A 56,020-nucleotide genomic window follows, 5' to 3' on the forward strand; every position below is an offset into this window, starting at 1 on the left:
AGCCATTCGTCGACACTAACTCTGCTCCTTGTTGTTGGTTTCGTCATTAACACAAGGAGCAACGGTTTTATAGATCTTTCCCCTCAGATGGAGCCGACCCTCGACTAGAGGGTTTCAACAGAGCCGATTTTTCCTTCTATTTGAGGATGCTTTTAGATAATCTGAAGCCTATTGTACTCTCTGTCTGTGTCATATACGTTATTACCATTGCCCTACTGTTTCTGGTCGAAACCGGGCTAATCATAACAGCAAATCCATACTCTATTGCGATTCCTGTAATTGCCGCTCTAATATTTATTATCCCTGCACTCTCGTTTAATTCCCTGATAAAAAACTTCGAGCAAATGGCGTTATTTGGCTTTAGGTTTTTAGCTCACTATGCTGACAGGGATCAGGACTCACATGAACGGAGTACGGGGGTTTCTTCGGTCACCTCTCTTGTATTGATGTTTCTTTACCTCCCTTTCTTGGGCATCCTCCCCTTATGCGCATTTTTTATTACGGTCGGCTCAAAGATTAACATTTATTTGGTATTTGTTCTATTCCTGCAAATTATTACGATTGCAATCCTTACTAGCTATTTCAGCTCCGTATTTGTAAAAAGAGAATTAACAAATGCTTTAACAAATTATGCAGGCCTTATCGGATTAATTAACGGTATGATCATTAATAACGAATATGATGAGGAAACCGCGAAAAGACTTTCAAAGATATATTTAACGTCAAAAAATTACGATTTCATGATAGTTGATACATTAAAGTTCGTTAACTGGTATTTACTCATTCCTAATAGGGCGAATCTAAAGTGGAGGTGAGCCCCTTTGACGACTATTAATACTCTCCTTTCATTTTTACTCAAAATTACGAGAATTTCGTGGTGAGATAACTCTCGAAAATAATTCTCCTCGGTCATAATAGAGAGAAAAGAATTCTCCTACTCATTTCAAAAGCCTTATTTACCCTCCTGTTTTGACTAACTAATGAATAGGATGTGTTATTCTCCTATTCTCCCCGGCGTGGAGAAATCGTATGGACTTAACCGAATTACAGACGCGGAAGAGTAAAATCGACGTCTACCTTGCCGAGCAGGGCTGGGACGTCGCCAACCGCGCATCTGTCATTCCTGAAGTTGATACCAAACAGTCAGACTTTCTTGCACACTCTTATAAGACCGTCTCCGAGACGCTCAAGAACGATCTGGAGAGCAAGTACGTCGACTACCTCCTGCTTGACAGCCTGGGCGCTCCGCTCGCGATCGTCGAGGCCAAACGCACCTCAAAAGACCCGCTCATCGGACAGAAGCAGGCGGAGCAGTACGCCGACGATATCAAGCGGCAGACGGGGAGAGACGTCTTCATCTTCCTCTCCAACGGCTACGAAATCTGGTTCTGGGACCGGGAGCGCTATCCGCTCAGGCTGCTGAAGGGCTTCTATGCGCAGAAAGATCTGGAGCGACTCCGTTTCCAGATTCAGAAGATCGATCTCACCCGACCGATCGAGATCAATACCCGCATTGTCGACCGTTCAAAGAGCATCGAGAACGTCAAGCGCGTGCTGGAGCATATCCGTAAAGGCCATCGTAAAGGGCTGATCGTCATGGCGACCGGGACCGGCAAGACCCGCGTGGCGATGGCGATCATCGACGCCCTCCTCAAGGAGAACCGTGCGCAGAAAGTGCTCTTTCTCGCCGACCGGAAAGCGCTCCGTGATCAGGCGTGGAATAAGGGCTTCCTGGAGTTCTTCCCCCATGAGGCCAAGGACAAGATCCTGCATGGTGTCTACAATAAAGAAAAACGGCTGTACGTCTCCACCATTCAGACATTTCAGGAGATATACACCCAGAAGGATGAGCGTGGGCAGTACCGCATCTCCCCCGGCGAGTTCGACCTGATCATCTCTGATGAGGCGCACCGGAGCATCTACAACAAGTGGCGGGACGTCTTCACCTACCTGGACGCGATGCAGATCGGGCTGACGGCAACACCGGCGGAGCTGGTCGATCGGGACACCTTCCGGTTCTTCCACTGCGACGACCACATGCCGACCGCGCTCTACTCGTATGATGAGGCGGTGAAGGATGGCGTCCTGGTCGACTTCCGCAAAAGCATCATCGGAGCGCAGACCCACTTCCAGATCGAGGGCCTTCGACCTTCCGACCTGACGGAGAGCGAGCGCAACCGGCTGATCGAGCAGGGGATCGACCCGGATGAGATTAACTTCGAGGGCACAGAGCTGGAGAAGAAGGTCGCCGTCAAAGGGACGTCTGAGGCGATCGTGCGGGAGTTCATGGAGGGCTGCCAGATGGATCAGGCAGGGACGCTTCCGGCAAAGTCGATCTTCTTTGCCATCTCGAAGAAGCACGCTCGAAGGCTGCATGAGGCATTCGACGACCTGTATCCCGAGTACAAAGGACGGTTGGCGCGGATCATCGTCTCGGACGATCCCCGCGCCGAGGCCCTCATCCACGACTTCGAACACGAGTCCTTCCCTCGCGTGGCAATCTCGGTCGATATGCTCGATACCGGCATCGACGTACCGGAGGTCTGCAACCTGGTTTTTGCGAAACCGGTCTTCTCAAAGATCAAGTTCTGGCAGATGTTGGGGCGCGGGACACGGTCGGATGGTGCGTGCAAACACCGGGAATGGCTGCCGGACGGGCATAAAGAGTATTTCAAGGTCTTCGACTTCTGGAATAACTTCGAGTACTGGAATATGAATCCCGAAGGGGTGAAGAATGAGCCGACCGAAGCCATCACGAGCCGGATCTTCTTCCTCCGGCTGAAGCAACTTGAGCGGCTCCTGGAGCAGGGCGACGACGAGCGGGCGGCGGTCGTCCGACAGAGGCTCGAAGAGGATATCCGCTCGCTTCCGATGGACTCTGTAACCGTCCGGGAGCACGAGCGGGAGATCGCGAAAGCCCTCTCCCCGAAACTCTGGGACAATGTCGGGCTTGACCCGCTGGAGTACCTGAAGAGCACAATCATGCCCCTGATGCGCTTCCAGACCGGCGTGAACCTCAAAGAGGCGTCCTTTACCGTCAAGGCGGAGCGGCTCGCGCTCGCGGTGCTGGAGGGCAACGAGAAGGAGATCGAGCGGTTGGCCCCGGAGATCGGGGAGATGGTCGATCACCTCCCCCGGACGCTCGATATCGTGAAGGAGAAGGAAGAGCGGCTGGACGAGGTGCTGACCCATGCCTTCTGGAAGGGTCTGTCGTTTGAGGACGCTACCGGGCTTGTCGGGGATATCGCTCCGCTCATGAAGTACATGTCGAAGGAGGCACACGAGCCGATCGTCATCGACATGGGAGATATCATCGCGCAGCGCACGCTCTGGACGCTCAACGAGGAAGCACCCGAGTATGTGACGGCATTCAGGGAGAAGGTCGAGAAGCGGGTTACAGAGCTGGCCGATCACAACCCGGTCATCCAGAAGATCCTCCACGACGACCCGATAACCGAAGCCGACCTTCACGATCTCGAAGAGGCGCTGGCGGAGGCCGGGGTGAACGTCACCGAAGAGATGTTGCAGACCTCGCCGCGTCACCCGTATGGCTCGCTCGTGGCGTTTATCCGGTCGCTCTTCGGTCTCTATGAAGCGCCTGATCCGAAGGAGAAGATAGCAGAGGCGTTTCAGACCTACATGATCGAGAATAACAAGAGTTATACCGCCGACCAGCTCCACTTCATCCGGACGATTCAGACCGTTTTTATGCGTAAGAGGCGTATAGAAATGGACGATCTCTTCCTTGCTCCGTTCACGAATTTTGGGAGTACTGCACCGATGCCGATGTTCGATGAGGGCGATCTGAAGGCGTTTATCGGCATCTGTCGGGGGCTGGAGCGGGAGTTGTTTGCGGTGGAGGGTGAAGCTTAGTGAATACAAAGAGGCTGCCTGAGGGATGGGAATGGCGGCAACTTGGCGATATAATTGAGTTAAAGTATGGTAAAGGGTTGAGAGAAGCAGAGAGAAATCAGGAGGGGGAAATCCCTGTTTACGGGTCAAATGGTCTCGTCGGACGGCATGACAAACCTATGTCAGATACTGCCGGGATTATTGTAGGGAGAAAAGGATCGGTCGGAGCAATTCACAAGTCGGATGGGCCTTTTTGGGCGATAGATACCACTTACTACATCGAGCCGATAGAGTGTCTTGATCTCTCCTACCTCTACTATTTACTAAAAACACTTAATTTGAGCTCACTCGATAAATCTACCTCGATCCCAGGTTTAAATCGTAACGATGTGTATCGAAAAGTTATCCCAATACCTCCTCTCGACACCCAGCGCAAAATCGTCGCCATTCTTGAGAAAGCAGAGGCAACGCAGCGCCTGCGGGCAGAGGCGGATGCGTTGATGCAAGACCTTTTACAGAGCGTTTTTCTGGAGATGTTTGGCGATCCGTCAATAAAATCGACGAATTGGCCTTATGAAAGGTTAGGAAACGTTATCGGCGTGACATCAGGGCATGGGTTTAAGCTTGAAGAGTACAGTGACGATGGAATTCGACTATTAAGAATAAATAACGTGAGTTTTGGTGATATTATCTGGGAGCAGGTAGCTTACCTCCCCTTCGAGTATGGCGATAAATTCCCGCACTTGGTGTTAAAAAAAGATGACATATTAATGGCCTTAAATCGTCCGATTTTAGGGAATAAATTAAAAGTTGGAATGATGGATGAGGAAGACGCCCCTGCAATATTGTATCAAAGGGTTGGACGGATTGACATTTTGGATGAAGAGAGAGTAAACCGGCTGTATTTGTTTCACTTACTACGGACTCGGTACTTCTTGAGTGAATTATCAGCAAGGCTTTCAGGGTCTGATCAGCCTTATATAAACCCTACGGCAATGGTCAAAATCAAGATCCCTCTCCCTCCGATTGCAATTCAAAAAAGGTTTGCACAAATCGCTGCAAATATTCAACTCACTTATGATACTGGACAGAGTTCCAGAAACCAGCTACAGACTCTCTTTCAGGTGATTATCGATAGAGCATTTACAGGAGACCTGATACCATGAAACTCGCCCCTGACCTCAAATCAAAGATCGACACCCTCTGGGATCGGTTCTGGAGTGGTGGCATGTCAAACCCGCTCCAGTCCATCGAGCAGATGTCCTACCTCATCTTCATGAAGCGGCTGGAGGATATGGATGTCGTCGAGCAGAACCGGGCGCGAGCGCGGGGAGTGCTGTATACGTCAGTCTTCGAGGGGCATGAGGAGTGCCGGTGGTCGAGCTGGAAGCACTACCCTGCCGAGCAGATGCTGGAGCATGTCCGCGACAAGGTCTTCCCCTTCATCAAGTCCCTCCATAACGGTGAGAAGACCCTCTTCGCCCGACAGATGCGTGATGCCGTCTTCATGATCCCGAAACCGTCTCTCCTTCAGGAAGCGGTCGCTCTCATCGACGAGATGAATATTACGGCGCAGAACCGCGACACGCAGGGCGACATTTACGAATACCTGCTCTCTCAACTTTCCACCGCCGGGAAGAACGGGCAATTCCGCACCCCGCGTCACATCATCCGGATGATCGTCGAACTGGTCGATCCTGACATCACCGACCGTATCTGCGATCCTGCGTGTGGTACGGCTGGCTTCCTCATCAACTCGTATGAGCATATCATCCGGAAGTATACGAGTCCTGACATGCTTGAGGTCGACCAGGAGGGAGAATACCATAACCTCATCGGCGACAACATCACCGATCAGAAGCATTGGGAGAAGCTCTGGAGCGATACATTCTACGGATTCGACTTTGACTCGACGATGACCCGGATATCGCTCATGAACCTGATGCTGCACGGCATCAAAGCCCCTCACATCGAGCTCAAGGATACCCTCTCCAAGCGCTACAACGAAGAGGAGCGCTATACGGTCGTGCTCGCCAATCCTCCCTTCAAGGGGAGCATCGATAAGAGCGATATTAACGACAGCCTCTCGCTCGGCACGACGAAGACCGAGCTGCTCTTAGTCGAGCGGATGATACAGCTCCTGACGATAGGTGGGAAGTGCGGCGTTATCGTGCCTGACGGCGTACTCTTCGGGAGCTCCAGGGCGCATAAGGAGCTTCGACGGATGCTCCTTGAGGAGAATCAACTGGAGGGTATCGTCTCTATGCCCTCCGGGATCTTCAAACCCTATGCGGGAGTCTCGACCGCCGTGCTGATCTTCGTGAAGGGCGGAAAAACCGGCAAGGTCTGGTTCTACGACATGGAGGCGGACGGTTACTCGCTCGACGACAAGCGGACATTCATCGACGGCAAAGGAGATATTCCGGACATTATCGAGCAATTCAGGCAGCGGAGAGACACAAACCCGATAGACAGGAAGGCGAAGTGCTTCTATGTGCCGGTCGAGGAGATCCAGGCGAATAACTATGACCTCTCGATCTCTCGCTACAAGGAGATAGAATACGAAGAGGTCGAGTATGAGCCTCCGGAAGTTATCATCGGGAAAATCCAGGCGCTTGAGAGCCAGATTCAGCAAAATCTTGAGGAATTGAAGAAGATGCTCAAAGAGACTGAAAAATAAGGATGGAAGGGGCTATCTTAGTACTCTTTAGTTACAATAGTCCGTGCTGGATGAGGAGTCATACGAAGGGTTTCTGTTCCATCAGGAATGAAGATAGTCTGATTGGCATAAGGTCTCACTTATGGGATGTGAAAAAGGCTTAATAGTCAGTCAGGAATCTGATCCCTCTCTTTCAACGGAGATATCATCTTTTTTGGGAAATTGGGACAGCGTGGATTGATTCCTCATGGCATTCTTCTGGTAGTCCTCAAGCGCGAGTTTCTCTCCCTCCGCGCTGGCTTTCTCATCGACCCACCTATCAATAAATTTTGCATCGATATTCTCAAGAACAGCACGGAGTCTGGATCCCCGGCAGTTGAGCCGGATCGCATCGGCATCGACTTCATCGAATAGCTGATACTTCTGCCCGTATTCGAGGACAATTCGTAACTTCTCCGTCACCATCTGCTTCTTCTGATCTTCTGAAACGCCCAGAGAGATGTTATTCATCAAGGTCGAGAGCACTGCGTTTTTCTGGATGATCTTCGGATCTTCGATACCATCTTCGAACAGGTTCTTTCGGTAGCATTCCCCGACAATTGCCAGCTGGATGAGCCGGTAAGGGTTCGTCGAATAACAGTAAGGGAGTTCATACTGCTGATGGAGGTCCTGATCGCCGAAACCCGCCTGCAGCATCTCATTTAATGCCGAATTCTCATGCGAGCATTCGAGGAGAAGTTGTATCAGTTGAGACCGCGGGGCATAAACCCAGACTTTTATCAGGCCGATATCGTATTTGGGATGCGGCTTCTGACCCTGTGCCTTCATGGACTCGATGATCTTCATCTTGTCCTTCTCGTTGATGCAGAGCACGTACTCGAACCGGTTGGGATCCAGCTCGATGTCTATGGCATCCGAAAGGTAGTCCGTCTTTTCAAGGACCAGATCACGGGATAATCCGACCTCTTTTAACGTCTTTCTTACATCGGTGATCGAGGATTTGCACTCGACGAAGATCGCACGGTTTTCGCCTTCGTTGTAGAGGAAGAGATCGAAAGTGTGATTTCCCTTTTTTGCGGAGCCGAACTCGATCAGGGGCTCTGCAAAATAAAATTCGTATCCGGATCTCTGTGAAAGGTTGGTCTGTGCGAAAGATTTTACGCATTGTTTCACGAGAGTGTGGTGCTTTTTGTCTTCCTCAAGAGCATCACCGATTCGCTCTCGTGCCGAGGGTATAGAGTATGCTTTATATTTCTCTTTTAATTTATCCAATTCCTCGCGGACTTCAGGTGGAGAACGCTTGTAGAACGCCTGAAAGTCTTCCTTCTCACGAGGAATATGGATGATATCACCCTACGGTCGCCATATGATCGATATTCTCGACCACAAACTCGAAAAACCTCATGGATGTTCCGATGTCTATTTTCTCTACCGGGTAGACGTCGATCTTCTTGCCGGTAGTCGAGATGTCCAGGAGAGAACCCGTGTGCTCATCGATCAACCGGGCGGAGAAGAACATTGAACCCGGCAGCAGCACCTGTTCCAGTACAGTGAAGTTCCACTCCTCGCTGCGCACCGCCTTGCAGAAGCGGGAAACGTCATCGTAGTGCATCTCCACCGGCACATCAATTGACCAGGGGATCTGAATGGCATTCGAGAATTGCCTGCGGGACCCGACCTTGCTGATGGAATATCCCGACTCTCCGATTGCCTCTCTTACGTTTTCAAGCCGTGAAACGACGTCCTCAATTATCTTGAAGATGCCGGCGAAGTGTCCGTGACGCAGTGTTATGATTCCCTTATTGTCGATGCGAAATGCGATGCCGTTCGGGAGCTGGACCTCAAGAATCTTTGGTAGCACACCGTAGTAGAATTCCATCTCCTCAAGCGTGTGTTTTCCGTCGTTCCCCCTGTATTGGATGCCTCTCTCGACATGGGGCCGGAACTCGGAGTGAATATCAGTGTTGGGGCTCCTCTTCGCAGAGAAATAGGTTATGATCATGTCCGGGTGCTCCCGGACGAGGTTATCTTTGATCTCCTTCATCACCTTAGGGGCAATCCAGAGATTCGATATCTCCTTTGTACGGTTGATGTAAGTGAAGAGGATGTCAGGTATCTCATTGGTTTTCTTTGCATCCGTGATGAAGAGCGGGACATTGTTCCTGTCGTCGAAGAACGTATAAATATAAATCCGTTTACCCTGGGATTCCTTCGAGAGGAGGAGCAGTTTTCCTGCCCTCTTATCGATGGAGAAATGGAAGTTTTTGAGGGTCTCGACGAACTGGTTGATGTTCTGGAACATCGACAGCGTTGCAACTATGTGGAGATTACTGTTGATCTGGTCGTCTCCTCGCTCACATTCAAGGTACTGGATCAGCTCCTGAATGTCGTCGAAGTCTCTATCAGCTCTGATGAGCGAAGGGAGGTTCAAAGTATCACATCCCCGGTTAATTTCCATTAAGTTTCATGTAGATTTAGATGTTTCTTATTTGAACCTGATGATATAGGCGGAACATGAAGGTATCTTGAGGATTGCCATATATCAAGTCAATCTGAAAATAAGATGGACCGAGCGGGAATTGAACCCGCGGCCTCTACCATGCCAAGGTAGCGATCTCCCCCTGATCTATCGGCCCCTGTTACCCTACAATGTTGATCGTGATCACATAATAAGGATTGGGGCAGGCCGGCCCCCTATCCCTCCCCGGCAAGGGTCGAAAGCCGCGAGAGCACCCGTTCCCGCGCATCCTCCATCTTCGGGCGGACGAGGGCGGTGCCGTTCTTGATGCAGGGGGCGAGGAGCGGCACCGCACCCTTCGGCGCCGGGGTGCGGGCGGGGAGGGTGAGGCGCCGGCCGCCGAGATCGTAGACCTGCTTTGCGCTGCTCCGCTTCCCGCGCTTCGCGAAGGGCCGGCCCTTCATCTCCACGATGTCCAACGCGAAGTCGATCACCGGGGCGTTCGCGATCGCGCCCCCGACGCCGAAGGCGTCGCCGATATCGCGGTAGGCGGCGACCTCTGCGCGCGACAGCCCGCCCGAGAGGAAGATCTTCACGTCCGGGTAGCCGTTGACGTCGAGCTCCCAGCGCACCTCCTCGGCGATCGCCCGCATGTCGCCCCGCCGGGACCGCGGGGTGTCCAGCCGGACAGCCGTCGCCCCGCAGGCCGCCGCCCGGACCGCCTCGACCTTCTCGTCCGAGAAGGTGTCCGCGAGCATGACCCGGGGCACCTCCGGGCCCGCATCGCGCGCAAACGCGCACCAGGCGTCCTCCTGCCCCGGGTAACACATGATGAACGCGTGCGGCATCGTCCCCGCGAGCGGGATTCCCTCCGGCGCACAGATGTTGCTCGCCCCGTCCACCCCGCCGATCCAGGCCGCCCGCTCGATCATCGCCGCGATCGCCGGGTGCTGGCGGCGCGACCCGAAGGAGTAGACCGGCCGGCCACCCGCGGCCAGTTTCATGTGGGCGGCCGCCGACGCCACCCCCGAGGCGTGGCAGAGGAACCCGAGGATGGCCGTCTCGTAGACCGCGAAGTCCCGGTAGCGCCCGGATACCCGGAGGACCGGCTCCTTCGGGTGAAAGATCGAGCCCTCCGGCATCGCGTCCACGTCCACCGGGAGGCCTTCGAGCAGGTTGATGACGTCGTCGAGCCCGCAGAAGACCCCCCACGGGTCCGGGAGCGCCGCCCCCGTCACCTCCATCGTGACGTGCGGATTGATGCCGTCCCGCTCCATCACCTCCACAACCCGCCGGAAGTAGATGTCCGTACACTCACCGTTCTTGATGGCATCCTCGCCGACCATCAGAAACCGTCCCATGATCATTGCGGTTGTCGCGATGGCGTAAATCCTTATTGAACCGATCCGGCGGCACCGGAACGGTGATCCTTTTTTGCTGGGACATCAAAGCAGTAAGGAGAATGTCATACGGAGAAGCGTATGCCGCTGTAGTGGAGAGGATCTAGTGCTCGGAATCATCGGGGGCACCAGCCTCCTCTTCGCCGACCTGCCGGCGCTCGAGAAGACCATCGTGCCCACCCCCTACGGGAAGGCTGAGGTGCATGCCGGAGAGTTCGCGCTCCTCCTGCGCCACCAGCACAACCTCCCCCCGCACCGGATCAACTACCGTGCGTGCCTCGCCGCGCTCGCCGTCCTCGGGGTGGACGAAATCGTCGCGTTCGGCTCCGCCGGCTCCCTGAAACACGAGATCCCGCCGGGCTCGATCGTCATCCCCACCGACTACTTGAGCGTCACCGACATCCCGTCCATCCACGAGTGCACCATCGACCACATCCGGCCGGAACTGGACGCCGATCTCGTCCGCACTCTCTCCGGACTGGTGCCGGACGCACGGACGGGCGGGGTCTACGCCCAGACCCGCGGGCCGCGGATCGAGACGGTCGCCGAGGTCAAAGCGCTTGCAAAGGTCGCCGACATCGTCGGGATGACGGTCGCGAGCGAAGCGACGCTCGCCCTCGAACTCGGGATGCGGTTTGCCGCCGTCTGCACCGTGGACAACTACGCCAACGGCCTCGGGGAAGAGACCCTGACCTACGAGCATATCCTCGCGACCTCGCGGGCGAACTGCCGCAGAACCGAGACCATCCTTGAAAAAATTGTGGAGCGACTTGCATGAACGAGATATTCACCGCCCGGGGATCCGTCCTGATCGCCGGGGTCACCATCGACGGATCGACTGTCGACATCGCGCTCGACGAGACCGGTACCATCGCCGCGATCGGGAAGGACGCCAGAAAGACCATCGATGCCGATATCGTCATCGACGGCTCCGACCGGATCGCCGTCCCCGGCCTCGTGAACACCCATACCCACGCCGCGATGAGCCTCCTGCGCGGGTATGCCGACGACATGATCCTGCAGGACTGGCTCTCGCAGAAGATCTGGCCGCTCGAGGCCCACCTCACCGGCGACGACGTCTACGCCGGCACCAGACTCGCGTGCCTCGAGATGATCAAGAGCGGCACCGTCGCGTTCAACGACATGTACTTCTTCATGGACCGGGCGGCCGCCGCGGTCGATGAGATGGGCATGCGGGCGACGTTCGCCTACGGCTTCATCGACCTCGGGATGGAGGAGAAACGCGAGGCCGAGATCAAGGCGACGGAAACCCTGATCGCCCACATAAAATCGCTCAACAACCCGCGGATCCAGGCGGCCGTCGGCCCCCACTCCGTCTACACCGTCTCCCCCGAGGCTCTCTCCTGGTGCGGCGACTTTGCAAAAGAGCAGAATATCGGCATCCACGTCCACCTCTCCGAAACCGAGAAGGAGGTCGTCGACTGCGTCGCACAGTTCGGCAAACGCCCGGCAGTCCTCCTCGACGAATATGGCTGCCTCACCCCCCGGACGGTCGCCGCGCACTGCTGCTGGCTCGACGAGGCCGAGTGCCGGCTCCTCGGCGAACGGGGCGTTACCGCCTCCCACAACCCCGCAAGCAACATGAAACTCGCCGTCAACCGGGCCATGCCCTACCACTGGCTGAAACAGTACGGGGCGAACATCGCCCTCGGGACCGACGGCTGCTCCTCGAACAACAACCTGGATCTCATGGAGGAGATGAAGTTCGCAGCGCTCCTGCAGAAGTTCGCCTGGAACTCGCCGACCCTCCTCCCCGCGAACGAGGCTCTCACGATGGCGACCGCCGCAGGCGCCCGGGCGCTCGGCACCGGCCCCGGCACCCTGACCGTGGGCGCACCGGCCGACATTGTCCTCCTCGACACCCGGGCGGTCTGCAACACCCCGCTCTTCCACGCCGACTCGAACGCCGTCTACGCCTGTAACGGCAGCGCGGTCATGACCGTCCTCTGCCAGGGGAGGATCCTGATGCACGAGCGGGAGGTGCCGGGAGAAGAGGAGATCGTCCGGGAAGCCGGCGACGCCGCCCTGTCGCTGGCTGATCGGGCAGAAGAATCCTCCTGAACTTTTTTTTGCGGAAAATACGGTGCCGAGGAACTAACAGAGTTCCACGACGCCGGAGACACCGTCGAGAGCGCCCGGCACCAGTTCGCAGACCATGATATGCCCGACCAGCTCGTCAGGGATATCAATCGAAGACCGGATACCATAGCAGATTGTCGGCACGAACCCGAACCTGCAGTAATACCCCGGGTCTCCGGCCAGGAAGACCGCTTTGAACCCCATGCCGCCCGCCTGCTTCAGGGCCGTCGATATCAGCTCCGTCCCGATACCCCGGCCGCGGTACTCGAGCATCACTGCAATGGGAACGAGGAGAAGCCCCTCAAACCGGGGGCCGCCGTTCGTCACGTAAGTCCGGGTCAGCATGATCTGCCCGACGACCTTCCCGTCCTCCTCGGCCACCAGCGCGAGCTCCGGAACGTATCTCTCGCTCTTCCGAAGATGCTCCACCAGGTTCTGCTCGCTGTCGTCTCCACCCCCGGCCGTCCCGAAGGCGGTTGTTACCAGGTGATAGATAGAATCGTAGTCGTCCCTGCTCTCCTGTCTGACGATCATGGTGCGCCCTCCTGCGCGGTTGGGCCTGCAGAATTGCCGTCCGGCTAGAAAAATAGTGTGCTTCCCCAGGGTCGAACCCGGGGCGGCGGGGCAGGTTACGCCGTCTCGATATGCGACTCGTCCTCGAGCCCGAGCTCCTCGATGGCCATCTCGCGCATCTTGAACTTCATGATCTTGCCCGAGACCGTCATCGGGAAGTCGTCGACGAGCTTGACGTAGCGCGGTATCTTGAAGTGCGCGATCCGGCCGCGACAGAACTTCTTCACCTCGGCCTCCGTCAGAACCGCGCCGTTGTCGGGCTTGATCCAGGCCATCAGTTCCTCGCCGTACTTCTGGTCCGGCACCCCGATCACGTAGGCGTCGGCAATCTGCGGGTGGTTGTGGAGGAACTCCTCGATCTCGCGCGGGTAGATGTTCTCCCCGCCGCGGATCACCATGTCCTTCAGGCGGCCGACGATCTTGACGTAGTCCTCCTCGTCCATCGTCCCGAGGTCGCCGGTATGGTTCCAGCCGTGCTCGTCGATCGTCGCCCGGGTGGCGTTCGGGTTGTTGTAGTAGCACCGCATCACGCAGTAGCCCCGGGCGCAGATCTCGCCGGTCTCCCCGCGGGGGAGGATCTTCTTCGTGTAGGGGTCGATGATCTTGATCTCGGTGTGGGGGAAGGGCTTGCCTACCGTCGAGACGCGCCGTTCCAGGGGGTCGGCGGTCGTCGTCATCGTGACGCCGGGCGAGGTCTCCGTCTGCCCGTAGACGATCACGATCTCGGACATATTCATCTCCTTGTTGACCTCCCGCATCACCTCGGTCGGGCAGGGCGACCCGGCCATGATCCCGGTGCGGAGCGTATCGAGCCGGTACTTCGGGAAGTCCGGGTGGGAGAGCTCGGCGATGAACATCGTCGGCACGCCGTGGAGCGCCGTGCACTTCTCGTCCTGCACGGCCTTGAGAACCGCCTCGGGGTTGAAGACCGGCGCGGGGAGCACCATCGCGGCGCCGTGGGTGGCGCAGGCCATGTTCGAGAGCACCATCCCGAAACAGTGGTAGAACGGCACCGGGATGCAGAGCCGGTCCTCGTGGGTGAACTTCATCCCCTCGCCGATGATGAAACCGTTATTCAAGATGTTATGATGCGTCAGGACGACGCCTTTCGGGAACCCGGTCGTCCCGCTGGTGTACTGGATGTTGACCGCATCGTCGAAGTCAAGCGACTCCTCCCGCTCCCGGAGTTCGTCGGGGCTGATGAGCGCGGACTTCTCGAGCAGTTCGTCCCAGGTGTACATCCCGTTGTAGGGGATATCGCCGAGGAAGACGACGTTCTTTAAGAACGGGAACTTGTCGCTGTTGATCCGGCCGGGCTTCGCCTCGAACGCCTCCGGGCAGGTCTCGTAGAACATCCCGACGTAGTCGGAGGTCTTGAACCGCCCCTGGATGAGGAGGGTCTGCACCTCCGACTGCTTCATGGCGTACTCGAACTCGTAGGTCCGGTATGCCGGGTTGATGTTCACCATGATGGCGCCAATCTTTGCCGTGGCGAACTGGGTGAGCACCCATTCCGCGTAGTTCAGCGCCCATATGGCGACCCGGTCCCCGCGCTCCACGTCGAGCGCCATGAGGGCGCGCGCAAGGGTATCGACGTGTTCGAGAAACTCCGCGTACGTCCACCGGATACCCTGGTGGACGGAGACGAGTGCGTCGCTGTCCGGGTGCGCCGCTGCGATTCGATTCAGCATTTCACCGATGGTGATGCCGAGTAGGGGTATCTGCGAGTTCCCACACGCGTAACTGCCCTCAACCATTCTATATAAATGGGTTCCACGACGGTTATATGATTACTGGTTTTTTCCGAGCGCAATCCTTATACTGCATGGCTGTCAAAGATATAGAGGACAAGGGGTCGTGGCCTAGTCCGGAATGGCGACGGGCTCCAGCGGTCTTTGCACGTGATGAACAATGGGTCTCCTGACTAACGAATGATGACCCGTTGGAGCACTGATGCATGTTCGGAGAGACCCGTCGATCGTGAGTTCAAATCTCACCGACCCCACATTCTTGTAACTCTTATCCGATACCGCAGGGTATCGACGTTCATTCCGTTTTCTTCTCCTCCCCTGCGGCCGCGGCCGCCCGGCGCTGACGGTTCTCCTTATAGGTGAGCACCGATATGTCGCCGTTGCTCTCGATGTAGGCGACGCGCACCCCTTCGATGCCGTCGATGCCCCGGGCACGAAGTGCGATGGACGGGACGTCCGGAGCTCGAGCACTCGAAGAGTGCGAGCCGTTCGATGAGGTCGTCATGGGTCATCAGTTCCCGCCTGAGGCTTCTTTCGATCACGTGGCCGTTCTCGCTCACCTTGAGCGCCTCCGGCGAGACGATACTGCGAAACCGCTTGCTCTTGTACTGCCCGATCGAGACGAGCATCGAGAGACCGAGGAGCGTCGACGCGCTGACGAGCCCTGCAAGGAGCGAGCCGTCGCCCGCGGTGAACGCCTCCGCGGTACTCTCGGATATGATGAGGGGGAGGATCAGGTCGAAGGGCGTCAGCTGCCCGAACTCGTGCCTGCCGATGATCCGCATGACGAGCAGGAGGAAGAAGTAGATCGCCGTCGCCTGGAGGATGAGTTCGACGATCGGTGTCTGGAGGGCGAAACGTTCCGACATGCGCGTGAGTGAACCGTGGCCGGATTATACCCTCCCCAGCCCTGCGGGAGACGTCCTCATCCGGCCTTCTGAGCCGGATTTCCCGGACATAACCGTATCGCCCCGACCGGGAGGTCTTTAATACCTGCCTCCCCAATATTTCAGCACTATCTGAGGGTATCCATATGTATCTCATCGGTGAAGCATTGGTTGGAGACGGCGCAGAACTTGCGCACATAGATCTGATAATGGGAAACAAAGAGGGCGCGGTAGGACAGGCGTTTGCGAACTCCATCTCGCAGCTCTCGAAGGGGCACACGCCGCTTCTCGCGGTCGTCAGGCCGAACCTGCCGACGAAACCCTCGACACTCATCATCCCGAAGGTCACGTTAAAGAAAGAGTACCAGGTGAACCAGATGTTCGGGCCCGTCCAGGCCGCGGTGGCGAAAGCCGTCGCCGACTCGGTCGAGGAGGGCGTCTTTGAGGGGGTCGACATCGAGGACACCGTCATCATGGCGAGCGTCTTCGTTCACCCGACCGCAGAGGACTACAACAAGATCTACCGGTTCAACTACGGCGCGATGAAACTCGCGCTCCGCCGGGCGCTCGACCGGTTCCCCGACGTCGAGACGCTCCTGCACGAGAAGGACCGGGCGGCCCACGCGGTCATGGGATTCAAGGTCCAGCGGCTCTGGGATCCGCCGTACCTCCAGGTCGCCATGGACCTCGTCGACAAAAACCACATGAACAGGGTTCTCGACGAACTGCCCCAAAACGACCACCTGATCATCGAGGCGGGCACGCCGCTGATCAAGAAGTTCGGGCTCTCGATCATCTCCGAGATCCGCGAGCGCCGCCCGAACGCGTTCATCGTCGCGGACCTCAAAACCCTCGACACCGGCAACCTCGAGGCCCGGATGACGGCCGATGCCGGCGCCGATGCCGTCGTGATCTCCGGTCTCGCGCCCATCTCGACGATCGAGAAGGCGATCGAAGACACCCGGAAGACCGGCATCTACACGGTCGTCGACATGCTCAACGTCGAGAACCCCGTTGCCGTCGTCGAGCAGCTGAAGGTGAAGCCGGACGTCGTCGAACTCCACCGCGGCATCGACGTCGAGGATACCGCCTACGCCTGGGGAGACATCCCGGCGATCAAGAAGGCGGGCGGCGAGCGGCTCCTGGTCGCGACCGCGGGCGGCGTCAGGCAGCATGTCGTGAAGGACGCGCTCAAGGCGGGCGCCGACATTCTGGTCGTCGGCCGCGCCATCACCGCGAGCAAGAACATCCAGAACGCAGCGGAAGAGTTCCTCAAGGAACTGAGCACCGAAGAGATTGATCAATTCAGAATCATGACCGACTTCTAAGTCGGCCGATATCTTTTTTCCGCCGGAAGATTTCCGGTAAAATCTGCCCGGCGCTCCGGAGACACAGGCCGCCCCGGACATAGGTTAAAGTGAGCAGAACGGCAATGGATAACCATGTCATTTCCCGGCCCGGTGAGCGGGCAGACCCCGGCCGACGGGGGATCGCCGGAACCCGGGGCGGGTGCGGGCGGTTACCGGCGGCTGAACCGGAAGTGCATGCTCTCGATGTACATCGACTACGCCGTATGGTATGCGGTTCTGCTCGTGGCCTACATCCTCACAAAAACCTACGCAGAGGGATTCCTGGGGTCCTACTACGATCTTATCAGGTACGGCTTCTTGCTCGTCCTGGGGGTTGCCCTGGTTTACATTGCCGTGGCTCCACCGGTCTTCTACGCCCGGTACCGCTACCGGATCACCGAAGACAGGGTGGACGTGCGCTGCGGGGTCCTCTTCATCCGCCACACCCTGGTGCCGATCGAGCGGGTGCACCAGGTGGAGATCACGCGAGGCCCGATAAACAACATCCTCGGCCTCGCGGACGTCACCATAACCACTGCAGGGGGCGAGGCGGACATCAGGTACCTCGAGATTGACGAGGCGGAGACGGTGGCCGACCGGCTCAACAACCTGATCGGGAGGATGCTCCGGGAGAGGATGCCGGCGGCCCCCACCCCCCGGCCGGGGGCTGCAGACGAATGACCAGACCCGACCTCGAGGCAGAGGGCTGCACCACCGATGCGGGTATGGATGCAGCCGGCACCGGGACGGCTGCGGATACCCCAACTCGCCATGGCGAGAGGATCCGGTGCCACCCGAGCATCATCGTGGAGCGTTCGCTCTCGGCGATCGTGGTGCTGGCCGTCCTCACCACGCAACTCGGCAGGGGTGCTCTACCGGCCGTACTCGCGATCCTCTTCATTGGACTGGCGCTCTTCAACTACCGGCAGTGGAGCCGGACGACTATCCAGTTCAACGAACGAGATGTGGTGGTGGAGAGGAACACCCTCTTCAAGATGAAGAAGACGCTCCCCTACGCGAAAGTCGCGTCGGTGAACGTAAACCGGGGTATCCTGAACAGGGTCTTCGGGACGTCGAGGCTGCTCGTCAACATCAACTCGGGCAGCGGCGCCACGGTGCCGGAAGCCGTCCTGACATTCCGGCAGGACGTGGCGGAGGGGATACGGGCCGGGATGGCAGAGCGGCTGTACGGCCACGAGACCGCCCCGGAAGAAGAGCCGGCCGAACCCCCGGTCTCGTTCTCCCCGGTGGACGTGATCGTCCACGGTCTCTTCAGTGTCTCGACCTACCAGACGGTATTCGGTTTTGCGTTTTTGGCCTATTCCGTCGTTCAGTTGTACGTCTCCACGGTAACGGGAGCGGGAGCGGACGGTAAGGCGCTGGTCTCCCTGCTGATGTTCTTTTCCATCCAGCTGGCACCGTCGGTCTCGCTGATATTCCATTACTACAACTACCGGGTATACCGCCGGGGCGACACGATATACCTGGAGCACGGCCTGGTACGGACGTATAAGACGTCGTTTGCTGTCTCACGGATCAATGCCGTCCGGGTAAAGCGAACTCTCGCGGCCCGGCTCCTCCACCGGTCGTGCATCGAGGCGGAGGTGGTGGGTCTCGCGTCCGGGAGCGGGGAGAGCCTCCGCCCCGTCCTCTGCCTCCTGAAGGACGATGCGACGCAGCAGAGGCTCCTCGAAGAACTGGTGCCGGAGTTCGTGGACGAGCACGCCCGGGAGCGGCAGCCCGCAGGCGCAAGGAGCGTTCTCCTGATCCGGGCCGCGTTAGCCTCTCTCGCGCTCGTTCTGGCGACGGCCTACCCGTCGATCTACCTCTACCACGAGACGGCGGCCCTGACAGGGGCAGCCGGCACGGTGCTGCCCTACGCGCTGCCGCTCGCGACGACAGCAGCCATCCTCGCGATCTTCTACGCGACGCGGGTCTCTTACCGGATCACGGAGTTCGGCACCGGCACTGACCTCTTCACGTTCGTGAACGGCGCCGTCGACCGCGAGACCGTCGTGATGAACTACGACAAGGTGCAGATGGTCCGGATCACGAGAGGCCCGGTCGCCCGGGTCTTCGGCGTCGCCCGGGGGAAAGTATACCTGCTCTCGGCGATCGGGGGGGCGAACGTCTCGTCGGGATATTTCGCCGGGAGCCGTCTTGCCGCCGTCGGCGAGACCGTGATGGGGCGGATCGCGAGCGGGGAGTACGATTACCGGAAGAATAGTATCTGAGCACCGGCAGGATTCACAAGGAGTTCCACGGGGCGTTTTTTAATGAGGCTTTTGGGCGGGGCCCCGCCCCTCACGCCCGCTCTTCCAGGTGAACCTTCAACCCCTCGTTATCGACCGTCGTGGCGATCGCGACCCGGAGGCCGGCCTTTTCCAAAATCGCCGTAACTTCCTCCTCCGGCCGGCCCGTAATGACCGCGATCGACGGGCCGACAGAACTCATCCCGACGAACTCGAGGCCGGCGTCCCGGAGCGCCGCCATGTAGCGGTAGATCTCGAACCCGTGATGCTCCACCTCGGCGCGTTTCGAGCCGCGGAACTCGATCTCCCAGATGACGTCGCCGGCTTTCCGGAGATCGCCGCGCTCCAGCGCAGGGATGAGGTCCATCAGGACGAGGTAGGACTTCAGTTCGCGGTCACGGTAATCGAGCGTCCGGGCCTTGTTCATCAGGAGGTCGAACTCCTTCTCCCCCGCCGACGAGATATCGGAGGACGGGATGGCGATATAGACGTTCTTGCCCATCCCGAAGGCGTGCCGGTAGATGAGCGCCAGTTCGTCGCCCATCACCACCATGCCGCCGTGGCTGCTCGCGGCAGGCCCGACGCCGGTCTCGAACCCGAACGCGACGTTCCCGGCCTCCGTCTCCTCGACGAAGTTGCAGCCGAGGAGGAGGCGGAGCTCATCCGAGGTCAGCGGCGAGCCCACGGCGACGTTGAGGGCGTTCGCGGCCGCGATCAGGATGGTGCTCGTCGACCCGAGCCCGACGTGCTCGTACTGGTGGTCGCGGGCACGGATCTTGAAACCGCCTTCGTACCCGACGACCTGCCGGAACGCCTCCGCGAAGTGCCGGAGGAGCGGTTCGCGGGTGTAGTCGATCTCGAGCCCTGAATCCGTGCACTCGACCTCGGCGGTGCAGTAGACCCCGATGGCGAACCCGATCCCGCCTCCCCCGGGGTGATCTGGGGAGAACCGGTTCATGTCGAGCACGGTGAGGTGGATCCTCGCCGGGGCGCGGGCGACGACCGTTCCGGATACGGGGGTGAGCCGGTAGTCCTTTTTGAGGCCGCACGGGCGGATATTCTCGCCGGGGGAGAAGGAGGTGAACTCGTACTCGACGAGGTCGAGGTCTCCGCCCCGGATCTTCATGACAGCCATTTCGTCACTTCGTTTCAGCGTGTACGGTCAAAGAAGATATCCTTTCCCGCTGCCCGGAGCGGGATGCCGTAGGCTACCCCGCAGCCTTCCAGCCATCCGAGCGAGAGCGCCCCGACGCCGGCGGAGTACATCACCCGATTGTCGACGTTGTGGAGGCTCGCGGTCTTCGCCGCGGAACCGACGGCGATCCCGAGATCCGCCATCCGGACGATGCAGTTCGGGCCCCGGAACGGGGTGGACGGCGGGGTTAGCTCGCGCTGGGCGTCGAGCATCTCCGCACAGGTGGCGTAGCCGCACCCGCCGCAGTCGAGCCCCACGGCATCGGCGTAGAGCGACCCGACGAGGAAGCAGGCGTCGCTTGCCGCGACGTTGCCCGCGTCCCTGATGAAGAACCCCACGTCGTGCTTCTCGCCGTACTCCCGCATCGCCCCGGCGAGCTGCTCCAACTCAGTGCCCGTGACGATCATCGTCTTGATGACGTCGCTGCCCTTCGCCTTCGGGGCGGTGCGGGCAGAGAGCGCCATCAGCCGGGCGACCATCTCTACGGCGTCTGATTCAAAGAACATGAGAGTACGTGGCCCCGACCCAAGATAAGGGTATGCCCGGGGGGGTCGATACCTTTTTCCACGAACCCGCAAAAGAGCCGGACCGTCATGGCACCGGAGAAGAGTCTCGAAACCGCCACCTTCGGCGCAGGGTGTTTCTGGGGCGTCGAGGAGGCGTTCCGGCGCGTGCCGGGCGTCGTGGATACCGCGGTGGGGTTCATGGGCGGCACCGCCGAGAACCCGACCTATGAGGGCGTCTGCACGGGAAGGACCGGGCACGCCGAGGTCGTGCAGGTGACCTACGACCCGGAGAAGGTCTCGTACAGCAAACTCCTCGAAACGTTCTGGGACGCCCACGACCCGACCACCCCGAACCGGCAGGGGCCCGATATCGGGACGCAGTACCGGTCGGTGATATTCTTCCACACCCACGAGCAGGAGGCGGAGGCCCGGGCGTCGAAGGAGGAGATGGATCAATCGGGAAAGTTCCGCCGCCCCATCGTCACCGCGATCGAGCCCGCGGGAACGTTCTGGCGGGCGGAGGAGTACCACCAGCAGTACTTCGCGAAGCGCGGCGGCGGGCAGTGCCGGACGGTGTGGTAGGAGAAAAGAGCGGGGGGTACGTTAGGGCTGCGGTTGGCGATTTTGAACATCTCACTCTCCGTTCTTATGAGGCTTCGGGCCCTGCAACAATTGTCATTAGAAATCCGTCCGCTTAGATTCTTGCGACCCCGCACACGGCTTTCCAGTGGATATCGCACCTTCGGTGCTCCAGCTCCGTTCCTGCCGGAACGTCGCTTATCGCCACGCACTGCCTCCGCCCCTCTGGGGCGGGGTGCGGCGGGTCGTAGAGCCGGAGCATGAGCACCGAAGGTGCGGGGAACGACTGTTGGAACGGCAGGAGTTTGAGCACCGCAGGTGCGAATGAGGAGGCCGGAGGCCGGGTGAGGTGGGGGTTACGCCTCCTTAGGGAGAGAGACAGGGGAGGGGGCATGCCCCCTCCCCGTCAGCCCCTCCCCCAGACACGATATCCCCACGGTCCACTTTCTTGGGCTTGCTCTCGCTCATCCAGTTCCAATAATCGTGGATAACAACGGCAGAGGGACAAATGGTCAAGAACCCCTCAGATTTCAAACAACAGAATCGCGGAAAAAAGAGCCGCCGCCTCTCCGGGCGCAAAAACCCCCCTCACTCCCGGTTCGCCGTTCCCCCGATCTTGAACCCGACGCCCTCGAACGAGGCCACCAGCCGCTCGCCCGAGTAGACCTCGACGGCGTAGACCGACGTCCTCGCCGTCTCCGAGATCATGTGCGCGACCGCCTCGACCGTCTCCCCCGCCGGGACGGTGAAGTAGCGGATGTTCGCGGAGATCGCGATCTCGTCGACCCCCTCCAGGTTCGCGGCGATCCCGAAGGCGTGGTCGGCGACGGCGAAGATCGCGCCCCCGTGGGTCGTGCCGTGCGCGTTCCTCATCCCCGCCGCCGGCATCGCCACCTTAACACGGCCGTCCTCGATCGCCGTGACCGCCATCCCGAGGAGGCGTGCGAACTCGCAGGTATCGGATCGCTGCACTGCCGCAGAATAGGCTTTCGGGATGGGCACGATCTCCTTCATGGAACTACTTGTACTCCCGCTGCGTGTAGGTGGCGCCGTTGGCCTCGCCGCCGCGAAGAACGATGTAGAACCACTCCCAGAGCGACTTGAGCGTCCCGAACTGCTGGTAGCGCCGCATCGAGAACCCGACTTTCAGGCGGGGGTCGAGACGGACCTTCCCGAGCTTGCGCATCCGCTGCGCGATCTCGAGATCGTCCCCGGCATCGATGCAGCGGTACATCCCCGCCCGGATGAACGCCTCCCGGTCGAAGGCCGTGTTGCACCCGAGCGTGAAGTAGATCGTCCGGGTGTAGTAGCCCAGGCGCGAGAAGATGTTTGCTCCGAGAAGAGAGAGCCGGTTCCGGAAACTGTCCTCGATCGGGTAGACCGTGCCGTAGAGCTGCACGATATCCTTCTCCGCGAAGTCCTTCCCGATCCGCTCCACCCAGTCGCGGGGGAGGATGCAGTCGGCATCCGTCGTGGCGATGATATCGCCCGAGGCAGCCATCGCCCCGTCGTTCCGGGCTCCGCCCACCCGCTTGCTCGTCTGGATGAAGACCCTGTCCGCAAGGGGCTCGGCCAGTTCCCGGGTCCTGTCCTTCGAGTCTCCGTCGACGACGATGATCTCGTAGGTATCCCGCGGCACCGTCTGGTCTGCGAGCGACGCAAGGCAGCGCTCGATGTTCTGCTCTTCGTTATAGGTCGGCACGACTACGGAGATCATCCCTCGATCAACTCCCGGTATAGTTGTTGATGCCGGTTTGCTATAAGCGTGATGCCGCAACCCCCGCCGGCGTCATAAGAGAAGAGAATCGGCCTCCCGGCAGCGCCGCGAGATCCGAGGGATGCAGACCGCCCGCCGGGGCGAACCCGCCGCTACCCGGCCAGCTTCTCGTACAGGTCGATGTGGCGGTTTGCAATCGTCCGGATATCATACTCCTCCGTGAGCAGCCGGGAGAGCGCCGCATGCCGCCCGAGCAGGCTCCGGTCCTCGAGCAGCATCCCGGCCTCCTCGGTGTCGTCGAAGTACAGGGCGGTATCCCTGAAATTCCCGGTGAACTCCGGGATCCTCCGGGCGACGACCGGCAGGCCGGTCGCGAACGCCTCCAGGACGACCATCGGGAGCCCCTCCGCGAAGGAGGGGATGAAGAAGGCGTCGGCGCTGCAGTAGGCGGCAGTGATATCGTCGACAAACCCGGTGAAGAGAACGTTCTTCCCGGAACGGCTCTTCTGCTCCTCGATCATGCTGTAGTCCTGGGAGAGCCGCCCGTAGGGGAACCCGCCGACCCAGACAAACCTGATATCCGGGTGTTCGTGCGCGAGAGCGAGGAAGTCGTAGATGCCCTTCCTCGGCGTCTGCTGGGCGACGGTGAGCACCACCCACTCGTCCTCCCCGATGCCGTACTTCTCCCTGAACGCCGCCCGTTTCTCCGGGTTCGGCTGGAACTTCTCCCTGTCCACGCCGTTCGGGATGAGGGTGGTCGAGACGTCCGGGGCGATCTCGTGAACCTCCTTATCGCAGAGGGGCGAGATGGTGATGATATGGTCGAAACTCCCGTAGATATTCGGGTAGAAATGGTTGACCGTCTCGGAGAAGGCAAGGTTGCCGGTGTTGAGGCGGGGGGTCGAGTGGGCCGTGAGCACCTTGACGCCGAGACTGTACTTCTTGTTCGTCAGGGCAAGGGGGCCGAAGGTGTGGTAGTGGACGAGATCGAAGTCCCGACCACGGGCGTTCCAGGCCAGCTTCGGGCAGGACTCTTCCCTGATGAGCGCACCATAAAGCATCTTTGCCAGGGTGGCGCACCCGATGTACTTGAAGAAGAGCATGTCTTCGACGAAGAAGTTGACTTTCATGGATATCCCCTCACGAAATCGATCGCGCTCCTGATGCAGCCGTCCATATTGAGGTACTCGAACTGTGAGAACCGGCCGACGAGGTCGATGCCGCGTTCCCGGCAGAACTCGCGGACGATCGCGATGTTCTTCTGGTATTCGGTGTCGTAGACGACATACGCGAACTTCTCCCGCGCAAGGCCGGTGTAGACGACGTCGTCCCGTGACGGGATGAACCCGGCGGCGGCGAGCGACGCGACGGTATGCTCGATCACCTCGGCGTCCGACATCCGGGAGACCGCGTCCCCGTCGTTGTAGGTTATCTCGGCGAGGATCGAGGAGTGGCCGGGAGGGGCGACCTCGCTGCTGTAGTTCGAGGGGAACGATATCCGGTTGAAGAGGCCGGTCTTCTCGTCGGGGACGTAGAGCCAGGATATATCGGGAACCTCCCCGGCAAGGCCGATGAAGACCGAGCAGAGCGAGTTGTAGCGGAGGGCGTCGCAGGCCGCCTGTACGTCGGCCGGGACGTCGGAGAGGCAGGGGAGCAGGTTCTGGAGCGGGATCGTCGAGATCAGCCGGTCGGCATGGACGGTCTCGCGGCCGTCGCTGACGGCGAACCCGCCGTCCTCCTCGCGGATGGAAGTGACCGAGAACCCTGTCCGGACGGCAGGGATGACCGGTTCCGCGATCGCCTCGACAAGCGCCTCGATTCCGCCCGTCACCGGGTAGGAGAAGACCGCCTGGTGGACGTAGCCCTCGGTCTCGATCCCGATCGCCGACTTGATGATATCCTCGACCGGCGGGCGGGGGATGCGCCCCTCCACCCAGTGGTGCGACATCCGGTCGGCCGGGTAGTTCCAGATCTTCTCGTTGTAGGGGAGCATGTAGCACTCGGCGATGCCGCGGCCGAAGGTGTAGGTGATCCACTCGGCAAAGTTCGTCGGCGGTAAAACCTCGCCTTTCTCGACGGCGATGAGGTTCTTGACGAACTCGTTGATGCAGAAGAACCGGTCTTCGTCAGGGAGTTGATACAGGCCGTTCTCGAAGGGATATTTGACGTAGCGGCCTTTATAGAGGATCTTCGTATTCCGCGTCCGCCGGTCGGCGTTCTCGCCGAGAACCGAGAGCATGAAGGAGAGGACTTCCGTATCGCGGGAGAAGATGATGTGCGAGCCCCCGGCATCGAACGTAAACCCCGCTTCCGTCCGCGAGCGGCAGAGCCCCCCGATCGTCTCGTTCCGTTCGAGAACGGTCACGTCGTCGTCCCGTTCGTGGAGCAGGCGCGCCAGCGTAATCCCGGTGAGACCGCCACCCAGTACCGCCGATTTCACGAGTGTACTGTTTATGCCAAAGCCATATATGGTTGACCATCTGTTTCCCTGTGGTTGCTGCATCCCTGGGTAAATATCAGGGATTATCCAACCAGGAGGGCGCGGAGTCCGGTGTTCTCCCGCACCGCCCGGGAGGCCTACGGGCCGCGCAGTTCCCCGATGAACTCCCGCACATCCGTTGCGTAGAGTTCGGGCTCCTCCCAGGCCGCAAAGTGCCCGCCGTGGGGGAATTCGGTGAAGCGTTTAAGGTTCACCCTGCGCTCCGCCCACTCACGCGGTAGCGGGGCGTCGCGGGGAGGGTGGGCTACGGCTGCCGGAACCGGGGTGCGCCGCCAGGGGCCGGTGGCCGCGCGGGTGTCGAGGTAGTACCGGCGGATGGACGAGCCGATCGTCTGCGTGACCCAGTAGATCGTGATGTTCGTGAGCAGTTCGTCCCGGGAAAGACGTTTCTCGACCTCCTCGCCGGTCGTGCCCGAAGCCATGAAACTCATGATCCAGGCCGCGAGGCCTGCGGGCGAATCGGACAGGCCGTAGGCGAGGCTCTGCGGTTTGGTCGACTGGACGATATTGAAGGCACCTTCGTTCATCCACCACTCCCGGATGTAGTTCGCGAACGCAATCTCGGGCTCTGTGAGGGTCGAGAAATCCGTCGTCGGGTCCGGGTAACCGACATCGGTCAGGTGGAGGGCAAGCAGGGCGTCGGGGTGGCGCTCCGCGAGGAATTGGGCGACGAGCGCCCCGGCATCGCCGCCGGCCGCGACGAACTTCCCGTACCCCAGTTCTTCCGTCATCAGTTCGGCGAAGAGGTCCGCGGTATCGCCGGTGGTCATGGGCACGGGGTCGGAGAACCCCTGTCCGGGGAAGGACGGGACGACCACATCGAACGAGAGATCGGAGTCGATCAGCATCGGGATGACCCTGTGGTAGCGGTAGAAGGAGTCGGGCCAGCCGTGGAGCAGGAGGACCGGCACCGGGTTCGGTTCCCCGGAGCGCTCGTGGACGAAGTGAATTCCCACCCCATTGACCTCTGCCCTGAACTGGGTAAAGCGGTTCAGGTACGCCTCGTGCCTGCGCCAGTCGTACCGGTGCTCCCAGTACCCGACAAGGTCTTTCATGTACGCGAGGTTCGTGCCGTACTCCCAGCCGCCGCCATCCGGCCAGCGGGTGCGGGCGAGGCGTTGTCGCAGGTCGTCGAGGACGCCCTCCGGAACGGCGATGGTGAAGGGTTGCATGCCCGGATGGACGGCCTCCACCCGGTTATATATTTTCCGTACGTGACTGCTTGCCGCCGTCGAGAGTGCCGGGGTGCGCTAACGTTGCGCCTCCATATCCGCAACCGTGAGGTCCGGGTGGCGGTACCGTCCCCGCCCTTTCGTTCCCCGCATCACGTGGAGCTGGATCGCCTCGGTCGGGCAGAAGTGAAGGCAGGCGCAGCAGAGTTCACACCGCTGGTTCCAGACCGGCCGGTCGTCGGGCATCTCGATGTTGCCCGTCGGGCAGACCCTCGCGCAGGTGCCGCAGCCGGTGCAGGCGTCCGATATGGAGAAGGCGGCGGACGCATCATGAGTGCCTTTTGCGAACGGCCCATAAGTCAGCGCCTTCACGAGCCCGGAGATGGGTGCAAACCCCGGGGAGACCGAACGGCCGCTCCCGATCGTCTCCGCGATCTCGGCAAACCGTTTGTCCGCCTTGCTGAGGATCTTCTCGCACTTCTCGCCTTCCGGCGGCCGCGCGAGCGGCGGGAAGTTGCCGGGCATGGTGACGGCGAACGCGGCGTCGAGCCCCCGGCCCTGCCGTTCCCGGAGGATCCTGTTCAACTGGTGGAGGGCAGAGACCCCCATGCCGCCCATCGTGACGACCGCGAAGGTGTACTTTGTTCCCGAGAGGTCGAGCCGTTCCGCAAACCTGGCTACCATGACCGGCACCCCGCAGTCGTAGACCGGGCAGACGATCCCGACCCGGTCGGCATCCGGGGTGATCGTACCCGGGGTGATCGCAAGCGATGCAATCGGGACAAGTTCGGTCTCCCCGAGAGCTGCGGCAACCTTCCTCGCCGCGGCAAGGGAGTTTCCGGTGCCGGTAAAATAGTAGATGACGGTCTTCATGGTCGGCGCTCCAGTTCGGCGATGCCGACCGACGGGTTCCGGTAGCGTTGCCTCCCTTCGGTAGCCTTTCCGGCCTGGATCGCCTCGACCGGGCAGAGGTGGATGCACCCGCAGCAGAGTTCGCACCGGTGGTTCCAGACCGGCCGGCCGTCGACCATCTCGATGTTCTCCGCCGGGCAGACCCTCGCGCAGATGCCGCACGACGTGCATTCTTCGCTAACCGTGAATATGCGTTCGTCCCCGTGAATCCGGGAGAGGAACCGAGGGTACATGACGGCCCTGATAAGGTGCGTCAGAGGCGCACGCGGGAGTTTTGTCCTCTTTCCATCCCGGATCTGGCCCGCGATCCTAGCAAGTTCCGCGTCTGCCGTAGCAAGCAACCGGTCCCGCTTCTCTCCCGCGGGCGAGCCGTACATCAGGATGTAGTTGCCCGGCATATGCACGCCGAATCCTGCATCGAGCCCCTTTCCAGTCCGTTCTCCCAGGATTCCGTCGAGCTGCCGGAGAGCCGCAGAACCTCCGCCCCCTCCGTGCGTGACGATCGAGAAGACGTAGTCTGCCGCGGTGAGGTCGAGACGCTCCGCAAACGATGCTACCATCGCCGGGAGACCAGAGAAGTAGACCGGGCAGGCGATCCCGACCCGGTCGGTATCGGGGTAGATTTTGCCCGTGGTGTCTCGAAACGCCGCTATCGAGACAATCTCGGTATCCCCAAGGGTTTCGGCAACCTTCTTTGCAGCGGCAAGGGAGTTGCCGGTCCCGGTAAAATAGTAGATAGTGGTCTTCATAGCAACCTCAAGCGATCCGGTTCGGTTCTGCTCTCCACCAGGTGTCGGCAACCTAAGTGTTCGCTCATAGGGATATGGATTTTGCGAAGACGATCGAGTGGGTGGACCAGGATCATTGCGTGGCGCACCATCATAGCGGCACGGTCTCACGCAGAGGCGAAAAAAAGTGCAGGATTGCTCCGGCATCACTGCTGGCGGGGCGAATCCTGATCAGCGAGCCGGGTCGCCCCCGGTGTCCTCGGCTGCGGAGCGCTCCCGGGTGACTGGATGAACCAGCCAGTCCGGGTGCCGTCAAGCGTAGCGGTGGAGTTCCCGGCTGTGAGGAGGCTTACAACAACCATGGAAAGGGCTGAGAGCACGAGTGCGTAGAGGCTGAAGTGCACCGGGAGCGATCCCACGAACTGGTGCCAGTAGCCGAAGCCCGCGGCCGCGACGAGCCCGACCGCCATGCTCGCGATCGCTCCCTGTCCCGTCGCGCCGCGCCAGTAGAGCCCGGCGAGCAGCGGAACCGCGAACGTCGCGAGCATCACCCCGATACCCATCCAGATCAGCCAGGCAAGCATCGGCGGTGGGTTGATGGCGAGGAGGAGCGTGCCGCCGGCCCCGAGAACGACCGCGACCTTCGAGACGAGGAGCACCTCCTTATCGGGCGCCGCAGGGCGGAAGATGTTCTTGTAGATATCCCACGCGAACGAGGTGCCGACCGTGAGCATCAGCCGGTCGGTCGTCGACATCACCGCCGCAAGGACGATCACCGCAAAGAGCGCCCAGAGCGCCACGTTCGGTATCGCATGTTCGACACCGACGATGAAGGCGAAGTCCTGGGCGTTCACGGCGTCCGGGAGCACCAGTTTTCCTTCCTCGACGAGCGAGCGGACGGCAAACCCGGTGAACTTGACGAAGAACATCACGACCGCGTAGATGGTGAACGCGATGAGCGGCGCCCACTTGAAGTAGCGAGCCTCTTTTACGGCGAGGACGTTGTTGACGACGTGCGGCGCGCAGGCGAGGCCGACCATCAGGAGGATGCCGAACGAGACCAGGAACTCCGGCGTCGCGTAAGCGTACGAGGCGTAGGCCGGGCTCGGGAACCAGGGCTCGACGAAGTTCGGGTCAATCCCGGCAATGACCGTGTTGATATGTTCGAGCCCGCCGGCGCTTGCGATGACGAACGGCGCCATCAGGAGCACGCCGAAGATCAGGATCCCGCCCTGGAAGAGGGTCGTCCAGGAGACGGCGTAGAGCCCGCCGACGACCGTGTAGGCGGTGATGATGACCCCGGCGATGAGGAGCGCCTGCCAGTGCGGGATGCCGAAGAGCCAGACGAGCACGATGCTGATCGCGGCATACTGCCCGACGAGGTAGATCAACGATACAGTGATCCCCGCAGCGGCCGAGAGTGCCCGGAGCGCCCGCGGGCTCTCGAACCGGTCAGCGAGGTAGTCCTGGACGGTCAGGTAGCCCCGTTCATTCCCGATAGCCTGGAGTTTCACGCCGAAGAAGATGATACAGAACGCAGCGGCAAGCGGGACGAAGATCTGCTCCCAGATCCCCGGCCAGCCGGATGTATAGCCGAATCCGCTCACGCCGAGCAGGGTCATCCCGCTGCAGATCGAGCAGACGACCAGGATCGTGAAGACCCAGAACCCGAGCGATCTGCCCGCGAGGATGTAATCCTCGGTGTTATGGATCTTCTTCGAGGCCCAGTTCCCGATGCCGATGAGCACAAAGAAGTAGAGCCCGATCAGGACGAACGTCGCAAGGTCCGCCATTCAAGCGGCCTCCCTGAACCCGAGGCCCCAGAGAGCGAGCAGGACGACGACCAGGGCGACGGCGCCGCCCACGATGATTCCCGTATGGAGAGGTAGCCCGAAGAACATGCTGTGTCATTGTGTGGCATGCTAACATATAACACGATCGATCGGGACGGCGAGATCCCCTCGATGAAAAGTCAGGCACATGATAACTGGAGAATGATATTTCGAACTCTCCGCGGCTTTGCGTGAGTCGCTGAGGTATGGATGATCCGGAGAGATCTATCGATAACCGGGCGCTATCCCTTCTGAATCGAGAATGTGCATGAGATAAAGCCGGGCATCCTTTACAGTGGCACGGCATCCTGGAGGGATGCGGTCCCTGGTGTACCCGTGCAGTCCCCCCCGGTCACCACATCGACCTTGCGGTCGAACAGGTCTTTTTGATCCCGGGCCCTACTCCCGCCACCTCGGCAGCGTCGAGAGGTACTGGCCGACCATCTCCTTCGCCTTCTCGGAGGGCATCCCGAGTTTCGCGGCCATCATCGGCGTGTACCTCCCGATCGCCTGCTCTCGCGTCAGATCGGGCTCGACGAACCCTCCGTCCCGGTAACAGTAGGTGCAGTATCGCGTGCTCCGCGATCCGTCCCCCTCCGTTCCGGCGTCTTCGTCGCGGGCAAGAGGCATCCCGCAACTCTCGCAGAGCGTGATCTTCCGCCCGGCCCACCGCTTCAGGCACGAAAGTTGCTCCTTTGTGAACTCCTCCGCCTTGTCAAGAGGAATCGCATACATCTGCGACATCATCCCTCCGCCGATCTTCGCCATCTCGTCGATGGTGATCCCCGGGTTCGTGAAGGCTCCGTCCCGGTAGCAGTAGGTGCAGTAGTCCTCCGAGAGCGTGCCGTCCGCCTCTGTCCCGAACTGCTCCTCCGCGTTCATCGGCATCCCGCAGCTCTGGCATGCACGTATTCTATCTGTCTTCATATACACTCCTGTAGCGACTACACGCTGCAAATAAGGAAACCGTCGTACGAGGGAAAATATTTCCAAAAACGCTTGTAAAAAGGTGCGACCGCACCCGTACTTCTGCCGGAGACCCGGCCGGGACATGAAGACTGAGCCGTCGTCTATTCGTTTCTGGGCGGGAACCGGATTGTCATCCTGCCGCCTGCGCCGTGCTCGAGCATCGCATCGCGCTGGAGCGCCCGGGCGTAGCCCGCGAGGTAGGGCTCGGCCACCCGGATGTCCGCGAAGGTCTCCCGAACCGCCTTTGCCGCGCCGTCGATAACGATAGCCACGCCCCCGCCGGCGACGTCCGAGGACTCGCAGGGGATCCCCCACGTCAGGAGGAGCCCCTCCATCAGGGTCGGGGGATCGAACTGTTCCTCGGTGCGGGTGAGGAGTTCTGTCCCGTTCTCTTCGCCGAGTCGCCTGGCAATGGCGGTGATCCCCTCTATGAGACCGGGAGGGGCGTCCGCAAGAAGTCTTCGCACAAGGGGTCCGGCGACATCGTGTCGCTGCAGGGATCGGGCTACCTTGATCAACTGCCAGTCCCGGGCAAACGAAGTACCGGTGCGCATATTATCCTCTCATGATGCCGTAAGCCATCACGCAGAGGCCGAGGATCACCACGATGTGAGAGAAGATCCCCGACCAGATAATGATGAATTCGTCGGGCGTAAACACGCTGATGAGATCGGCGAACGTGATTCCCACGATCAGCGTAAACAGCCCGTAGATGAAGAGGAGCAGGGTCGGCTGCTTCACGATCCGGTAGGCATTGAAGATGATGCCGAGGAGGAGCGCCCCTAAAAAGAGCGTCACGATCGCAAGCATCTGTTGTATGGTCTCAATTTCCATTCCGTTCATGTCTGTTCCTTGACCTTCCTCACCGAGATGATCGTCTGGATATCCCTCACCGCCGGAAGGCCGGAGAGGGGAACGAGCACGTTCCGTTTCAACTCGGATATGTTCTGCACCCGGACCTTGACGAAGAAGTCTCCGGGCTCAAGAACCTCGTAGAGTTCAAGGATGCTCGGGAGACCCTGCATGAACTCCTCGACATCCGATTTCCCGTCTGGGTGAACCCTGACATTCAGAAAAGCGACCAGAGTATGCTCGAAACACTTCTGGTTGATGACGATCGTGAACCGCTCGAGGATACCGGCGTTCTTCAGTTTCTCGATCCGTTTAAAGACTGTCGACGGTGCGATACCCAGCATTGAGCCGAGTTCTGCCATAGACATTCGCCCGTCTCTCTGCAGTTCCCGAAGGATCGCATCGTCGATCTCGTCCATTCGTACAATAGTTACAAGTTTTTGGTTATAATAATTCCGCATTCGGTTTATAAATTGAATGGATTTTTTTTCGTTTCTGTCGGATAATGAGGAGGATAAGGGGGTTTAGCCATGGTTTCGCCCGGTGATTAAATGTAAGTTTTTCCGGGAGCAACGGGAAAGAAAACTCTGTTTTTCACAACAATGTGGAATTATCGTTTCACAGCCTGTGGATGATTGTTCCTCCCGGGTTGACGATCCTGATCGGCCCGGGACCTCCTGCTGCATCGCGGATGGCCGTGTCGATGAACCCTCTTGCCGCGCGGAACCCCTCACGTATGGGCATCCTCCGGGCGAGGCATGCAGTGAGTGCCGCCGAGAAGCAGCATCCCGACCCGTGCACCGAGTAGGGGTAGCGCTCCCCGGAGAGCCGTATCTCGCCGTCCCGGTCGACCAGGAGGTCGATCGCCGCCCCGCCGGGGAGGTGTCCACCCTTCACTACCACGGCACGGGCACCGAGGTCGAGGATCCGCCGCCCGGCCTCGGCCATCTCCTCGACGGTCATGACTCGCATCCGGCTGAGCACCTCAGCCTCCGGGATGTTCGGGGTGACAACCGCCGCCCGGGGGATGAGGAGTTCCATGAGATCGGCAACCGCATCCTCCGCGAGCAGCCGGTGGCCCGACGTTGATATCATCACCGGGTCGATCACGAGTGCGCCCCCTTCCGGCAGGCTCTCCGCGACCGCACGGACGTTTGCGGCGTTCCCGAGCATCCCGGTCTTCCATGCCCCGATCGAAAAGCCGTCCGCGACCGTTTCCATCTGCGCCCGGACCGCCTCAGGAGGGAGCATCCAGGTTCCCCGCACCTCGCGGGTGTTCTGGGCCGTCACCGCCGTAATGACCGTCAGCCCATAGATCCCGAGCGCCGTGAACGTCTTCAAGTCTGCCTGGATACCCGCTCCGCCTCCCGAGTCGGAACCGGCGACGGAACAGGCGGCAATCATCTCTCCATCCCTCATCCATCAGGTGTTGCCCGGTATCTGCTTGAATCTTTGCCTCTCCTGCGCCATTCCCTTTATCACGTTCTGCACCGACCACTCTTACAATGGATGTAGAAGAGATCAGCCGCCGGCACCTCGCCGCCGGCACCCCTGACGACGAGATCGTGCGCCTTCTCTCCCGGGATATCCTCTCGATCAAGCACCACCGCGTAACCCCCGCCTACGCCGAGGCGTTTGCCCGGGCGGTCCTCACCGAGGCGAAGAACTCGACCGGGCTGTCCGGCGACCTCTTCGCCTTCGAGTCCTCCGGTTCGACGATGGGCGAGTTCGGCGTCGGTTCGCGAGGGTCGGGCGACTTCTTCGCCCACCGGCAGCTCGCCCGGATCATCGGCCGGACGGAAGCCACGGTCGGTGTCGACGAGATGGACGACGCCGGCGCCGTCTGTGCCGGCGGGGACTATATCATCACCACCGTCGACGGCATGCACTCGCGCCTCTCGGACTTCCCCTTCCTTGCCGGGTTCCACGTCACCCGGGCGACGCTCCGTGACGTCTACGTTATGGGGGCAAAACCCGTCGCGCTCCTCTCCGACATCCACGTCGCCGACGACGGCGACGTCGCCAAGATCTTCGACTACACGGCGGGCGTCTCCGCCGTCGGCGAGGCCATGGACATCCCGCTCGTTACCGGCTCCACCCTCCGCATCGGCGGGGACATGGTGCTCGGTTCCCGGATGACCGGGTGCGTCGGCGCCGTCGGGGTCGCCCGGCACCTCACCGCCAGGAAATCGATCAGCCCCGGCGACGTCCTCCTCATGACCGAGGGGGCAGGCGGCGGGACGATCGCCACCGCCGCGATCTACTCCGGGTTCCCCGAGGTCGTCGAGGAGACGATCAACCTCCACTTCCTCAAGGCCTGCGAGGCGCTGCTTGCAAGCGACGTCCTCGCGAGCATCCACGCCATGACCGACGTCACGAACGGCGGGCTCCGGGGCGACGCCTACGAGATGGCCGAGACCGCCGGCTGCCGGATCGTCGTCGTCGAGGACGACCTCCGCACCCTCGTCCAGCCCAGAGTCCTCGAGATGCTCGACGCGCTCGAGATCGATTACCTCGGCGTATCGCTCGACGCCCTCCTGGTCGTCGCACCACCGGAGGCTGCGCCCGAGATCCGGCGGGTCGTCGAGTCCGCGGGCGTCGCGATGAAAGAGGTCGGCTATGTCGAGGAAGGAGCGCCCGAGTCGGTACTCTCGGTCGGCGGCGAGATCCGCGATTTCACCCCCCGGTTCCGGGAGTCGGCCTACACCCCGGTCAAGAAGGTCGTGGACGAGGACAAGAGGGACTTTGAGGAGATGAAGGCCGGGGTCGAGCGGGCGGCGGAAGCGGCGCTTGAAAAGAAGCTCCGGATCCTTTCCCGGCTCCGGTCTTCGTGAGTGGATAGATCGTTGTAACTCTTGCTAACGGCCTTTGTCGAACCCCCCGTGATCCGGCCGGTTGAGAGGGTATCTGCCCGAAGCTCCGGGGAGGGCAGGACGGCCGTTCCCATATTATGGCGACGCGGTTATCGGGGGCAAATTTATATCGCCACTCCCGATAGAAGATATTGAACAGCAATGCCCGTCACACAGGATCTGATCCGGAAGAAGCGGTCCAGGATTCTCACAATAGCCGGGCGGCACGGTGCCAGAAACCTGCGGGTCTTCGGCTCGGTCGCCCGGGGCGAGGCAGGCCCGGAGAGCGACCTCGACCTTCTGGTGGAGTTGGAGCCGGGCAGAAGCCTCCTTGATCACATTGCACTCATCCAGGATCTGGAGGAGGCACTGGGGTGCCGGGTGGATGTCGTGACGGAAGCGGCGCTCAAGGAGCGCTACAAAAAGCGGATCCTCAAAGAGGCAGTGCCGTTATGAGGGATGGGATCGATCGGCTCCTCGACATCCTGGAAGCGATCAAGGAGATTGAGCGGTATGCGATCCGGGGCAGAGACGCTTTTTTGCAGGACGAACTGGTGCAGGTCTGGATGATACACCATCTCCTGAACATCGGGGAAGCAGCCTCCCGCACTCGAAGACCGGAGGTCTTCTCACGCTCCGCTCCTTGAGGGAGCGTCGCGTCTTCCTCCTGATCTTCGAAGCGCTTCTCCCGACGTTCCCTGGAAGCAGGTGATCGGCCTTCGGAACATCCTGGTTCATGCATACTTCCGCGTGGATCCTCTGGAGGTCTGGGCGGTCGTGGATCACGATATCCCCGCACTCGGGGAAGAGGTCGCGGCGCTCCTCTCTTTGCTCGGCGGCACAGGAGGCGCCGGGTAGAGTACCGTCTCCTTCCACCCCGGAAATCCGTTGCCAGCGGAAGGGGAGAGAACAGCCCCCTTCACGTGCCTTCGGGGTCGACGACCCTTCCCATGAAGAGGATCGTGCCGGAGTCCTTCTCAGTGATGAGGAAGACGAACGGGTGGTCCGCACGGAATACGGGCGCGGCACCTCCCCCCACCACAACGCCGGTCGCTGCCGCGGCCTCGGTACCCTCTTCGTTCACGTCGATGAACGCCTTGTGGAAGACCCCGGTGACGAAGAGGTCTCTCGTGCCGTCCATCCCCGAGAGATCGGCGGCATCATTGGCAAACGCCGTGGGCATCCCCATCGCCGCAAGCACCCCCGGAAGAGGATACCCCGTCTCCAGCGTGAACTTCGGGAAGAAGACCCTGACGTTCTGCGAGACCAGGGACGCCCGCAGGCCGGCAAGCCTCTCCGCGTCCAGGGCCTCCTCCGCAGCCGCCAGGGTGTCGTCCTTCGGCAGGAGGACGAGCATCGCGAGTTCGGTCTCGTTCCCGTGCGCGTACGGCATCTCGAGCACCCGGAGGGTATCGGTCTCCGCGTACGGGTAGACGGCGTTCCCGTGCATCATCGCGACAGTCACCGTCTCGTCCGGTCCGACCCGGAACTCCTCTTTTGTCGTCTCGTTCGCGTCGAACGGCTCGGTCCAGGTGCCCTTGAAGTAGATCGCGTTCGTGATCACGAGCCGGGTCAGCGGGTCGATCGAGCCGGGCGGCAGGAGGTCGCGGATCTTCTCTTCGGTCTCTCCCTCCACCCACCGGTTGATCGTCTCCCGCGACCCCCCGGGGTCATTGATGAAGTCGAGGTTCGTGACGTTCGCCCCGTACCAGCGGGTGGCCGTGTCGATGTACTCCGGGAGGAACGTATATGTCTTCTCTGCCCAGAGGGCGTTTGCGGTGCGGAGCGTGTAACTGGCGTCCCTGCTATTCAGGCCGGCATCAAGCCCGGCAATGCCCTCCCGCCGGAGGGTAGCATTCGCCGGAAGGTGCAGCACCGATTCGATCTCGTCGGCGGTCGTGCCGCGAGCGCCCTCGCAGGTGATCGCGAGGGCCGAGGTGATGCTGTAGGGCGAGAAGAAGAGGTTGTCTCCCGCATGCGCCGGCTCGGCCGCGAGGCGCCGGTAGAGGTCGAACGCAAACCGGTTGTTCCCGGTTGCCACGCTATCGTCGGCTACGGATTCACCGGAGACTGAAGTCGTGCTCAGAGGTACGGTCCCGCAGACAGCCAGTCCTGCAACAATGAGCGCCAGAACCAGGATGCCTATTCCGGAGATCAATAGTCTTTTCATCGTTCTCTCCCGTGGATGGCTTCGAGGTGGCCGGTGATCCGCGAACCGGGTAGCTTCCGGACATCCACACGGAGTCTTTCTGCAGGAAGACGATAATACCGGCGAAAGCGTTCGATCCCGGTCGAACGGGTTCAAAAATTATATCAGTCACGTAACTTCCCCACTTGCAGGACCGGGGGGCTGCGTCGCCGCACGCCTCTTCCGCCACCGGGCGCAGGCATACGCCACCAGGACTCCCCCGATCACCGCGAGCGCGATCCCGGCAACGAGCAGTTCCACGGGAGGCCCCTCCGGGACCGGGAGACCGCCCCCTCCCGCAAGCGGGGGCACCGGCACTTCCCGGATCGGCGCGGTCAGGAAGGCCGCGAGGGCACAGACGCCTCCGGCGAGGCTCGCCAATCCCGCAGCCAGGAGGATCCGGATCCGGGTGCTGCCGTGCGGCTGCAGGAGGGCCTGCCCCTCCGGCGTGAGCGCGTAGTACACCCAGGCGTGCCCGTCGTCCCCGGCGGCAACGAAACCGGCGTCGGCAAGCCTCTGCAGGTGGTGATGAACCGTGGACTTTGCCAGGCCGAGGTCGGCCGCGAGCTCCGTAATCGTCATCCTGCGTGTATGCAGGGTCTTTAACATATCAAGCCGGGTCCCTGATGCGAGCACCTCGAATGTCTCCTTTGTCAGGACGATATCGACCGGCTCCATAGGGGAGTAGTTCGGAAAGACGGGATATAACGATTCCGTTATCGTCCACATCGTAAAAAAGAAGCCTCCTCATGCGGCCGGGTCGAGTGAGAGCAGGGGACGGCCCGTGCGTCCCCCTTACAGAGGTTTACCTAGTACTTGTTGTCATCTAAACCTAAAATCCGACATCACCTTCGCAGTTTCGCGTGAGACTGTACCGCCTCTATACCAAAACCTCACGCGAAGTGCGAGCGTAGCGAGCTTGAGCACCGCTAGGTGCGAGCCGCGACTGTCCACAGGACGGGAGCGTGAGAAGCCGTAGGCTTCGAGCCGCGAAGGACGCGAATACTGAGCGATACCTGCCGGCAACTTCACTTCGCGGCTTCGCGCTCTTCGCGTGAGACCATGGTTGCCGTCCTGGTACATGCAAGAAATTTCTATAATAAGATGACACGGTGCACTAGTGCAATGATTCCAAACTAACCGGCCAACCCGACCTTCATCGTATCTCCCACGGGACGCTCCTATCCACCCCCACCCAGAGGGCGGGGGCAGTCGTGGCGATACCCTACGGGAAGCCGTGCCAGGGCATCTCCGAACTATAACCTTCCGAAGAGTGCGAAATCTAGTCGGCACCCCTCTGATTGTACTGCTGATTGAGAATCGATGCACTAGTCTTCCGGTTTCTTCCCGGCCGCACAGACATTATACGCCAGGTACGGCAGTTTCTCCTCGATGATCGGCTCCACCTTCCTTGCGAGGTTGAAGACCGGGTTGGCGAGGTTTAAGTGCGCAAACGAGCAGCGGCCGACTGATATATCCGTAAATCCGGCCTCGCGGAAGAGCCCCGTGATCTCGGTGTTGGTGTAGTAATGTTCGTCGAAGTATCCGACGCCCACCTTTTTCAAGCCGACTTTCTCCCCCATCTGGTAGACAAGCGGCACGATGCTCGTAAAGACCGTCCTTGATAAGGTGCAGACCGCGATCCTGCCGCCGGGCTTTAAGACCCGGTAGCACTCCCGGAGCATCCCCTCCGGGTCGGGGACGTAGCTGAAAGCGAGCAGGCTCGCGAGGGCGTCGAAGGTGCCGTCCTTGAACGGGAGGACGTCGGCTGTACCGACGCAGAACCCGCTCTCCGGGCACCGCTGCCGCCCGTGCCTGACCATTCCCGGGCTGATATCGAGCCCGAAGGCCCGGCCCCCTTCCTCGACGTAGCGCTGCACGAAAAGCCCGGTCCCGCACCCGACGTCGAGGAGGAACCCGCCCTTCGGGAGTTCGTTCATCACGTGTTCGGAGATGTGCCCGTGGTAATACTTCCCGCGGCTGCCGTCGTAGCGCTCGTCGTAGATATCCGCGACCTCGTCATAATGCTGCTGTACTTTCTTCACTGAACACCTCCCGGGCGATCCGGGCAAGGAGTGCATTGATCTGCACAAAATCGTTTGCGTTGTGGGAGAGCCGGAGATCCGCGTCGGCGAGCGCAACGGCAAGGGCCGGGTGGTTGTACTCGCGCCTGACCACCTCCCGGAGTTCGCCGACGACCTCCCGCGCCGAGAGCCCGTACTCGATCATCAGCGACTCGGCGATCCGGCGGGCGGCGTTGAAGTTGCCGTCCCGGAGGGCGACGAACGCGGACGTAGCGACGTTTGCGGTCTCGGAACGCGAGATCTCCGCAAGATCGAAGTCCTTCTCCGCTCTCGCGGCTATCTGCAGGTACATGATCGCACGCCGCAGGTCTCCCTGCGCGGCATACACGATCAGGTCGAGATCGTCGGCCGGAACCGCGGCACCTTCCGCGGCGAGGATCTCCTCGAGCCGGGCGCGGACGAGCCCGCTCTCGATCGGGGCGAAGAAGAGCGGCAGGCAGCGCGACGCGATGGCCGGAATGATGGCCGAGGGCCGGACGGTGACGAAGACAAACCGGCAGGTGGCGCTGTATCGCTCCATCGTCCGGCGCAGGGCCTGCTGCGCCTCGAACGTCAGGCCGTGCGCGTCCTCAAAGACCATCAGTTTGAAGTCGGCGTCGAGCGGCCGCATCGAGGCGTACCACTTCACGATCTGTTTGAAGTTGACGATCAGGCTCCGGTCCTTGCGGTAGATCATGCTGAACCGCTCATCCGTCTCGAGCGCGCTCCTCCCCCTTCCGAGAAGGTCGGTCGCGCTGAAGACGGTCGTGTTCGCCTTCCAGTTCTCGCCGTAGAGCCTTTTTGCGAGACACTCGACGGCCGCGGTCTTCCCGGTGCCGTGCGGGCCGGAGATGAGCATGTGGGGCACGCTCCCGGAATCTGCAAACGCCGTTACGTGGCGAACGACCTCGTCCTGTCCGATGATATCGTCGCACCGCCTCGGGCGGTAGACCTCACTCCAGAGCATGGGCCAGTCTCTCTCTCATCTCATCTATTGCCGCCCGGAGAAGATAGGTATTGTCAAGCGAGGCGATCAGATGTTCAGCCTCGCCGGCCTCAAGGGAGGCACACGCCGCGGCGATCGCCGGAATGGCGCGCGTCACCTCGTCGACGATCGCCAGCGTCGCGGTGCGGGCGGTCCGGGAGAGCGGGTTTAGGTCGACGGTGATGACCGCCTTACCCATCTCCCGGAGCGCGGCGCACCGGTCCCCGTCCTCGAGCGGCACCAGCACCACGTCGGCGTCCCCGATCCCCTCGCGAAGGCAGAGCGCCCGGTCGTGGGAGAGCGGGACGATCCGCTCCGGCGTACCCGTGAGGACACGGACGCCGTGCTCCGTAAGGAGCCGGTTGATCCGCTCGATTCGTTCCTCCGTCCGGTGAAAGAGGTTTACTTCGACGTCGGCGCCGCTCGCCCGCTGGAGCGCCGCGATCTCCGCCGCCGCAAGCGCCGCCGTGTTGCCGTTCACCGATATCACCGCGTGCCGTGCGGCGAGAAGCATCGCGGCGGCCGTCCGCTCGGCGAGGGCGGCGCTTTCGGTCGTCTTCTCGCTGAGCAGGTAATCGAACGCCTCCCCGCGCCCGTGGGCGGCGAGCCCTTCCGGTGCGACGATACCCTCGCGGGCGCACCGGGCAATTCGTTCACGGGCGACAAGGGAGCGGTAGCGTGGATGGTCTTTTGGAATCATGGTTTCACCTCGATCAGGTATGCGCCGCGGCGTGCGACGTGGAGGGTGTAGACCTCTCCGAACCGGGAGAGCACCTCCTCCGCAGCCCCGCCTGTGGCAAAGACGCCGTTTCCAAGCATCGTCATACTCGCCGGGACTCTCTCGGCGTCGCAGGCTTCGAGCACCCGCCGCACCCCCGGCGCGACGAGCCTGCTCTTCTCGGCGAACCCCCGCGAGAGCCAGCAGAAGTCAGCGAGGTCACGGGGGCAGCGGTCCGGGAACGCGGCGGCGATCCGTGCCATCGTCCCTGAGGACGAGAGAACCGAGGCGGTCGGGAGCGCCCCGAGGCTCACGGCGTAGAGGGGCTCTTCCGGATAGATGCGGGTGATATCCGCGTGAATCCCCGCTCCCTTCCGGCAGACGACCCCGCCGGAGATGCTCGCGGCGACATCCCCGAGCCCGGTGCGGTGGAGTACCTCGGCCTCGTGTGCTCGTGCGGCCACCTCGTCCGCGGAAAGATCGAGATCGAAGAGACGATTTGCCGCCGTGAGCGTCGCAAGCAACGCCGCCGCCGAGAGCCCGAACCCGGCGCCGATGGGAAGCCGGCACTCCGTCGTGACGCAGGCGGCGACACCCAGCCGTTCGAGGGCGTACTCGACCGGCGGCGATCCGGTGCTCGCGTGACCCTGCCGGACGACCTGGACGCTCGTTTCGCGGGCCTTCTCGACCGTCGAGCGCACCCCTTCACTGATGACCACGCCGGCCCCGACGCTCCCGGTCTCCTCCGGGCCGATTCCTTCGACGCGCCTGAAGTAGCCGGATATATGCCCGGGAGAGAAGGCTACAGCAGTTCTGACCATATCGCTCTGGCGGCCTCCTCTTTGTTCCCGGAGACGTCCCGCGTCCCGCCGGCGCTCATAATACGAAACGATCCCTCCGCCGCGCCCATCGTCGGGGGAGCGTTCACGACGACGACGCTCGCGCCGGCGTCAAGCATCGCTCTCGCCTGCTTCTCCTCGTCCCAGCCCAGTTTGAACGCCACCGTCACGGGGTTGCACGCCGCCGCCACCTCGTCGATGACCTTCGGGAGGGGGTCGAGCCGGACGGTCCGGGGCGACCCGCTCGGGATCTTCCCCTCGTGCCGTTCGGGGGCAAAGTCCGATATCGCGGCCGCGCTGACGTAGATGTCGACCCCTTCGTCGCGGCAGACCGAGAGAACCGCGTCCCGCATCCCGGCCGCGGTCGTGGCGCAGATGTTTCGGACGCAGGGGAACGACCCGCTGTGTACCACCGTCACGTCCGCCCCGAGCCGGAAGGCCTCGAGCGCGAGCGCCCTCCCCATCCGTCCGGTCGACCGGGTGGTGAGGACCCGGATGTCGTCGAGGGGTTCTGCGCACGCCCCGCTCGTGATCAGCACCCGTTTCCCCGCGAGGGGCCGGCCCGAGACCGCCCGTTCGGCGTGGAGGACGATCGTATCGGTATCGGTAATCTTCGCCTTCTCCTCCTCGATCCGGGGATCGACGACGTCGATGCCCCAGGAGCAGAGCCGCCGGAGATTCTCCACGACCCCCGGGTGGCGGTACATGCTCTCGTGCATCGCCGGGACGACCACCACCGGCATCCCCCGGCCGAGCGCCGTCGTCGCGAAGGTCGTGACCGTTGTATCGTCGATCCCGCAGGCGATCTTACCGACGGTATTGGCCGTGCAGGGTGCGACGAGCAGGAGGTCGGCCTCCCCGCCCTCCCCGCAGTAGAGGACGTGCTCCACCAGGCCGGTGATCCGGGTGATTACCGGGCGCCCCGTCGCGTAGGTCAGGGCGTCGGGGTGGACGATCCCGGCTGCTGCCTCCGTCATCACCGCCTGCACCGTCGCCCCCCTGCGGCGCAGGGCGTGAGCGAGTTTCACCGTCTCGACGGCCGCGATGCTCCCCGTCACGGCAAGCACCACTGTTTTTCCCGAAAACGTCTTCACGATATCGTCACATCCTGGACCATGTGCCACGCGTGCGGGCCGTATTTCTTCACCCGGCGGGAGGTCACCGCCGCCGAAAACCCGGCCTCATCCACCCGTTCCCGGATCGTCTCGTTCACGTCCCCGATGCTATGGATGTGGAGCACGCTCCCCTCCCGGACATGGGCGAGGACGTCACCGAGCATCGATGGCGCGTCGAAATGTCCCATCAGGATCCGATCGTAGACCCCGGAGAGGAGTTCCCGGCAGTCGCCGAGTTCTCCTGTGACCCGGCCTCGAACGCGGTTTGCCATAATGTTTCGTTGCAGGTATTCAAAGGCTATTGGGTTGATCTCCATTGCGTGAACCCGTGCACCGCTCATGGCCGCCGGTATGGTGAAGTAGCCGATTCCGGCGAACATGTCGGCGACCCGCTCGCCGGGCCGGACAAGAGAGGCAATCCTCGCCTTTTCGTTGCGGTTGCCCTGCGAAAACATCACCTTTGTCGGATCGAGGAAGAAGGTGTAGCCCTGCTCGCGGTGCCGCACCTCACCGGCGGTGCCGTAGAGGACCTCAATGTCCGGGATGCGCATCTCGCTCAAAAACCCCTTCACCTGGACGACGCCCCGGGGACGGCAGTGCTCCACGATTGCGGTAAGTTCCTCCTTCGTCGGCGCGTCGCCGTGGACGACCGCAACGTCGCCGAGGAGGTGGTAGCCGCGGCCCCGGTAGGTCTCCCGCTCGGGGAGGTCCGTATCGGCAAAATAGCCCTCCCTGACCGGAACCCAGGCGACGCCGCCCTCGACATACGGCCGGCGGGAGGGATCCACCCACTCCGCGTCCGCGATATCGGCGAGAGCAGCCGCCGGCACCTTCCGCGCACGCATGACAGAACTCACCCGACGATGACCAGGCGATCCTGCTCCTCGTCGCGGAGCACCCGGATCGGCTGCCCCTCCACGGGGAATGTCCAGGGCACCGGGTTGACCTCACGCGTCCGGTAGGTCTTTGGATCCATCAGCCCTACGATGCCCGGCTGCGTGAAGACGACGAGCGCGGACTCGGCCTCGCGGATGTTCCCGATGAGGCGCTCGACCTCGGCCTCGGTGAGCGTCCGGCCGCTGCCGGTCGCGAGATCGAAGACCCGGAGGCGCTGGCCGTCGATCTCGCGCACCTCGAAGTAGTTGCCTTTCGAGACCACCACGTCGCCTTTCTGGTAGAACGGTAACCGAATGGAGTAGGTGACCCGGTAGAGCGCTTTCCCGTCCTTCTCCCCGACCAGCTTCGGGTGGGTCGTGAACCGCCCGCCGAGCGCCCCCGTGATCGTCCTTGCGATCTCCTGACCGAGGTGCTGCGTCCCGACGGTGACATCGACGCCGTCCTTTGTGTCCTCGAGTTCCGATATGAACGAGAACCGGTCGCCCGACTGCTGGAGCGACTCTTCGGCCTGCTGTGCAATATTCGCGGAGACCTCGCGCTCGTAGGTGTTGATCTTCCGGCCGGTCCCCCGCACCTGGACGATCCCCTCGTAGTAGCCCCCGGAGATGCGGCTGCACCGGTCGCAGGCCTCCTTCTGCCAGCGGATCTCGGTACTGCAGGCTTCCTGAACCGGGACGCCGTAAAGGGCCGCCTCCACCTCGATGGTGCAGGCCGTCCTGTTCGATGCGATATCTTCGGCGCGGACGGTGACCCGGATATCTTTCGCATCCTCGTGGATGCTGACCGCCGAGACCGCCAGCTCGGCGATGAGGTCTTCGCGCGGCATCTGCAGGTCCGACCAGGTCTTGCCGCGTTTCTGCGACTCGCAGACCGGGCAGTAGACGGCGGTCACGAACGGCTCGCAGGTCAGCAGCCGCACATCCGCGGCCCGGCACTCCGGGCAGAGCCCTTCCTCGCTCGGCTTTCCGCAGCGGGGACAGATGCTCGTCTGGATGGTCATGGATCAGATCCTGAATATCTGGGCGTGCGGCACGTCGCCGATCATGATACAGTCGTTCTCGGAAACCAACCCCATGGCGACGGCGAGGGCTACGACGCGCCTGCCGATGATATTGACGTTCTCCGCGCACGCGAGCGCTCCCCGGACGTCCTCTTCGTCGGCACACTCCGTGCCGTAAAACCCTCCGGAGATGCAGACCTCGACGTCTCCGTGCATCAGGGTGGCGTCCATGAGCTCGGCGTCGCAGGCAGCCACCACTTCACCGGCGCCCGGTATGCGGTGCACTTTCAGGTACATCACATACCGTTTGACGGGAGTCGTCAAAAAGGTGCGCAGTTCCTAAGGAAGCGCGATATCTACGCCGTAGGTGCGCGACGGTGTCTCTGCATGGATGCGCCATGCGTCCTCTTCGGTGATGAGCCCCTCCTCGAAGTACCGGCGCGTGAACCGCGGCACAGACTTCGGCCCGATGACCGCGCCGGGCCTCGCGTTCTCGTCCATGTAGTCGCTCTCCATCGTGAACCGCCGGCCCGACCGGGCGAGCGCGGGGATCTCCTCGTGCCGCGCGATGAACGAGGGCATGAGGGGCGTATCGGGCGTCGCGAAGTGTTTGACGACCTTCTCGACCGGGATACCGGCCCGCCGTGCCATATCGACGACGTCGGCGCACGGTCCGCTCTCGGCGTGGAGCTGGACGGCGCAGCCGCAGTCGGCCCCGAGTTCGAGCGAATGAAGGAGAACCGCGTTCGAGGCGCTGAGCACCTCCGGCGCGACCTCGTAGTGGGGCCGCCCGCTCTTGAGGGCGACGGCCCGCCCATCCTCGACGTAGCGGGCGGCGAGGTCGAGCCCGGCCATCATCACGCCGGCGGCCTCGTCCAGAGTCATCCGTTCCGCGAGCCGGCCTATCTCTGCGGGGTGGACGCCGAGGACCGGATAGACGACGACCCCGGTCTCGCGGACCATCTCCGCCACCCGGAGCGTGGCGTCGAAGACCTCGCGGTAGTCCTCGCCCGACGAGGGTTCGACTCCAAACGACCAGGAGGGTTTTGAGACCAGGAAGATGTGCGTTCCCCCGCTGCGGCGGAAGTCCTTCGCGGCCTCGACGCCCCGGCCGTTTTGCGGGTCGATGTGGATATGGTCGTCAGTGATCGGTATCGCGGGGAGTTTCATGGAACTCGACGATCTCCATCATGGGGTAGTCGTCCTCGAGACGCAGCCGGGCGCGGCAGACGGTCGTCCCGACCCCGGTCGTGATAGCGGCATCGAACATCTTCCCGGCAAGCTCCGAGTAGCCGAACCGGTTCGAGACCATCATATCGCGGTTCAGCCGGACGGTGATACTCGTCACGTAGGGCTGCAGCCCGACGGCCTGCTCGATGGCGGCCTCGACGGCCGCGGCCGTCTCGCGGGCGATGGGCGTCCCGACGAACTGATGGTAGAGGGCGCCGAGTTTGATCCCGGCTTCGAAGGCCGCTTTCTCGCGGTCGGTGATCATGGTTAGTAGGTTTGTGGGTACGGGAGTAAGAAGGTGCGCCCCGGAGGGGGTGAGAAAGAAGGGGTTCTGTTTTACACGCGCTCATAAACACGCAAGAACTCTTCTCGAGAGATACCTGCCTGCGTGCAGATGGTTCGGAGGGTCGGGCCTTTGATTTTGGGGTGATTCGGCATCGTGAGCGGCGTCGTTGTGCCGTCCGGATTGCTGCGGATAAGCGCGATATGGTTGCCCGTCCTGACGATCTGAAAACCGAGCGCCTCCAGCGTTTTCAGCACCTTCCGCTGGGGCGCATCGTGCGGGAACTTCATCTATACAGCGACTTCGGCGACGAAGGTCTCCATGATGTCGTTGTTCTCGAACGCATCGTTCCCGAAGGTCTCTATGTGAAACTGTATGGCGGATTTCACCTCGGCAAGCGCCTCTTCGTAGGTATCCCCCTCTGCAACGACGACACCCTTCAGACCCAGGGGGTAGGCGACATAGCCGTCGGGATGCTTCTCGACGATGATTTTCAAGGTTTTCATGGACACTTATCTCTCCTGCATGTAATCAGAGTAGAGGCGATCAGTGTGATATTCAACTCGTTTGGCGATATACTTTAGCCCGGCTTCTCCACCGGCGAAGGTTGTTGATTCATCTTTCGTTTTCGGTATTGATGGTGCTTCTTCCTGTTGCCGGGTTCACGCTCCCCGGTTCCAGGTTTTCCAGAAGAACACTCCGAGAATCAGCATGACGGCGTAGCCCCCGGCGACGTAATAGGGATACTCTACGGCAACCCCCAGAACCTCCAGAGCCGCCAGCACCGCGAGCCAGAGGAGGAAACCCGAGGCTGAGGCCGCAAGCCCCGCCCTGCCCAAAAGGCGTTCCGCTTCAGGCATCGTATCGCGGGCAAACAGGTGGTAGCCGAGGATGATGAAGACCGGCAGCATTCCGGCGTTGAGCCAGACCTGTACCCTCTGCGGGAATTTGACTATGAATGCTCCCATGGCGTTCGGTTCCGCGAAGAACGTGAAGAGGATCGCCATGAGCACGGCGACCCAGAGGTAGTTTGATCAGATCCGGCGGATTCAATCAATGCCGCGGAATGTCGTACGGTATTACAATTAAGTATACGCCTGCTGGATAGGTTAAGATATGAAACTGCGTGTAGTGCTCGAACCCAGTGAGGAAGGGGGATATACGGTCTATGTACCAAGCCTGCCTGGCTGTATCAGCGAAGGCGATACGAGGGACAAAGCATTGGAAAACATCAGGGAAGCCATTGAGCTGTACCTTGAAACCGTTGAGGATGATCTCGTTTGTAGCGAAACAGCCGAACAGGTTGAGATTGCCGTATGAGCAAGGTGCCTGTTCTTGATTACGACAGGATCGTCATCGCTCTTCAAAGAGACGGGTGGGTTGTCGTCCGCACGCGCGGCAGCCACATTCGACTGCATAAGCATCTGCCGGCTAAAACACTGAAACTGACAGTCCCTATGCACAAACCGCTTAAGCGCTCAACACTTTCGCACATTTTAAAACAGGCCGATATGACGGTAGAAGATCTAAACGATCTCCTCTGAGCCAGTGCATGTGAGTGACAACTCCGGCGGGCTACGTTGACCGACATTCGATCTCCATGAGACCCGGTCTCCCTCCTGGGGAATCTGGGCTGCCCTTCGCGAAAAAGGGTACCTCCTCCCCCTACCCGATCAGCTTCACCAGCCCGTGCCGGGGCTCGAGCACCTCGCCGCCCCGCTTGAGCTGCTCGAGGGTGTGCTCGACCTTGTCGCGGGGGAATCCCTGCTGCACCAGGATCTCGATTACCTCGTCGACCCGTGCCTGGCCGCCGGAGTCGCCCGAGACGTTCCGGATAGCCTCCTTCACCGACCGGATGATGTCGCGCTGCGACTTCGTGACCCCGGTCACGAGTTTGTCGATGTCGAAACTCCCGCTCTCGGCGTCGTAGGCGACCTGCCGGAGACAGCCGTCCACAATCTTGAGGATCCGGTCGGTATCCTCCGTATCGACGGTGCTCGAGAGCCGCATCCTGGCGCTCGCCTCCGCAAGCCGGACCAGCGCCTCGAGTTGCCGGGCCGTGACCGGCACGGGCTTGTTTCCGCTCGCGAGGTTTCTGAGGCGCATGTAGTAGGCGATCAACGCCTCCTTCGCCCCGTCGGAGAGGATGGGGAAGCACGTCCGTTTCGCGTAGGCGATGTACTTCCGCAGAAGCGTCGGGTCGATGTCGGGGATGACCGGCGCAAGCGCCCGCTCGATGTATTTGTCGTCGACGTCGGGCAGCGGTTCATACTCGTGCTGCTTGATCAACTCGCCCACACTGTGGGTCTTGATGATGTGCTGGGCAATCGCCCCGTCGCGCTCGGCCTCCGGCTGATCGGTCATCACGAAGATGAGGTCGAACCGGGAGAGGAGCGACGGCGGCATGTTGATCTGCTCACCGATCGGGACGAACTGGTCGAACCGCCCGAGTTTCGGGTTCGCCGCGCCGAGGAGGGCGCACCGGGACTTCAGGGTCGCGGTGATCCCGGCTTTTGCGACCGAGATCGAGTTGCCGCACCAGACCGGGATGCCGCTTCGCCGGACGTAGAGGGTGTGGTTTGGGACCTCGATGCAGTAGATCGTGCCCTTATACGGCCGCTTCTCGATATGCTGCTTTCCGTTTGTGTTGATGTTCGGCTCGTTCTGACCGTCGCGGATGAAGGTCACCTGGAAGGTGTCGTGGGTCGCCGTCGAGGTCCCGCCCTGGGGGTTGGATATGACCTCCCCGGCCTCCCGCAATCGATAGGTGTTCCCCGACCAGCCCTTCTTCAGCAGGAGCTCGGTGACGTCGTCGGCCAGTCTCCTCGACGAGGTGGTGTATATTGAGACCTCGGTCGTCTTGTTGGTGTAGCCGTCCCCGAGCATGAGCGCATCGAGGAGTATCTCGATCTGCTCAGGGGAAAGGCACTTCGCGTAGTCGGGGACGTACTTCTCGTGGCATTTCCCGAACGGCGCGAGGTGTTCGGCAAGCTGCTTTGCGTTGATCGCGAAGTTCTTGCCGTCGTAGGAGAACCGGAACGCCAGTCGTTCAAGGCACTGCCGAATCGTTTCGGCAGACTCCGGGTTCGTCTGCGATATGATCACGCGATAAGGAACCCCGGTCTGGTGGTGTCGCTGAACCGACCCCTCGGAGAGGAAGTAGCCCAGGAACTCAAGCCAGTCGTCCATCCCAACCGTGATGGGCTCGGTGAGTTTCCCTTCGGCGTTCTGGTTCGCGAACTTGACGACGGGCGGTATCCAATGGGTCTCGTGTCGCTCCCCTGTCCATGCGGCGTTCTTCTTGAACCGCATCTGCTTGTGGATGGGAAGTTCGTCCATGCGGATGAGCCGGAACCCTTCCCACTCGTCGGCACGCCGATTCAGGTTGACGTACATCCGGTGGTTCGGCGTGACCGCGAGGTCGACCTGCCGCGACTTGACGTAGTACATCTCTCCGTCATACTCCGATGCCACGAAGTTGGACGGGGGTGCGTACTCGAGCCTGCCATCGGCAGAGAGTGTCGCGACACGGTCATCCGCGGTCACGTCGCGGAAGAGCTTCCACCCGCTCTCCGTAAGAACCTCGGTCTCGTCGTCGTAGCACTGCTGCTCCATCGCCTCGTGCAGCGCGCTCCGGTCGTCTTTCGCCATCTTGTCCATCTCGTCGACGGCGGCGATCCCCATATCCGCGAGGACCAGCGCACCGGCCTCGAGCGTCCACCGCCCGTCGCCGAACTCGTCCTTGACGGCCGTCGCCGTCAACCCGGCGGAGGTCGACGACTTGCCGCTCGTGTAGATCCCGCGGGGCGAGAGTTTCACGACATACCGCAGGATCTGACTCTTTGCGATACCCGGGTCGCCGACCAGGAGGACGTGGACGTCGCCGCGGAGGCGGGAGCCGTCCGGCATATCCTTCGCGATGCCGCCGAAGAGCTGGAGCGCGATCGCCTCCTTCACATCGTCAGTGCCGTAGATCGTCGGCGCAATCGACCGGGCGATCTTCTTGTAGACCATGGGGTCGCGGGCGAGCGCCATGATATTCGCCTCGTCCTCCTCGGTGATCGAGACCTCCTCGAACTCCTTCTCGGCGACCTCGATGGAGTTGCACTCCAGGTAGATGTCAAAGAGCGTGCTCTTCTGGCCGTAGTTGACCCTCTGCACCGACCGGAGGATGCCGTTCACCACCACCCGGTCGCCCGGCGAGACCATGCCGGTCAGGTCGTCGGTGACGTCGATATCGAGCGTCTGGGGCTGTTCACCGCCCCGGAGGCCTTCCGGGGACTCCTGGATCCGGAGTTTCTGGGCGTCGACGAACCGGCACCGGTTCATCACCAGGTCGAGACGGGTCTTGCGCTCGCAGTTCGGGCAGAAATCAGGCTCGTCGAACCGCCCGTAGCCCTGTGGAACCGGGTCGGTGTTCTTGCCGCAGGTGCGGCAACGGAAGACCGCGGTGACGATCCGGGGACGGACCTCCGTGGTCTTTCGGAGGATCCCCTCGAGGGCGACGAAGGTGTTGATCTGGTCCGCCCGGATGTCGCGGACGTTCGTCTTCTGCGGCAGGTTCGTGAACCGGACGTTGATCAGGTCGGGGTCCTGGCCGTCCTTCAGTTTGAGGAGTTTGTTCTGGATGATCGCGTCCCGGATATCCCCGATGACCTTGCCCGGGCTCCGCAGGAGCTCGAACGCCAGTTTGTTGTTCAGGATCTTGCGGTAATCGATGATGAGCGAACGGTTGTGCGGGTACTCGCGGGAGAGTTCGGCAAGTTCCCGCCTGTACTGCTTCTTCAGGAACTTCGTCCACTCACCGACGTTGTCGGTGACCTCGACGGTAATCTCTTCGGTCAAGACAGAATCCTCAGCGGTGCTGCTCTGCGGCGAGGACGAACCGTGCGAGCAGCGCCTCCATCTGGATATCGCTGCTCGCCCCTTCCGAGAGGCGGAAGTCGGTCTCGCCAAGGGCGTCGATCAGCTTCACTTTGAGCGTCCGGTCGATATCGCGCTGGACCAGCGCCCGGTAACACTGGTTGATCAGCTCGTTCGGGGCGATGCCCCGGCCGCGGGTCAGGTCGGAGAGCGCCTGCTCCGCCTCGTCAAACCTCCCCGCTATCGAGAGGTCGAGGAGTTCGTCGATCTCCTCAGGGCGGGCGGTCGCGGTGATCGCGTAGACCGTCTCCTCGTCGATATCCGTCCGGAGGATGGCGGCGCCCTGCAGGGCGTTGATTGCTTTCCTCATATCCCCCGAGGCGACGTAGACGATGGCGTCGAGCGCCCCCTCCGTGACCGTGAGGCCTTCGGCCGCGGCAATCCGCCTGACCTCCTCGATGACCGCTTCCCGGTCAAGCGGCCTGAACCGGTATATAGCGCACCGGCTCTGGATGGGGTCGATGATCTTCGAGGAGTAGTTGCAGGAGAGGATGAACCGGCAGGTGCGGGCGTAGGTCTCCATCGTCCGGCGGAGAGCCGCCTGCGCATCCGTTGTGAGTGCGTCCGCTTCGTCGAGGAAGAGGATCTTGAACGTCGCCCCGCCAAGTGGCGATGTCCGGGCGAACTCTTTGATCTGGTTTCTGACGACGTCGATGCCCCGCTCGTCGGAGGCGTTCATCTCGCGGAAGTTCGTCTGCCAGGTGTCGCCGAAGAACTCCCGGGCGAGCGCCACGGCGGCGGTGGTCTTCCCGATCCCCGCGCTGCCCGTGAAGAGGAGGTGCGGCAGGTTGCCGGTCTTCACGTAGGACTGGAGGCGCACCACGATATCCTTCTGTCCGACCATCTCGTCGAGTCTTCTGGGCCGATACTTCTCTATCCAGATGGTGTGGTTGCCGTCCATTTGCATAGGTGTTGGTGCTCGTCCATCGTAAAAGGATCGTCATCCGTTCCGGTGATCCTTTTTAGAGGATTGAGGGTGAACAGATACGTACGGATACGTATGGAAATACCGGGAGTTCGCGTGGAGATCCGGCCGGGTCTCCCGCCCCGGCATATCCGCACCCCCTTCCTCGAACGGACGGATTTATGGAACCTGCAGAACGGGTATTTGCGCAGGACTTTGCCGCCGCGCGGCACACGGCGGACGCCGGCGACGGCCGGAACGGCTCGTACGTGGTGACGCCGGGAGCCGCCTGGTGCCGCCGCCTCTTCATCGTCGGCGCCCTCACCGAGAAGAGGGGGAGCGGCGACGTCATGCAGGCCCGGCTTGCCGATCCCACCGGCGCGTTCCAGGTCTCGGTCAACTGGCAGAGCCCGGACGCGGTCGAGACGCTGGGCTACATCGAACCGCCCGCGTTCGTCGCTGTCACCGGCCGGGCGGCGCTGACCGGATCCGGCGATCGAGCGTGCGCGACGGTGGAGGCCGAGGCGCTCAGTGTGGTGAACCGCACCGCCCGCGACCTCTGGGTGCTCTCGACCGCCGGCGCGACCCTCGACCGGCTCGAAGCGCTCCGGGACGGCGGCGACGAACGGATCGAAGCCGCCCGCCGCCTCTACGGGATCACGGACGAGGATATCCGCGGGATGGCCGCGATGGTGGGTACAGCGCTTGCGACCGTCCGCCCGGATATCGCCGTCGGCGCGATCGCGCCCCTTGTCGCCCGCGACCTCCTTCTCGATGCCCTTGAGGGAGAAGGCGGCGCCCGGGGCATCGAATTCGAAGACGCCGTCGCCATCGGGGTGCGCTCGGGCCTCTCCGCCCGGGAGGCACGCGCCGCGCTCGAGGAACTCCTCGCCGCAGGGGAATGCTACCAGCCCGCATCGGGCATGATAAAACCGATCTGACACGATAATGCACCTTCACTTCATCGAGAACGGCCCCGCCCTCCTGGTCGAGAGCGACCGGCGGGTGCTGGTCGTCGCCGACCTGCACATGGGCATCGAATCGGGCCTCGAACGTCACGGCGTCCACATCGCGAGCCGGAGCGCCGCCCGGGCCGACCGGGTGATCGCCTGCATCGAAGAGACGCAGCCCGACCTCCTCCTCCTCCTCGGGGACGTCAAGCACAATGTCCCGGTAACGAGCAGGCAGGAGTACCGGGAACTCCCCGGCGTACTCCGGTCGTTTAGGGACCGGGTGCCGATAGCCGTCGCCCCGGGCAACCACGACGGCGGCATCGGACGTTTCCTCGAGCCCGGCGAACTCCTCCCCGCCGAGGGCACGCTCATCGACGGCGTCGGCTACCTGCACGGCCACACGCATCCCGTCCCCGAACTCCCCGGCCACCTCGTCGTCGTCGGCCACCACCATCCGGTCGTCTCGCTCGTGGACACCGTCGGGTGCGCCGCACGCGCCCGGCCGGCCTACCTATACTCGGTGGTCGAGGAGCCGTCCGGGGAGCGCACCCGGCTCCTCTTCGTCCCGGCCTTCAACGAGTTCGCGGGCGGGATCGACGTCGGGCGGCTGCAACAGAGCGGGCTCGGCCCCCTCTCCCGGCGCATAGACAAAAATTCCGCGGAGGTGTACCTCGCAGATGGCACGTACGTCGGCTCCCCGGCCACGCTCTGCCCCGCAGACGACCGCTGACCTCCTCGACCCGCGGGTGCGGGAGGTCGTCGGGAGGCGCGGGTTCACCGGGTTCTCGGCAGCGCAGGAGCAGGCCATCCCGCGGCTCCTTGCGGGGGAGAACCTTGTCCTGGTGGCGCCGACCGGCACGGGGAAGACCGAGAGCGCGATGCTCCCGGTCTTCGACCGGCTTCTTGAGACCGTCGGCGCAGGGTTCAAGGCGCTCTACATCACGCCCCTCCGGGCCCTGAACCGGGATATCCTCGCGCGGATGGAGTGGTGGTGCCGCGAACTCGGCCTCTCGGTCGGCGTCCGGCACGGGGACACCCCGCAGAACGAGCGGCGGAAGCAGGCGCTCAACCCCCCCGACCTCCTCATCACCACCCCGGAGTCGCTGCAGGCGCTCCTCATGGGCAAACGCCTCCGCGAGCACCTCAAGAACGTGAAGTACGTCATCATCGACGAGATCCACGAACTCGCCGACAGCAAACGGGGAGCGCAACTCGCGGTAGCACTCGAACGCCTGGCCGAATACGCGGGGGAATTCCAGCGGATCGGCCTCTCGGCGACCGTCGGGAACCCGGACGATATCGGCCGGTTCCTCACCGGACCCCGGCCGTTCTCGCTCGTCGAGGTGCCGGTCGCGAGCAGCCTCGATATCAGCGTCCGGTTCGCCGGGGAAGACTTCGGCGCCCAGGCGCGCGCCGTCGGGAAATGCCTGGACTCCCCCGGTTCCACCCTCGTCTTCGTCAACACCCGGGTTACGGCGGAGGCGCTCGGCCACCGCCTCTACTCCCGCGGCGACGTCGAGGTCCACCACGGCTCGCTCTCGCGGGACGTCAGGGTCGATGCCGAGGAGCGGTTCAGGAAGGGCGAGGTCCGGACGCTGATCGCCACATCCTCGATGGAACTCGGGATCGATATCGGGCACATCGAGCACGTCGTCCAGTTCGGCTCCCCCCGGCAGGTCTCGCGCCTGGTGCAGCGGATCGGCCGGGCTGGCCACCGCCTCGACGCCGTCTCGCGCGGGACCGTCCTCGCCACGGGGTTTGACGACCTCCTCGAGTCGCTCGTGATCGCACGGAGGGCAAGGGCGAACGAGTGTGAGCGGATCGTCCCGCCCGCCGGCGCCGCCGACGTCCTCGCGAACCAGGTGGCGGCGATCGCGGTCGAGTACGGCGAGATCGAGGTCTCCCGCGTCCGGGAGATGATCGAGCGGTCGAACGTCTTTGGCGGATGCGGGCCGCTCCTCGACGACGTCTGCCGCCAGATGGCCGAGCACCGGCTGATCCGGCTTGACGGGACCCGGATCGTCCGGACGGGCCGGGCGCGGCGCTACCTCATCGAGAACCTCTCGATGATCCACGACGAGAAGAAGATGGAGATCTTCGACATGGTCTCGCGCCGCACGGTCGGGACGCTCGACGAGTCGTTCGTCCTCGGGTGGATGCACACCGGCGCGGTCTTCATCACCAAGGGCCAGCTCTGGCGGGTGCTCGAGATCGAGGGCACGCGGATCACGGTCGAGCCGGCCACGAAGGCGAAAGGAGAGGTTCCGTCGTGGGAAGGAGAGCAGATCCCGGTGCCGTTCGCCGTCGCCCGGGAGGTCGGGGCGCTCCGGCGGACCCGGAAGTTCGACCGCTACTCAAACGTCCCCGGTGCGATCGCCTACGCGGAGCGGTTCATCTCCGGGATGGACAGGGGGAACTACCCGGTCCCCTCGGACACCCTCGTCACCCTCGAGAATGCGGACGAGGGCGTGGTCTGCAACGTCTGCGGCGGGCACAAGGCGAACGAAGCGCTGGCCCGGGCGCTCTCGGTCCTCCTCTCCGCCCGCTACGGGACGAGCGTCGGGATCGAGGTCGGGGCCTACCGGTTCCTCCTCCGCCTGCCCGACAACGTCCGCTCACTCGAGGTGCAGGAGACCCTCGCGGCGCTCGAACCCGACCACCTCCCCGGGATCCTGAAGCTCGCCCTGAAACGAACGGCGCTTTTCAAGTGGAAACTCGTGCAGGTGGCGAAGAAGTTCGGCGCCATCGACGCGGACGCCGACTACGAGCGGTTCAGCATCCACCGGCTCATCGACCTCTTCGACGGAACGGTCATCGCGGCCGAGGC

58 protein-coding genes and 2 tRNA genes (1 of these 60 cut by a window edge) are annotated in these 56,020 nt (G+C 61.8%); 20 read left to right on the forward strand and 40 right to left on the reverse strand.

The genetic code is table 11. The annotated features are described in order from the left end of the window. Positions 1-146: 146 nt before the first annotated feature. From FGW20_RS10365 to FGW20_RS10380, 4 genes are all read left to right on the forward strand, one after another. On the forward strand, positions 147-815 hold the full coding sequence (locus FGW20_RS10365) for a hypothetical protein (RefSeq protein WP_301678018.1): 669 nt from the start codon (positions 147-149) through the stop codon (positions 813-815). 214 nt (positions 816-1,029) lie between these two features. Further along, complete coding sequence (locus tag FGW20_RS10370) at positions 1,030-3,873, forward strand: type I restriction endonuclease subunit R (RefSeq protein ID WP_301678019.1); 2,844 nt, start codon at positions 1,030-1,032, stop codon at positions 3,871-3,873. After that, the gene (locus tag FGW20_RS10375) at positions 3,873-5,018 is read left to right on the forward strand and encodes a restriction endonuclease subunit S (protein ID WP_301678020.1); all 1,146 of its coding nucleotides are present in this window, start codon (positions 3,873-3,875) and stop codon (positions 5,016-5,018) included. The genes FGW20_RS10370 and FGW20_RS10375 overlap by 1 nt, the downstream gene beginning before the upstream one ends. Beyond that, a complete protein-coding gene (locus FGW20_RS10380) occupies positions 5,015-6,532 on the forward strand; it encodes a type I restriction-modification system subunit M (RefSeq protein WP_301678021.1) in 1,518 nt (505 codons plus the stop codon). Before FGW20_RS10375 ends, FGW20_RS10380 begins: the two co-directional genes overlap by 4 nt. A gap of 150 nt (positions 6,533-6,682) precedes the next feature. Here FGW20_RS10380 and FGW20_RS10385 read toward each other — a convergent pair whose 3' ends face one another. From FGW20_RS10385 to FGW20_RS10400, 4 genes are all read right to left on the reverse strand, one after another. Continuing rightward, positions 6,683-7,783: a hypothetical protein gene (locus FGW20_RS10385; protein ID WP_301678022.1), complete on the reverse strand. Its 1,101-nt coding sequence runs from the start codon at positions 7,781-7,783 to the stop codon at positions 6,683-6,685. A gap of 76 nt (positions 7,784-7,859) precedes the next feature. Beyond that, complete coding sequence (locus FGW20_RS10390) at positions 7,860-8,969, reverse strand: hypothetical protein (RefSeq protein ID WP_048115170.1); 1,110 nt, start codon at positions 8,967-8,969, stop codon at positions 7,860-7,862. A gap of 106 nt (positions 8,970-9,075) precedes the next feature. Next, a tRNA-Ala gene (locus FGW20_RS10395) sits at positions 9,076-9,147 on the reverse strand. Positions 9,148-9,205: 58 nt separating this feature from the next. Continuing rightward, a complete protein-coding gene (locus FGW20_RS10400; protein ID WP_301678023.1) occupies positions 9,206-10,330 on the reverse strand; it encodes a nicotinate phosphoribosyltransferase in 1,125 nt (374 codons plus the stop codon). 145 nt (positions 10,331-10,475) lie between these two features. On the opposite strand from FGW20_RS10400, the gene FGW20_RS10405 reads away from it, so the two are divergent. Both FGW20_RS10405 and FGW20_RS10410 read left to right on the forward strand, forming a co-directional pair. Further along, positions 10,476-11,147 (forward strand): MTAP family purine nucleoside phosphorylase, encoded by a 672-nt coding sequence (locus tag FGW20_RS10405; protein WP_301678024.1) that lies wholly within the window; start codon positions 10,476-10,478, stop codon positions 11,145-11,147. Continuing rightward, positions 11,144-12,451 (forward strand): amidohydrolase family protein, encoded by a 1,308-nt coding sequence (locus FGW20_RS10410; RefSeq protein WP_301678025.1) that lies wholly within the window; start codon positions 11,144-11,146, stop codon positions 12,449-12,451. Before FGW20_RS10405 ends, FGW20_RS10410 begins: the two co-directional genes overlap by 4 nt. Before the next feature lie 33 nt (positions 12,452-12,484). Here FGW20_RS10410 and FGW20_RS10415 read toward each other — a convergent pair whose 3' ends face one another. Both FGW20_RS10415 and FGW20_RS10420 read right to left on the reverse strand, forming a co-directional pair. After that, positions 12,485-13,003: a GNAT family N-acetyltransferase gene (locus FGW20_RS10415; protein ID WP_301678026.1), complete on the reverse strand. Its 519-nt coding sequence runs from the start codon at positions 13,001-13,003 to the stop codon at positions 12,485-12,487. Between the two features lie 95 nt (positions 13,004-13,098). Next, positions 13,099-14,799, reverse strand: coding sequence for an AMP-binding protein (locus FGW20_RS10420; RefSeq protein WP_301678027.1), 1,701 nt, complete (start codon positions 14,797-14,799; stop codon positions 13,099-13,101). A 94-nt stretch (positions 14,800-14,893) separates the two neighbouring features. Between FGW20_RS10420 and FGW20_RS10425 the strand changes: the two genes are divergently transcribed. After that, positions 14,894-15,047, forward strand: a tRNA-Trp gene (locus FGW20_RS10425). Positions 15,048-15,088: 41 nt separating this feature from the next. Here the strand turns inward: FGW20_RS10425 and FGW20_RS13375 are convergent. Further along, positions 15,089-15,199: a hypothetical protein gene (locus FGW20_RS13375; protein ID WP_367617946.1), complete on the reverse strand. Its 111-nt coding sequence runs from the start codon at positions 15,197-15,199 to the stop codon at positions 15,089-15,091. Then, a complete protein-coding gene (locus tag FGW20_RS10430; protein WP_301678028.1) occupies positions 15,147-15,662 on the reverse strand; it encodes a DUF421 domain-containing protein in 516 nt (171 codons plus the stop codon). Before FGW20_RS10430 ends, FGW20_RS13375 begins: the two co-directional genes overlap by 53 nt. Positions 15,663-15,826: 164 nt before the next feature. Here FGW20_RS10430 and FGW20_RS10435 point away from each other — a divergent pair, with 164 nt between their 5' ends. From FGW20_RS10435 to FGW20_RS10445, 3 genes are all read left to right on the forward strand, one after another. Continuing rightward, positions 15,827-17,008, forward strand: coding sequence for a bifunctional 5,6,7,8-tetrahydromethanopterin hydro-lyase/3-hexulose-6-phosphate synthase (locus FGW20_RS10435; protein ID WP_301678029.1), 1,182 nt, complete (start codon positions 15,827-15,829; stop codon positions 17,006-17,008). Between the two features lie 114 nt (positions 17,009-17,122). After that, the gene (locus FGW20_RS10440; protein ID WP_301678030.1) at positions 17,123-17,710 is read left to right on the forward strand and encodes a PH domain-containing protein; all 588 of its coding nucleotides are present in this window, start codon (positions 17,123-17,125) and stop codon (positions 17,708-17,710) included. Next, on the forward strand, positions 17,707-19,263 hold the full coding sequence (locus FGW20_RS10445; RefSeq protein ID WP_301678031.1) for a PH domain-containing protein: 1,557 nt from the start codon (positions 17,707-17,709) through the stop codon (positions 19,261-19,263). Before FGW20_RS10440 ends, FGW20_RS10445 begins: the two co-directional genes overlap by 4 nt. Before the next feature lie 70 nt (positions 19,264-19,333). On the opposite strand, the gene FGW20_RS10450 is transcribed toward FGW20_RS10445, so the two are convergent. Next, on the reverse strand, positions 19,334-20,416 hold the full coding sequence (locus FGW20_RS10450; RefSeq protein ID WP_301678032.1) for a GHMP family kinase ATP-binding protein: 1,083 nt from the start codon (positions 20,414-20,416) through the stop codon (positions 19,334-19,336). A 14-nt stretch (positions 20,417-20,430) separates the two neighbouring features. After that, on the reverse strand, positions 20,431-20,982 hold the full coding sequence (locus FGW20_RS10455; protein WP_301678034.1) for a ferredoxin domain-containing protein: 552 nt from the start codon (positions 20,980-20,982) through the stop codon (positions 20,431-20,433). An 87-nt stretch (positions 20,983-21,069) separates the two neighbouring features. Here FGW20_RS10455 and msrA point away from each other — a divergent pair, with 87 nt between their 5' ends. Further along, positions 21,070-21,564, forward strand: coding sequence for a peptide-methionine (S)-S-oxide reductase MsrA (gene msrA / locus FGW20_RS10460; RefSeq protein ID WP_301678035.1), 495 nt, complete (start codon positions 21,070-21,072; stop codon positions 21,562-21,564). A 585-nt stretch (positions 21,565-22,149) separates the two neighbouring features. Here msrA and FGW20_RS10465 read toward each other — a convergent pair. The 13 genes from FGW20_RS10465 to thiD all read right to left on the reverse strand — a co-directional run bounded on the left by FGW20_RS10465 (position 22,150) and on the right by thiD (position 33,662). After that, the gene (locus FGW20_RS10465) at positions 22,150-22,575 is read right to left on the reverse strand and encodes a PaaI family thioesterase (protein ID WP_301678036.1); all 426 of its coding nucleotides are present in this window, start codon (positions 22,573-22,575) and stop codon (positions 22,150-22,152) included. A 4-nt stretch (positions 22,576-22,579) separates the two neighbouring features. Beyond that, positions 22,580-23,278, reverse strand: coding sequence for a glycosyltransferase family 2 protein (locus FGW20_RS10470; RefSeq protein WP_301678037.1), 699 nt, complete (start codon positions 23,276-23,278; stop codon positions 22,580-22,582). 152 nt (positions 23,279-23,430) lie between these two features. Beyond that, on the reverse strand, positions 23,431-24,408 hold the full coding sequence (locus FGW20_RS10475) for a glycosyltransferase family 4 protein (RefSeq protein ID WP_301678038.1): 978 nt from the start codon (positions 24,406-24,408) through the stop codon (positions 23,431-23,433). Beyond that, positions 24,405-25,718 carry a protoporphyrinogen/coproporphyrinogen oxidase gene (locus FGW20_RS10480; RefSeq protein WP_301678039.1) on the reverse strand — a complete coding sequence of 438 codons (1,314 nt, stop codon included), beginning with the start codon at positions 25,716-25,718 and terminating at the stop codon, positions 24,405-24,407. Before FGW20_RS10480 ends, FGW20_RS10475 begins: the two co-directional genes overlap by 4 nt. Before the next feature lie 137 nt (positions 25,719-25,855). Further along, positions 25,856-26,950, reverse strand: coding sequence for an epoxide hydrolase family protein (locus FGW20_RS10485; protein WP_301678040.1), 1,095 nt, complete (start codon positions 26,948-26,950; stop codon positions 25,856-25,858). Positions 26,951-27,028: 78 nt separating this feature from the next. Then, a complete protein-coding gene (locus FGW20_RS10490; protein ID WP_301678041.1) occupies positions 27,029-27,823 on the reverse strand; it encodes an EFR1 family ferrodoxin in 795 nt (264 codons plus the stop codon). Then, complete coding sequence (locus FGW20_RS10495; RefSeq protein WP_301678042.1) at positions 27,820-28,611, reverse strand: EFR1 family ferrodoxin; 792 nt, start codon at positions 28,609-28,611, stop codon at positions 27,820-27,822. The genes FGW20_RS10490 and FGW20_RS10495 overlap by 4 nt, the downstream gene beginning before the upstream one ends. A 185-nt stretch (positions 28,612-28,796) precedes the next feature. Beyond that, the gene (locus FGW20_RS10500; protein ID WP_301678043.1) at positions 28,797-30,383 is read right to left on the reverse strand and encodes a sodium:solute symporter family protein; all 1,587 of its coding nucleotides are present in this window, start codon (positions 30,381-30,383) and stop codon (positions 28,797-28,799) included. A 438-nt stretch (positions 30,384-30,821) separates the two neighbouring features. After that, the gene (locus FGW20_RS10505; protein ID WP_301678044.1) at positions 30,822-31,349 is read right to left on the reverse strand and encodes a zinc ribbon domain-containing protein; all 528 of its coding nucleotides are present in this window, start codon (positions 31,347-31,349) and stop codon (positions 30,822-30,824) included. A gap of 143 nt (positions 31,350-31,492) precedes the next feature. After that, entirely contained in the window at positions 31,493-31,945 is a 453-nt protein-coding gene (locus FGW20_RS10510; RefSeq protein ID WP_301678045.1) for a hypothetical protein, read from the reverse strand. 1 nt (position 31,946) lies between these two features. Continuing rightward, complete coding sequence (locus FGW20_RS10515) at positions 31,947-32,234, reverse strand: hypothetical protein (protein ID WP_301678046.1); 288 nt, start codon at positions 32,232-32,234, stop codon at positions 31,947-31,949. Beyond that, the gene (locus FGW20_RS10520) at positions 32,231-32,662 is read right to left on the reverse strand and encodes an Lrp/AsnC family transcriptional regulator (protein ID WP_301678047.1); all 432 of its coding nucleotides are present in this window, start codon (positions 32,660-32,662) and stop codon (positions 32,231-32,233) included. Before FGW20_RS10520 ends, FGW20_RS10515 begins: the two co-directional genes overlap by 4 nt. Before the next feature lie 199 nt (positions 32,663-32,861). After that, positions 32,862-33,662, reverse strand: a complete 801-nt coding sequence (gene thiD / locus FGW20_RS10525; protein WP_301678048.1) for a bifunctional hydroxymethylpyrimidine kinase/phosphomethylpyrimidine kinase — start codon at positions 33,660-33,662, stop codon at positions 32,862-32,864. A gap of 86 nt (positions 33,663-33,748) precedes the next feature. On the opposite strand from thiD, the gene FGW20_RS10530 reads away from it, so the two are divergent. From FGW20_RS10530 to FGW20_RS10545, 4 genes are all read left to right on the forward strand, one after another. Further along, entirely contained in the window at positions 33,749-35,077 is a 1,329-nt protein-coding gene (locus FGW20_RS10530) for an AIR synthase-related protein (RefSeq protein ID WP_301678049.1), read from the forward strand. Positions 35,078-35,257: 180 nt separating this feature from the next. After that, positions 35,258-35,551 (forward strand): nucleotidyltransferase family protein, encoded by a 294-nt coding sequence (locus tag FGW20_RS10535; protein ID WP_301678050.1) that lies wholly within the window; start codon positions 35,258-35,260, stop codon positions 35,549-35,551. Continuing rightward, the gene (locus tag FGW20_RS10540; protein WP_301678051.1) at positions 35,548-35,742 is read left to right on the forward strand and encodes a HepT-like ribonuclease domain-containing protein; all 195 of its coding nucleotides are present in this window, start codon (positions 35,548-35,550) and stop codon (positions 35,740-35,742) included. Before FGW20_RS10535 ends, FGW20_RS10540 begins: the two co-directional genes overlap by 4 nt. A gap of 61 nt (positions 35,743-35,803) precedes the next feature. Beyond that, on the forward strand, positions 35,804-35,953 hold the full coding sequence (locus tag FGW20_RS10545) for a HepT-like ribonuclease domain-containing protein (protein ID WP_301678052.1): 150 nt from the start codon (positions 35,804-35,806) through the stop codon (positions 35,951-35,953). A 61-nt stretch (positions 35,954-36,014) separates the two neighbouring features. On the opposite strand, the gene FGW20_RS10550 is transcribed toward FGW20_RS10545, so the two are convergent. The 15 genes from FGW20_RS10550 to FGW20_RS10620 all read right to left on the reverse strand — a co-directional run bounded on the left by FGW20_RS10550 (position 36,015) and on the right by FGW20_RS10620 (position 47,420). Then, entirely contained in the window at positions 36,015-37,265 is a 1,251-nt protein-coding gene (locus tag FGW20_RS10550) for a serpin family protein (protein WP_301678053.1), read from the reverse strand. 147 nt (positions 37,266-37,412) lie between these two features. Continuing rightward, complete coding sequence (locus tag FGW20_RS10555; RefSeq protein ID WP_301678054.1) at positions 37,413-37,961, reverse strand: ArsR/SmtB family transcription factor; 549 nt, start codon at positions 37,959-37,961, stop codon at positions 37,413-37,415. Positions 37,962-38,611: 650 nt separating this feature from the next. Further along, a complete protein-coding gene (locus FGW20_RS10560) occupies positions 38,612-39,328 on the reverse strand; it encodes a class I SAM-dependent methyltransferase (RefSeq protein ID WP_301678055.1) in 717 nt (238 codons plus the stop codon). Next, a complete protein-coding gene (locus FGW20_RS10565) occupies positions 39,303-40,313 on the reverse strand; it encodes an AAA family ATPase (RefSeq protein ID WP_301678056.1) in 1,011 nt (336 codons plus the stop codon). Before FGW20_RS10565 ends, FGW20_RS10560 begins: the two co-directional genes overlap by 26 nt. Next, complete coding sequence (locus tag FGW20_RS10570; RefSeq protein WP_301678058.1) at positions 40,300-41,031, reverse strand: 4-phosphopantoate--beta-alanine ligase; 732 nt, start codon at positions 41,029-41,031, stop codon at positions 40,300-40,302. The genes FGW20_RS10565 and FGW20_RS10570 overlap by 14 nt, the downstream gene beginning before the upstream one ends. Continuing rightward, positions 41,028-41,870 carry a pantoate kinase gene (locus FGW20_RS10575; protein ID WP_301678060.1) on the reverse strand — a complete coding sequence of 281 codons (843 nt, stop codon included), beginning with the start codon at positions 41,868-41,870 and terminating at the stop codon, positions 41,028-41,030. The genes FGW20_RS10570 and FGW20_RS10575 overlap by 4 nt, the downstream gene beginning before the upstream one ends. Then, positions 41,852-42,982: a bifunctional phosphopantothenoylcysteine decarboxylase/phosphopantothenate--cysteine ligase CoaBC gene (gene coaBC / locus FGW20_RS10580; RefSeq protein WP_301678061.1), complete on the reverse strand. Its 1,131-nt coding sequence runs from the start codon at positions 42,980-42,982 to the stop codon at positions 41,852-41,854. Before coaBC ends, FGW20_RS10575 begins: the two co-directional genes overlap by 19 nt. After that, positions 42,979-43,848, reverse strand: coding sequence for a class I SAM-dependent methyltransferase (locus FGW20_RS10585; RefSeq protein WP_301678062.1), 870 nt, complete (start codon positions 43,846-43,848; stop codon positions 42,979-42,981). The genes coaBC and FGW20_RS10585 overlap by 4 nt, the downstream gene beginning before the upstream one ends. Positions 43,849-43,856: 8 nt before the next feature. Beyond that, entirely contained in the window at positions 43,857-44,900 is a 1,044-nt protein-coding gene (locus FGW20_RS10590; protein WP_301678063.1) for a 60S ribosomal export protein NMD3, read from the reverse strand. 3 nt (positions 44,901-44,903) lie between these two features. Next, a complete protein-coding gene (locus FGW20_RS10595) occupies positions 44,904-45,197 on the reverse strand; it encodes a DUF424 domain-containing protein (RefSeq protein ID WP_301678064.1) in 294 nt (97 codons plus the stop codon). A 42-nt stretch (positions 45,198-45,239) separates the two neighbouring features. After that, positions 45,240-46,070 (reverse strand): TatD family hydrolase, encoded by an 831-nt coding sequence (locus FGW20_RS10600; protein ID WP_301678065.1) that lies wholly within the window; start codon positions 46,068-46,070, stop codon positions 45,240-45,242. Further along, positions 46,042-46,395: a dihydroneopterin aldolase family protein gene (locus FGW20_RS10605; protein WP_301678066.1), complete on the reverse strand. Its 354-nt coding sequence runs from the start codon at positions 46,393-46,395 to the stop codon at positions 46,042-46,044. The genes FGW20_RS10600 and FGW20_RS10605 overlap by 29 nt, the downstream gene beginning before the upstream one ends. A gap of 71 nt (positions 46,396-46,466) precedes the next feature. Next, positions 46,467-46,703 (reverse strand): type II toxin-antitoxin system HicA family toxin, encoded by a 237-nt coding sequence (locus FGW20_RS10610; protein ID WP_048114159.1) that lies wholly within the window; start codon positions 46,701-46,703, stop codon positions 46,467-46,469. Beyond that, the gene (locus FGW20_RS10615; protein WP_048114158.1) at positions 46,704-46,919 is read right to left on the reverse strand and encodes a type II toxin-antitoxin system HicB family antitoxin; all 216 of its coding nucleotides are present in this window, start codon (positions 46,917-46,919) and stop codon (positions 46,704-46,706) included. 156 nt (positions 46,920-47,075) lie between these two features. Further along, a complete protein-coding gene (locus tag FGW20_RS10620) occupies positions 47,076-47,420 on the reverse strand; it encodes a hypothetical protein (protein ID WP_301678067.1) in 345 nt (114 codons plus the stop codon). Between the two features lie 109 nt (positions 47,421-47,529). Between FGW20_RS10620 and FGW20_RS10625 the strand changes: the two genes are divergently transcribed. After that, positions 47,530-47,733, forward strand: a complete 204-nt coding sequence (locus FGW20_RS10625; RefSeq protein ID WP_301678068.1) for a type II toxin-antitoxin system HicB family antitoxin — start codon at positions 47,530-47,532, stop codon at positions 47,731-47,733. Further along, positions 47,730-47,957: a type II toxin-antitoxin system HicA family toxin gene (locus tag FGW20_RS10630; RefSeq protein WP_048114155.1), complete on the forward strand. Its 228-nt coding sequence runs from the start codon at positions 47,730-47,732 to the stop codon at positions 47,955-47,957. Before FGW20_RS10625 ends, FGW20_RS10630 begins: the two co-directional genes overlap by 4 nt. A gap of 121 nt (positions 47,958-48,078) precedes the next feature. Here FGW20_RS10630 and FGW20_RS10635 read toward each other — a convergent pair whose 3' ends face one another. Further along, positions 48,079-51,258, reverse strand: a complete 3,180-nt coding sequence (locus FGW20_RS10635) for an LAGLIDADG family homing endonuclease (protein ID WP_301678069.1) — start codon at positions 51,256-51,258, stop codon at positions 48,079-48,081. Between the two features lie 10 nt (positions 51,259-51,268). Continuing rightward, positions 51,269-52,237 carry a replication factor C small subunit gene (locus tag FGW20_RS10640; protein ID WP_301678070.1) on the reverse strand — a complete coding sequence of 323 codons (969 nt, stop codon included), beginning with the start codon at positions 52,235-52,237 and terminating at the stop codon, positions 51,269-51,271. Between the two features lie 185 nt (positions 52,238-52,422). On the opposite strand from FGW20_RS10640, the gene FGW20_RS10645 reads away from it, so the two are divergent. The 3 genes in view from FGW20_RS10645 to FGW20_RS10655 are tightly spaced (at most 7 nt apart) and all read left to right on the forward strand, a layout consistent with a single transcriptional unit that may run on beyond the window. Next, on the forward strand, positions 52,423-53,181 hold the full coding sequence (locus tag FGW20_RS10645) for a hypothetical protein (RefSeq protein WP_301678071.1): 759 nt from the start codon (positions 52,423-52,425) through the stop codon (positions 53,179-53,181). A 7-nt stretch (positions 53,182-53,188) separates the two neighbouring features. Next, entirely contained in the window at positions 53,189-53,923 is a 735-nt protein-coding gene (locus FGW20_RS10650; RefSeq protein WP_301678072.1) for a metallophosphoesterase, read from the forward strand. After that, positions 53,871-56,020, forward strand: partial view of a DEAD/DEAH box helicase gene (locus tag FGW20_RS10655; RefSeq protein WP_301678073.1) — the 5' portion only. 580 nt of this gene lie beyond the right edge of the window; the window shows 2,150 of its 2,730 coding nt (coding positions 1-2,150); it begins with the start codon at positions 53,871-53,873; the stop codon falls past the right edge of the window. The genes FGW20_RS10650 and FGW20_RS10655 overlap by 53 nt, the downstream gene beginning before the upstream one ends.

Origin of the sequence: Methanoculleus methanifontis (genome assembly GCF_030464365.1) — an archaeon.
Taxonomy (GTDB): Archaea; Halobacteriota; Methanomicrobia; order Methanomicrobiales; family Methanoculleaceae; genus Methanoculleus; species Methanoculleus methanifontis.

Coding starts and splice junctions, on each gene's coding strand:
- FGW20_RS10505 (WP_301678044.1), bottom strand. CDS start 31,349: ATGAAGACAGATAGAATACGTGCATGCCAGAGCTGCGGGATGCCGATG.
- FGW20_RS10455 (WP_301678034.1), bottom strand. CDS start 20,982: ATGTTCTTTGAATCAGACGCCGTAGAGATGGTCGCCCGGCTGATGGCG.
- FGW20_RS10390 (WP_048115170.1), bottom strand. CDS start 8,969: ATGGAAATTAACCGGGGATGTGATACTTTGAACCTCCCTTCGCTCATC.
- FGW20_RS10550 (WP_301678053.1), bottom strand. CDS start 37,265: ATGAAAAGACTATTGATCTCCGGAATAGGCATCCTGGTTCTGGCGCTC.
- FGW20_RS10600 (WP_301678065.1), bottom strand. CDS start 46,070: ATGAAACTCCCCGCGATACCGATCACTGACGACCATATCCACATCGAC.
- FGW20_RS10475 (WP_301678038.1), bottom strand. CDS start 24,408: ATGAAAGTCAACTTCTTCGTCGAAGACATGCTCTTCTTCAAGTACATC.
- FGW20_RS10605 (WP_301678066.1), bottom strand. CDS start 46,395: ATGATCACCGACCGCGAGAAAGCGGCCTTCGAAGCCGGGATCAAACTC.
- FGW20_RS10440 (WP_301678030.1), top strand. CDS start 17,123: ATGTCATTTCCCGGCCCGGTGAGCGGGCAGACCCCGGCCGACGGGGGA.
- FGW20_RS10565 (WP_301678056.1), bottom strand. CDS start 40,313: ATGCTCTGGAGTGAGGTCTACCGCCCGAGGCGGTGCGACGATATCATC.
- msrA (WP_301678035.1), top strand. CDS start 21,070: ATGGCACCGGAGAAGAGTCTCGAAACCGCCACCTTCGGCGCAGGGTGT.
- FGW20_RS10365 (WP_301678018.1), top strand. CDS start 147: ATGCTTTTAGATAATCTGAAGCCTATTGTACTCTCTGTCTGTGTCATA.
- FGW20_RS10555 (WP_301678054.1), bottom strand. CDS start 37,961: ATGGAGCCGGTCGATATCGTCCTGACAAAGGAGACATTCGAGGTGCTC.
- FGW20_RS10430 (WP_301678028.1), bottom strand. CDS start 15,662: ATGTCGGAACGTTTCGCCCTCCAGACACCGATCGTCGAACTCATCCTC.
- FGW20_RS10535 (WP_301678050.1), top strand. CDS start 35,258: ATGCCCGTCACACAGGATCTGATCCGGAAGAAGCGGTCCAGGATTCTC.
- FGW20_RS10465 (WP_301678036.1), bottom strand. CDS start 22,575: ATGAAGGAGATCGTGCCCATCCCGAAAGCCTATTCTGCGGCAGTGCAG.
- FGW20_RS10645 (WP_301678071.1), top strand. CDS start 52,423: ATGGAACCTGCAGAACGGGTATTTGCGCAGGACTTTGCCGCCGCGCGG.
- FGW20_RS10640 (WP_301678070.1), bottom strand. CDS start 52,237: ATGGACGGCAACCACACCATCTGGATAGAGAAGTATCGGCCCAGAAGA.
- FGW20_RS10540 (WP_301678051.1), top strand. CDS start 35,548: ATGAGGGATGGGATCGATCGGCTCCTCGACATCCTGGAAGCGATCAAG.
- FGW20_RS10495 (WP_301678042.1), bottom strand. CDS start 28,611: ATGAAGACCACTATCTACTATTTTACCGGGACCGGCAACTCCCTTGCC.
- FGW20_RS10420 (WP_301678027.1), bottom strand. CDS start 14,799: ATGGTTGAGGGCAGTTACGCGTGTGGGAACTCGCAGATACCCCTACTC.
- FGW20_RS10615 (WP_048114158.1), bottom strand. CDS start 46,919: ATGAAAACCTTGAAAATCATCGTCGAGAAGCATCCCGACGGCTATGTC.
- FGW20_RS10650 (WP_301678072.1), top strand. CDS start 53,189: ATGCACCTTCACTTCATCGAGAACGGCCCCGCCCTCCTGGTCGAGAGC.
- FGW20_RS10435 (WP_301678029.1), top strand. CDS start 15,827: ATGTATCTCATCGGTGAAGCATTGGTTGGAGACGGCGCAGAACTTGCG.
- FGW20_RS10570 (WP_301678058.1), bottom strand. CDS start 41,031: ATGATTCCAAAAGACCATCCACGCTACCGCTCCCTTGTCGCCCGTGAA.
- thiD (WP_301678048.1), bottom strand. CDS start 33,662: ATGAGGGATGGAGAGATGATTGCCGCCTGTTCCGTCGCCGGTTCCGAC.
- FGW20_RS10610 (WP_048114159.1), bottom strand. CDS start 46,703: ATGAAGTTCCCGCACGATGCGCCCCAGCGGAAGGTGCTGAAAACGCTG.
- FGW20_RS10510 (WP_301678045.1), bottom strand. CDS start 31,945: ATGCGCACCGGTACTTCGTTTGCCCGGGACTGGCAGTTGATCAAGGTA.
- FGW20_RS10500 (WP_301678043.1), bottom strand. CDS start 30,383: ATGGCGGACCTTGCGACGTTCGTCCTGATCGGGCTCTACTTCTTTGTG.
- FGW20_RS10585 (WP_301678062.1), bottom strand. CDS start 43,848: ATGCGTGCGCGGAAGGTGCCGGCGGCTGCTCTCGCCGATATCGCGGAC.
- FGW20_RS10575 (WP_301678060.1), bottom strand. CDS start 41,870: ATGGTCAGAACTGCTGTAGCCTTCTCTCCCGGGCATATATCCGGCTAC.
- FGW20_RS10590 (WP_301678063.1), bottom strand. CDS start 44,900: ATGACCATCCAGACGAGCATCTGTCCCCGCTGCGGAAAGCCGAGCGAG.
- FGW20_RS10415 (WP_301678026.1), bottom strand. CDS start 13,003: ATGATCGTCAGACAGGAGAGCAGGGACGACTACGATTCTATCTATCAC.
- FGW20_RS10485 (WP_301678040.1), bottom strand. CDS start 26,950: ATGCAACCCTTCACCATCGCCGTTCCGGAGGGCGTCCTCGACGACCTG.
- FGW20_RS10410 (WP_301678025.1), top strand. CDS start 11,144: ATGAACGAGATATTCACCGCCCGGGGATCCGTCCTGATCGCCGGGGTC.
- FGW20_RS10515 (WP_301678046.1), bottom strand. CDS start 32,234: ATGAACGGAATGGAAATTGAGACCATACAACAGATGCTTGCGATCGTG.
- FGW20_RS10530 (WP_301678049.1), top strand. CDS start 33,749: ATGGATGTAGAAGAGATCAGCCGCCGGCACCTCGCCGCCGGCACCCCT.
- FGW20_RS10445 (WP_301678031.1), top strand. CDS start 17,707: ATGACCAGACCCGACCTCGAGGCAGAGGGCTGCACCACCGATGCGGGT.
- FGW20_RS10620 (WP_301678067.1), bottom strand. CDS start 47,420: ATGGCGATCCTCTTCACGTTCTTCGCGGAACCGAACGCCATGGGAGCA.
- FGW20_RS10470 (WP_301678037.1), bottom strand. CDS start 23,278: ATGATCTCCGTAGTCGTGCCGACCTATAACGAAGAGCAGAACATCGAG.
- FGW20_RS10380 (WP_301678021.1), top strand. CDS start 5,015: ATGAAACTCGCCCCTGACCTCAAATCAAAGATCGACACCCTCTGGGAT.
- FGW20_RS10630 (WP_048114155.1), top strand. CDS start 47,730: ATGAGCAAGGTGCCTGTTCTTGATTACGACAGGATCGTCATCGCTCTT.
- FGW20_RS10450 (WP_301678032.1), bottom strand. CDS start 20,416: ATGGCTGTCATGAAGATCCGGGGCGGAGACCTCGACCTCGTCGAGTAC.
- FGW20_RS10625 (WP_301678068.1), top strand. CDS start 47,530: ATGAAACTGCGTGTAGTGCTCGAACCCAGTGAGGAAGGGGGATATACG.
- FGW20_RS10490 (WP_301678041.1), bottom strand. CDS start 27,823: ATGAAGACCGTCATCTACTATTTTACCGGCACCGGAAACTCCCTTGCC.
- FGW20_RS10595 (WP_301678064.1), bottom strand. CDS start 45,197: ATGTACCTGAAAGTGCACCGCATACCGGGCGCCGGTGAAGTGGTGGCT.
- FGW20_RS10520 (WP_301678047.1), bottom strand. CDS start 32,662: ATGGACGAGATCGACGATGCGATCCTTCGGGAACTGCAGAGAGACGGG.
- FGW20_RS10400 (WP_301678023.1), bottom strand. CDS start 10,330: ATGGGACGGTTTCTGATGGTCGGCGAGGATGCCATCAAGAACGGTGAG.
- FGW20_RS10370 (WP_301678019.1), top strand. CDS start 1,030: ATGGACTTAACCGAATTACAGACGCGGAAGAGTAAAATCGACGTCTAC.